Below are 57,671 nucleotides of genomic sequence, written 5' to 3' on the forward strand. Positions count from 1 at the left end.
TCAAATCAGAAAAGTGGACGCCAATGGAAATCCCGGAGATATCATAGCCACTAAAACCATTACTTCATGGCTTAATAATATGCAGAGATTTACCTGGAATTATGTGAATCTTTCCGATCTGAATGTACAGATGGTAACCGGAAAAGAATTTTATATTGTAGTCAATGGTTTAGGAGGAAGAATTGCCATGAAAGCAGAGAATGCAGTGGTCAATAACAGATCCAAGACGTCTACAGATGGAACAACATGGACTTCGAGAACATTCGATCTCAAAATGAGAGCCGTGGTGTATGAAAATGTTGCAGAAGTGAAGAATTTAGCAACAACTAATCAAACGAAAGCAAGTACAGTAGCCAATGGGTATAACTATTTTACCAACGCATGCCAACTTATTTCAAGAGTTGAAAAACAAACTGCAAGTACGGTAACAGGAAATACAACATCAAAGGTATGGGTGGATAACGTACAGCCTAACTACGTTGCAAGAAGATATGAAATAAATCCGGACACGAATGCAGCCACAGCGACAGGAAAAGTAACTTTATACTTTAAACAGAGTGATTTTGATGCTTATAATCTGACCAATGGTGTCAAGCTTCCTACTTCACCTACTGATGTTGCTAATAAAGCGAATCTTCTTATTGAAAAATATACAGGAACAAGTACTACAGGTACAATAGCTTCTTTTGGGGGAGCTGCTACAATTATTACACCTGATATTGCAGATATTATCTGGAATGATACCTACCAATACTGGGAAGTGAGTTTCCAGACGACAGGTTTTGGCGGATATTTTGTGAAAACAGGAACAACATTAGGAACAGTAGATGTTAAAATAAATTCAGAAGTGAATATCACTCCGAACCCTGCGAAAGATTTTGTGAATGTAGCATTAGGAAAACATTCCAAAGCGGCAGTAACCATTTATGATGCTTCAGGAAAATTAATAAAAACCGTAAATGTGGATACAGATTCCGGTAAAATTGATGTTTCGGAATTGGTAAGAGGAACTTATCTGTTCACCCTTGTACTGGAAGATAGTACAAAAATAACGAAGAAAGTAATTAAACAGTAAATCTTCAACAATCAATTATAATCAGAAGCAGCGGTTTTATAACTGCTGCTTTTTTTATATTTGCTGTAAAAATAGAATTCATGTCGGGTAAGCTTTTTTTTGGATTTTTTTTATTCGTAACCATGGTATTTCAGAGTTTTGTGAGTGATGAAGCTTTTCATCCTTACCATGTAGGCTCTGTGGAAATTAATTATAATTCAAAATCCAGAACATTTGAAGTGACCGGGCGATTCTTCCTTGATGATATGGAAAATGGTCTGGGAAAAAAATATGGAGGAGCTTTTCATTTTAATGATGAAAAATATAAAGCAAAATTGAATGATGCTCTGCAAAAATACTGTTCAGAATATTTCAAATTAAAAGCTGATAACAAATTTTTGAAAGTAAATTACATCGGGTATGAAGAAGACCAGGAATCTGTAGATATTTTTCTCGAGTCAGAACCTGTAGCCACCCCCAAAAAAGTAGAAACAGCTGTAAGTTTCCTGTATAATCTTTTTGATGATCAGATCAATATTGTTCATATTATTGTAAACGGACAAAGAAGCAGTGAAAAACTTACTTATCCTAATCGCTATCTCTATAAACAGTTTTAAACATAATGTATGAAATTCATACAACTTAATCGAGGTAGTATCGAAAGTGTCATTCTGAAAGAAATGAAATGGATTGAAGAATCTCAAGTGTTCAGTAATCAATAAAATTCTTCCTTCGTCATAAGAGAAAAGCCAAATTGTTTGACTTTTGAGATGTCTTTATGAGATCAATTTTAATACTAACTTTAGGTTTTGAATAATTCGAAAATATTAATTTTCCAGTTGGAGTAATGTATTAATCCCTTTTGCATGGGCAAGAAGGTCAGGGAAAAAATCATCATAACATTGCTGAAGATGATCTTTATTCTTTAAAAAAGCTTCAAAAACAGGAATGTCTTTATCCAGGTATTTCGCTTTATTGAGCACATTCTGAATACTGAATTTAATTCCCCAGTCTTCGCGGTAATTATAAAGCCAGTCGTCCTGTTCCATTTTGGCCAGCATCTTTTTAAAATTTTCCGGAAGCCATTCTTCGTGGGCATTCAAAACGCTGTAAACTTTAAGAGAATGAGCTTTCCATTCTGCCAAAGAGTGCAGGGAAAGATCTCTGGCAACAAATTGATCCATAGAAACATCCACAAATGCACCGGCATACAGTCTTACCAAAGGAGCAAATACTTTTTTGGCCTCATGAATAGCGGGATGGGAGTCTGTGTAAGTATCAATAGCTCTGTGCAGGGTAATGCCGTCCTGGATATCCTTCGGGAAAGAAAAACGATCCCTGTTGCGGATAAAATCTTCGAGAAATTGCCCCACGATCTGCCCGTCGGTAAAAGAAAGAAAAGAATGAGCCAGATAATTCATAACTTAAAGGTATGAATTAAAAGTGAATGTTGGATAATGGTGAATAGTGAATAGTGAATAGTGAATAGTGAATAGTGAATCCGCTTCGCTCGTGAATTTTTATCCACATCCCAATTAACGATTGACTTGTGAAGCAAAATTGACCATTCATAATTTTACCATTAGTAAATCCGCTTTGCTCGTGAATTTTTATCGACGCTCAATTGACAATTGACTTGTGAAGCAAAATTGACCATTCATAATTTTACCATTAGTGAATCCGCTTCGCTCGTGAATTTTTATCCACATCCCAATTGACGATTGACTTGTGAAGCAAAATTGACCATTCATAATTTTACCATTAGTAAATCCGCTTTGCTTGTGAATTTTTATCCACATCCCAATTGACAATTGACTTGTGAAGCAAAATTGACCATTCACATTAAAAAAGCCTCTCATGAAAATCCTCAATCTTACTCACTTCCTCGATCTTTATCCCAAACTTTCTTTTCGGAATTTTATTAAGATTGGAAACAAAGATTTTTTCATAGCCCAGTTTTTCAGCCTCAGTAATTCTTTGTTCCACTTGTGCTACAGGACGTACTTCACCACTTAGCCCTATTTCTCCGGCAAAGCAGTAGTGTTCTGAAATAGCAATATCCTCATTGGATGAAAGAACAGAAGCTACCACGGCCAGATCCAGTGCCGGATCGTCCGTTTTTATCCCTCCGGTAATATTCAGGAAAACATCTTTAGCTCCCAGTTGGAAACCAGCTCTTTTTTCCAGTACAGCCAAAAGCATATTTAGCCTCTTAGAATCAAAACCGGTAGAGCTTCTCTGAGGTGTACCATACACGGCAGTACTTACCAATGCCTGAATTTCCAGAAGCATAGGTCGGTTTCCTTCCAGAGTTACCGCAACGGAATTACCGGAAAGTTCTTCAAATTTCTTGGTGATTAGAATTTCAGAAGGATTTTTAATTTCTTTCAATCCTTGAGAAACCATTTCATAAATACCAATCTCGGAAGTAGATCCGAAACGGTTTTTATTCGCTCTTAACAATCTGAAAAGGTGATTACGGTCTCCATCGAAATTCAGAACCACATCCACCATGTGTTCCAGAACTTTTGGTCCTGCAATTTGTCCATCTTTGGTAATGTGTCCTACAAGAAATACAGGAGTATTGTTTTCTTTGGCGTATTTAATGATCTCATTAGAGCATTCCCGGATTTGAGAAACGGTTCCCGGAGAACTTTCTATCAGCTGAGACTGCAAAGTCTGAATAGAGTCAATAATCATGAAATCCGGTTCCAGCTTTTTGGCCTCGTGAAGGATTTTTTCCAATGACGTTTCAGTAAAAAGGAAGCAGTTTGGATTTTGAATATCCGTAAGCCTGTCTGCTCTCATTTTAATCTGAGAAGCACTTTCTTCCCCCGAAACATAAAAGATTTTTTTCTTCATTTTCAAAGCAAGCTGAAGCAGAAGGGTAGATTTCCCGATTCCAGGTTCACCACCAATCAAAGTGACAGAACCTAAAACAATTCCGCCTCCTAAAACACGGTTCAATTCATCAGAAGGAGTTTTTATTCTTGGCTCTTCACTTGTTACCACTTCAACAATATTAATTACATGTTGTTTGGTTTTTGAAAAAGGAGGAGTTTTATGAGATGGTTTCTCAACCACTTCTTCCACCAGAGTGTTCCATTCTCCACAGTTTTTACATTGCCCGAGCCATTGAGGATATTGTGTTCCGCAGTTTTGACAGAAATATGCTGTTTTCAGTTTTGCCATACTGCGAAGTTATAAAAAAGCATTTTTCTTTCAGAATCTAAATGGATTTAATATTAAAAACTAATCCATCCACAGTAGGAATATCTTTCATATCTTAGCTTTGTTCAATTAAATAGTAATGTAAAATATAATTACAATGAAAAAAGTATTTTTATCTTTCGTATTTGCGCTTTTAAGTGTTGTGGCGTTTGCACAAGGTACCTGGCAGGTAGATCATATGCATTCTTCTGTTAACTTTAATATTAAGCATATGGGAATTAGCTTTGTACAGGGAAGGTTCGATAAATTTGACGGTAGAATGGCCAGCAGTGGTGCTAATCTGGATAATGCGGATTTAAACTTTTCTGTAAGTGTTTCCAGCATTAATACCGGAGTAGACATGAGAGACAGACATCTTATAAGCGAAGAATTTTTTGATGTTGCCAAATATCCAACTATTGAATTCAAAAGTTCTTCTGTTACAAAAGATAAAAACAACAATTATATCGTAAAAGGAAAACTGACGATGAAAGGAGTGGAGAAAGAAATCAGTGCTCCAGCTATATTCGGTGGAATTACAAAAAATAAAGACGGAAAAGAAGTTATGGGAATTCAGACAAAATTTACAGTCAACCGTCTGGATTACGGAATCAAGTATGACCCTACAGGAGCCGGGATTGCAAAAGATGTTGAAGTAACGGCTTATTTTGAATTGGTTAAGCAGTAATATTTTAAAACATAAAAACTAAAAAGGTTTTCCACTCAATGGAAAACCTTTTTAGCTGATAGACGGAAATCATGTTGGTTATAACTTTGTTTCATTTGCTTATAGTGAATATAGATAAAAATTTTTATCAGGTTTTATAATTGTTTGAGTGATGTTTTTTAATTTTCAAAATGTAAATAATTGCTTTGTATCTCTTTTTCCCATAACTTTGCACAAACCTAATCTAATGAGTAAAAAGAATACAAAGTACATCTTTGTGACAGGAGGTGTAACTTCATCTTTGGGAAAGGGAATCGTTTCTGCTTCTCTGGGACTTCTACTAAAATCACGCGGCTTTAATGTAACGATCCAAAAATTAGATCCTTATATCAATATCGACCCAGGAACTTTGAACCCTTATGAACACGGAGAGTGTTATGTAACTGAAGATGGTGCGGAGACGGATCTGGATTTAGGCCACTATGAGCGTTATCTTGATGCTCCTACATCCCAAAACAACAACGTTACTACAGGAAAAATTTACCAAACTGTAATTGAAAAAGAAAGAAAAGGAGATTTCCTTGGAAAAACAGTTCAGGTAATTCCTCATATTACTAATGAAATCAAACGTAGAATTAAAATCCTTTCAAAACAGAACTACGATATCATCATTACGGAGATCGGAGGAACTGTAGGGGATATTGAATCTTTGCCATACATTGAAACTGTTCGTCAGTTGAAATGGGAACTGGGAGAGAGCAATTCTATGGTGATTCACCTTACTTTACTACCTTATCTGGCTTCAAGTGGAGAATTAAAAACAAAACCTTCCCAGCACTCCGTTCGTCAATTGATGGAAAGCGGAATTATGGCAGATGTTTTAGTGTGCAGAACAGAACATAAAATTCCTAAAGATCAGAGAGCAAAACTGGCTCAATTCTGTAACGTTGCTTTAGAAAACGTTATTGAATGTAAAGATTTGGAAACAATCTATGAAGTTCCGATGTATCTTCAGAAGCAAAACTTTGATGATGTAGTATTGAAAGAACTGGATCTGAAAAGTGATAAAACAGCTGATCTTAAAGACTGGAAGAGTTTCCTTAAGAAATTCCAGAATCCTAAGAAAACAGTTGAAATTGCATTGGTTGGAAAATATGTTTCCCTTCAGGATTCTTATATTTCCATTGCTGAAGCTTTCAAACATGCAGGAGCTGACCTTGAAACTGAAGTAAAAGTAAGATGGGTATACAGTGGAGATATTACTGAAGAAAATATCAAAGATACTCTGAAAGGAGTGAATGGTATCCTTGTAGCTCCAGGTTTCGGAGACAGAGGAATTGAAGGAAAAGTTCTTACTGCAAAATATGCAAGAGAAAATAAAATTCCAATGTTGGGGATCTGTTTAGGAATGCAGATCATGACAGTTGAATTTGCAAGAAATGTTTTAGGGCACACCAAAGCGAATTCAGTAGAATTTGATACGGCAACTCCGGATCCTGTGATCTCATTAATGGAAGAACAGAAAAATGTAATTGATAAAGGAGGAACAATGCGTCTTGGAGCCTGGAAATGTTCTTTGAAAAATGGTTCTAAACTATTTGATATCTACGGAAGCAAGAATATTTCTGAAAGACACCGTCACCGTTATGAATTCAACAGTGATTATCTTCAGGAATTTGAGAAAAACGGTTTCCTTGCAACAGGTACAAACCCTGAAACAGGCTTGGTAGAAGCACTTGAGCTTCCTGATCACCCATTCTATGTGGGAGTTCAGTATCACCCGGAATATAAGAGTACGGTAGCGACACCGCATCCTTTATTCAGAGCTTTCATCAAGGCTTGCGAAAAGAAATAAGGTAATATTTTATCATAAACGTCTACACATAAACTCAGGCTGATTATTCTCAGCTTGAGTTTATTATATAGTAATGTATTATAGTATAGAGTTTTGATAAAAAAACAGTATTTTTGTCAGCTCAAATTTGCTGCAGATTTATCAGTTTTCTTATAGTTCTGTAGTAAGCTAAGAATAGGAAATTTTAATTATAACAAAAATAAAATGCAACAAAACAACGGAATCGATAAGAAGCAGATGATTAGTTTCGCGGTTTTATGCCTTGTTCTCTTCGGTTTTATGTTCTACTTCCAGAACAAACAAACGAAAGAAGCGGAGTTGAAAGCTCAGGAGCAGAAAACGGAACAGGTGAAAAATGCCGTAAAGCAAACTCAGGCAAACAATATCAATCCAAATGTAACTCCAGGCGCAATTCAGACCGCCAGTCTGTCAAACACAGAATTAAATGTTGAATTCTCAAGCTTAGGAGGACAGGTTTCTAAAGTTCAGCTTTCAAAATATAAAGCATATGATCACAAAACAGATAAAGCAGATCTTCCTCTTTACCTGATCAATAAAAATAATTCTAACTACGGTTTCCAATTTAAAGATAAAACAGGAAAAGTAATCAATACTAAAGATTTAGTTTTCTCACCTGCTGTTAATGGAAATGCGGTAACGATGACGGCTAATTATAATGGTGCTGTTATCCAGTTCATTTATACATTGCTTCCAAAATATACTTTAGATTTTAAAGTAAGAACTCAAGGTTTAGCCAATATCACATCTGACAATAAAGCAGATTTTATCTGGGATTACAATGTAAGAAACCTGGAAAAAGGTAGAGCTCAGGAGCAGTCTCACTCAGAATTCTCTTATGCTTTCAATAATTATAAGGATTATGATTATGATGGAAGAACTACAATGGATGAGGAGAAAGAAACGCTTAACTGGATTGGAGTAAAGCAGCAGTTCTTTTCTTCAGTGATTGAAGCTAAAAATGGTTTCACACATAGTAAAGGTAACCAGGAGACTGTTGAAGAAGGAGAGTATTTGAAGAAGCTAAATTATGAAGGTTTCGTTCAGATGACCGGAAGTGAATTGAATCAGGATTTTACCTGGTATTTTATGCCATTAGATCTTCCATTGTTGAAATCTTATGATAAAAATTTCGATGAGATTTTACCATTAGGATGGTCTTTTATCGGTTGGATGAACCGTTATTTCTTTATGTGGTTGTATAGTGTTATCGCTGGCTGGGGACTATCTGCAGGCTGGGTAATTTTTGTAATGACAATCATTGTGAAGTTGATCTTATCACCAATTATGTATAAGCAGCATAAATTGAGTGCAATGATGAAGGTAATCCGTCCGGAAATTGATGAAGCGAATGCTAAATTCAAGGATGCAGATCCAATGAAGAAGCAACAGGCTACAATGGAAATTTATAGAAAAGCCGGAGTGAATCAGATGGCGGGATGTTTGCCTGCATTGGTTCAGATTCCTATCTTCTATGCATTGTTCCGTTTCTTCCCGAACTTTATTGATCTTAGAGGGCAAGGGTTCTGGTTTGCAAAGGATTTAACGGCTTATGATGATTTGATCAAACTTCCGTTTAAAGTTCCTTTCCTTGGAGATCACTTAAGTATTTTTGCATTAGCTTGTACAGTTGTTATCTTGATATATACTGTAATGACTTCAGGAAATATGCAACAGCCTCAACAGGAAGGAATGCCAAATATGAAGGTTTTAATGTATATCTTCCCGATTACATTCCTATTCTTCCTTAATACTTCGGCTTCAGGTCTTTCATGGTATTATTTTGTATCGAATGCGATTAACATCTTAATTATCCTGATAATTAAATATCTGATCCTGGATGAAAAGAAAATCCATGCTCAGATTCAGTCTAACAAGGAAAAACCGAAAGCAGAAGGTAAATTCCAAAAGAGAATGAGAGAAATGATGGAGAAGGCTCAAGAGCAGCAAAAAGTTCAGGAGCAACAAAGAGGTAAAAAGAAATAATTTCTTAATTATAACATAAAAAGAGAAGCAATTGAATAATTGCTTCTCTTTTTTTTATTTGAATTTTATTTAGAATAATTTCAAATTTCTCATTCTGGCATGAGAATTTAATAATTGAAAATGAGGTATTTCAATCATATTTCAATCTGAAGGATTGTCTGTGATGAGATGTGGGACCATGCTTTATAAGGGCTTCCTGATGCTTTTTTGTAGCATAGCCAAAGTTGGTGTCCCAACCATACTCAGGATGTTCTTCATGAAGCTGAATCATTAATTTATCCCTGTAGTTTTTAGCTAGAATAGACGCTGCAGCAATAGATAAAATCTTAGAATCTCCTTTAATAATACATTGGTGTGGAATGTAATTATAAGGATGAAATTTGTTTCCATCTACCAGAATAAGCTCTGGAATTATGGTAAGTTTATCCAGTGCACGATGCATTGCATGAATACTTGCGTTAAGAATATTATGCTCATCAATAAACGAAGGAGGGAGCTCTGATATGGCATAGTCTTTCACATTGTCTTTAATGTAATTATCCAGTTCCATTCGGGTTTTGAACGTTAATTTTTTTGAATCATTCACAAGATTCTGTTGGAAATCATCGTCTAAAATTACCGCTGCAGCTACCACCGGACCGCTTAAACATCCTCTTCCTACTTCATCACATCCTGCCTCGATGTAAAGGTTTGACCAGTTTTTTATTAGCTCCATGAATTGTTTCTCAGAATGCAAAAATAGAAAATTTTACAGAAAGTTATTTTGTGTATTTTTTTTTGTTTTAATTATTGTAAATAGTATAATCTACTGTTTTTTGTTAATTGTGCGTTTTTTTTATTTAATTATATTTATAATGCATTTTTTTTAATAATGAATATATTGATTATGAAAAATTAACATTTTTTCTTGCTGATTTTAAGAAAGTTTCACATATTTGTAGGCAATAAAAATAATCATTCTAAACATGAAGAAATTAACTACAAGTGTTTTAGCGATCGCTCTAACTGCTTCCTTTGGAGTAGTGAGTGCGCAAAATACGCAAGGTGATACTTTAAAAGTTACTGACCTCCGTGAGGTTGTTGTTACGGGTGCTCTCGGTCTTAAGAAGAGACAGGATGCGATTGTTACGAGTAATAAAGTTATTGATACTAAGGAACTTAATCAAGCGGTGAACCCTAACGCAGCTCAGGCTTTGACAGGTAAAGTACCAGGTTTACAGATTAATACAACGAGTAACTCTGTTAATAGTCAGGCAAAAGTAACTATTAGAGGTCCGAGATCTATTTCAGGTAATAATGAAGCATTGATTGTTATTGATGGTGCAATATCTACATTGAGTATTTTTCAGCAGTTACCACCCGAAGTAGTTGAAAGTGTAAACGTTATTAAAGGTCAGCAAGGATCGGCTTTGTATGGAGAGAAAGGAAGTAATGGGGTTATTGTGGTGACAACTAAAAAAGGTTCCAAATCTGAAAAAATACAATTTACCTTAACATCTTCTATAGATGTATCTACAATTTACAAAACTCCAATCCGTCAGCAGCTTTATGGACAAGGTTGGACTGGTGAGCCTACTGACTTCAGTGATGTAGAATATGGAGGAACAAACTGGGTGCCTTACGAAAACGGAAGCTGGGGACCTGCTTATAATGACCCTCAAATTGGAGGACAGTCATTAATTGCTGGTTTGCCACAAGCTGACGGAAGTTTGATTTATAGCCCATATGCTCCTAGAAAAAATAACGCTGATAAGTTTTTTAGAAATGGAGTTTTGATTCAAAATGGTATTTCAATGAATGTTGGAGGAAGAGACTCTTACTCTTTCTTGTCATTTAACAGGGTTGAAAATGATTTTATGATCAAAGGAGATAATCTGAAAAGAAATACTGTATTCTATAAAGGTGGCAAGCAGCTTGGAAAATTAAGAATTGATGCTACTTTTAATTTTATTGATCAAAATACATCTCAAACCGGAGGAAATCTTTTCGGACAGCTTATCCAGACTCCTACCAATATCGATGTTAGAGCATATGAAGCAGGAGGGATGGATGGTCACTGGACAGCATTTTCCCGTAGCCCATATTGGTTAAGAGATCATTTACGTAATGATAATAATACGACGACTTTTAATGGTATTGTATCTTTAGGATATGAGTTTAACAAAAATATTAGTTTGACTTATACAGGTAATATGTCAACAATATCTAATGTAATTGAGACTCATACTGATGCATACGGACCTAATGAAGCTAAAACGTATAATGGTACAGGCACAGCTTATGACGGTACAAACTATCTGGATTACGGTGCTACAGCTATTACCTCTGCTTATAATAAAACGGTTAATAAAATCTGGAGATACTATGGAGACTTAATGTTAAACTTTAATTATGATTTAACTGATGATTTAAACCTTAAATTTAACTTAGGTAACAACATTCAGGATACAAAAGAAGATTATTCTCAGGTTGGAGGAACAAATCTGCAAATCCCGGGATGGTATAATATTCAGAATGTGCTTAATGCTACTCCTTGGTACAACCTTGAAAACGGTAAAATGAGAAAGAGAAGTGTAGCATGGTTTTCTAACTTAGATTTAGGATATAAAGATTACCTTTTCTTAAATGCAACTTATAGATTCGAACAATCATCTGCTTTAAGTATTCATGAGACACCTGCAGTAGGAGAGGCTAAAAGACCGTTGAGAAATGATGGGTATTCGTATTATTCTGCTGGGGTATCATTCATTCCGACAAAAGCCTTTAAAAACTTATCAAACGGAGATATTCTTACTTATGCAAAAGTAAGTGGAGGATTTACCAGAACAGGTAACTCTGTACTCGATGCTTATGCTGTTGATGAGATTGGAACTTTCCCAACAGGTTTCCCATTTGGAACACTGTCATCTTATATTATTAATAGAACGCCAGTATCACAGGATATTAAACCGGAATTCAACAATACTCTAGAAGCTAACTTGAGTTTAGGTTTCCTAAAAGATAGAATTACTTTTGATGGATCTGTTTATCAGACGAAGACAGATGGTTTGATTACCAATAGTGGTGTATCAAATGCAACAGGATTCAGTAATGTATTAGACAATGCCGGATCTATGAGAAACAGAGGTTTTGAATTAGAATTGGGAGTAACTCCGTTCAAGTCCAAAGATTTTGAATGGAATGTGAAAGGTTCTTATTCAAAATATAAATCTGTTGTAACAAGTTTGGATAATGGGGCTTTAAGTGTACCTAGAGGAGCTTCAGGTCAAGGAATACCAGCTGGTCTTTATGCTGTATTGGGAGGTAGTGCAAACACTATCATGGGAACTGCATACCAGAGAGATCCGGAAGGAAGAATCATTGTAGATGATCTGGGAATTCCTGTAGTAAGCAGCCAATATAAAGTGCTGGGTAAATTAGATCCTGATTATATTCTGGCCTTCAGTACATCTATTAGAGTTAAAGGTTTTACTATCAGTGCAGTGGCTGATTACAGAACTGGAAACAGTTTTGTTTCTGAAGCTAAAAACCTGATGTCTTATGTAGGTACATTAGAGAAGCAAGCTGATTTTAACCGTTCTAATGGTTATATCATTCCTAACTCTGTTCAGAATACTGGTACAGCTTCTAATCCTGTATATGTTCCAAACACCACACCGGTAGGTGATGATGCAAGTTATGCAGGTACAGTGAACTACTTTACTACCAATTATGGAAGTGATATAGCTGAAGAATTTGTAATTGATGGGACTGCTTTAAAAATTAGAGAAATTGCATTAAGCTATGCTATTCCTAAATCAGTACTAGCAAGTACTTTCATTAATAGTATGAGCATTGGGGTGTATGCCAGAAATCCATTTGTGGTATATGCGAAGGACAATAGAAACTTTGGTGATCCGGAAATGCAAACAGGTGCCAGCTTAGCAGTAAGCCAATATCCAACGGCCAGAAACTTTGGTTTTAACTTTAATATAACTTTCTAAAATTCTAAAAATGAATAAAATTAAATATATAATCTCATCACTTATTGTGGTAGCTTCATTAACATCTTGTAATAATTATCTCGATATTAATGAAAACCCCAATTCTATTCACGCTGAGAATATAACCCCGGAATTAATTTTTCCAGGAGCTGTTGCTCAGTCTTATAGAGCGCAGGCTGGTGATATGATGCAGTTTGGTAATTTAATGATGAACTCCTGGGCGGGAGATGTGTATCATTATGGTGGGCTATATCCCAATGAATTTTCTTTATCAGCTGTAAATAGCCAGTTTTATGATGGTATTTGGGATAATATTTACCAGAATGTCAATAACTTTGTAGTAATTGAAAGATATCCAAACGGTAATCATTCACAAGATAATTATATTGCTATGGCAAAAGTTATGAAAGCTTTCTATATGCAGTATATCGTTGATCTTTATGGTAATGCCCCTTATACAGAAGCATTTAAAGGTCAAAATAATCTTGCTCCTAAGTATGATAAGGACGTTGATATTTATAAATCACTTATCGGTAATCTTGATGAAGCAGTAGCTCTTATCGATGCAGAAGAAGATAATGCTGTAAATCCGGCAGAAAAGGATATTGTTTTTGGAGGTGATATGACTAAGTGGAAAGCATTTGCTCAGACTGTAAAACTTAGATATTTACTAAGAATGTCAAAAGTAACAGGTGATCTTGCTGCTTACCGTGATGGGCATCTTGCAGCATTAAGTTCTAGTACTAACCTGGGAGCTAATTTAATAAGTTCAGATGTAGTTGAAAAACCTGGTTATTCTACTGCCAATAATGATAAGTTGAATCCATTTGCATTTAATTATTATTATAATTCTACACCTACTGAAGTTCAGAATCATATTGTAATTACAGCTTCAGAACACTTAGCTATTGCTTTAAATGGTAATAACTTAGGGAATGTAGCACCGCAATATCAGAAATTTAATGGCCTTGTTGATCCTCGTAGATTCAGATTATTCACCAGTATAACCTACAATAGTGTTGGTCAGGTAAAAGGTGTGAGACAAGGTGCTACCTCAGGTCAGCCTGGTGCTCCTACAGATAACCAAAATGTATCAAAACTTGCTGCAGGGAATTTTTCAGGAGGTACTCCAGTTAGTAATGTTACAGGTGTTCTTAATGCATCAAATGCAAGAGGAGGAGTTATTATGTCTTTGGCAGAAGCAAAACTTATGCTGGCAGAAGCATCTTTAAAATATCCTGCATTGTTTACTGGTGGGCAGACAGCCTTCAATGATGGGGTTACTGCTTCAGGTCTGTGGGTAGGGGTTACTCCAGTAAATATGGGTACATATATTACAAATATTTCTACAAGACCTGGTTTGGGCTGGGTAGGTACTGATGCACAAAAAATGGAAGCAATCATGACTCAAAAGTGGTTGGCTCTTACTAATGTGAATCCTACTGAAATGTATATTGAGTATAACAGAACCGAACTTCCTTATAATCCTTTAGCTGTAAATGCAGTAAAATCAAGGAGGCCGTATAGATTGGTTTATCCTAATTCTGAATTTGCGACAAACTCAGCAAATGTACCAAACATTGCAAGTGATGTTGTATTTACTAAAAATCAATATACGCCTTTCTGGAATCAGAACTAATCTTACAAATTTAATATATTTTATTACCGCCTTCGGGCGGTTTTTTTTGTTTTAAGGACTAAGTTTTTTTTAATATAAAAATATGCCTAGCATAGCATGTGCGCTGGTTTTAGAATTTTTTTATCTTTTTATGGATTTCAAGTTGTTGACATTCAAATTGTTTAATCTCTTTTATGTGAAAATTTAATATAGATATTATCAATTTACATGATTGTTATTATTTCTTAAATGAAATTAACAATTAAGTAATTTGTTTTTGTTAAATATCTATTTTTTAACTTATTTTAATAATTATTTAGTTGTTTTTGTTTAAAAATATTAAAAGAAATGCAATTTTTTTAAATTTTGCTTTGTGGTATTAAGAAAGTTTTACAAATTTGTAGGGTACAAAATTAATTTGATATGAAGAAACTAACAGCAAGTCTTCTTGTTTTAGTATTATCTTCTTCTATAGCGGTTGCGAACGCTCAGCAGAAGAATGATACTATTAAAACAAAAGAAATTGAGGGTGTGGTTGTAACCGCACTCGGGATTAAAAGAGAGAAAAAATCTCTTGGTTATGCTTCCGAAGAAGTAAAGGCTGAGGCATTGACAGGTGGAACTACCAATACAGGAAACGTTGCAGGTCTACTTTCTGGTAAAGTTGCCGGTCTTCAGGTTAACACAAACAACAACTTTGGCGGATCATCAAACTTATTGATCAGAGGGTATAAATCTCTGTCAGGAGGATCTCCGCTTATTGTAGTTGATGGATCTCCAGTAAATAATGGAAGTGTTAAAGGAACTGTTTTTGATTATGGAAATTTCTTATCGGATATCAATCAGAATGATATTGAAAGTATAAATGTTTTAAAAGGAGCAGCAGCTTCTGCTTTATACGGAGAAAGAGGAAGTGACGGTGTAATTTTGATTGTTACTAAAAACGGACGTGGAAAACAAGACGGAAGTTGGGGAGTAACATTGAACTCAAACATCAATGTAGGTTTTATTGATAAATCTACTTTTCCTAAATATCAGTCGAGATACGGAGCTGGTTATGGACCTCAGTACGGTAATGATACCAATGGAGATGGTAATCCTGATGAATATTTCAATCATGACCCAAACACTGGAGAATTTCAGGTACCACTTACCGAAGATGCTTCTTATGGAGCTGAGTTTAACCCTAATTTGTTAGTTCGCCAATGGTATTCTTACGATCCGACATCTCCTTATTATGGGATGGCAACTCCTTGGGTAGCTGCTAAAAACGGACCTATTAAATTCTTTGAAAACCCGGTAACTTATGTTAACTCAATTTCATTAGAGAAAGGAAATAAATCATCGAATATATCTTTGTCTTACTCAAATATGCTTTCCAATGGTTTATTACCAAATTCAGATTTGCGAAAAAACAATTTAACTGCGAAGTTCAGTTATGACTTTACAGACAAACTTCATGCTACAGTATTTTCAACTTTAACAATTCAGGATACAAAAGGTAGAAATGAAACAGGATATTCTGATAATATTGTAACTGGATTCAGACAGTGGTGGCAGACAAACGTAGATATTTACGACTTAAGAGATGCTTATGCCAGAACGAATAACAGTAATAACACATGGAATAGAACTTCAGGAGAAAATGGAACTCCTGCTTATTGGAATAACCCATATTTCCAAAGATATCAGAATTATCAATCCGATTCCAGAACAAGAACATTCAGCTATGCACAGTTGAAGTATGATGTTTCTAAAAACTTTGGGATTACAGGAAAGTTATCTTACGACAATATGCAAATGCTAATTGAAGAAAGATTGGCCAATGGTTCATTACCTCAGGCTTTTGGAGCTTCAGGAAATAATGTGACTTCAGGATATTCCCGTCAGGATGTAAGAACTTCAGAGACCAACTTTGATTTATTTGCTAATTATAAATTCGATATCATGGAAGACTTAAATGTTAGTGGTATCGTAGGAGGGAATGTAAGAAGAAACCTAAGTGATGCAGTGTATGCAAGTACAGAAGGTGGTCTTGCAACTCCGGGATTGTATGCAATTTCTAACTCTGCAAGTCCAATCATCCCGCCGGATGAAAACTACGCAAAATGGCTTACATCCAGTTTATACGCAACGGCTTCTTTCGGATATAAAAATTTATTATTTGTAGACGGAACGTATAGAGTAGACAGAAGTTCAAACCTTCCAAAAGCTAATAATACTTATGATTACTATTCAGCAACCGGATCTTTAATTCTTTCAGAATTATGGAAACAAAACTGGTTAAGTTTCTGGAAAGTAAGAGCTAATTATGCAGAAGTAGGTTCCTCAACTGTGAATTATCAACTAGAAAATACTTACAGAGTAAGAGGAGGATTTGGAAGTACGGGATTGGTTAATCAATCATACTTCTTAGCAAATCCGGATCTTAAACCACAGAGATCAAAAGAAGTGGAATTTGGTATGGAAGCTCAATTCTTAAAAAACAGAATAGGCTTTGATATTGCTGTTTATAAAACACGTACTCTTGATCAAATTATCAATCTTCCGGTTTCCTCAGCGACTGGGTATAGAACATTCCTAGTAAATGCAGGACAGATTAATAATAAAGGTATTGAAGTCCAGTTAAATGGTACGCCGATTAAAAATTCTAACTTTAGTTGGGATATTGATGTAAATTGGTCTAAAAACGAAAATGAAGTAATTTCTCTATATGGTGATTCCCAAAACTATTTATTGGCACAATATCAGGGAGGTGTTTCATTAAATGCAAGAGTTGGTGAAGCATTTGGAGCTTTGGTTGGTTCAGATTATGTTTACAATGCCAATGGAGAGCGTGTTGTAGACCCTGCTAACGGGAGATATTTAAGAAATCCAAATCAGGTAATCGGAAATATTACCCCAGATTGGATTGGAGGTATCAGAAATAGCTTTACTTATAAAGGAATTTCTGTGAGTTTCTTAATTGATATCAAACATGGTGGAGATGTATTCTCTACAGATATGTATTATGGTCTTGCTACAGGTTTATATGAAGAGACTGCTGTAGGAGATTATAGAACAGCTGGGGTTATTAATCCAGGTGTAAATCCTAATGGACAAGTAAATACAACTCCTACAAGTGCTCCTGGTACTTTTGGTAACGTAGATGGATACAGAAGAATGCCAAACAGCAGATTTGTATATGATGCTTCTTATGTTAAGTTAAGAGAAGCTAGTATTGGTTACAGTCTTCCAAAATCAATTCTTGCCAATACTTCTATACAGGAAGCAAAAATTTCGTTAGTTGGAAGAAACCTTTGGATTATTCACAAAAACTTGCCTTATGCAGATCCTGAAGCAGGAACTGGAAACGGGTTAGCTTCAAAAGGAAACTCTATTGGAGTACTTCCTACAACACGTGACATAGGTATCAATGTAACATTAAAATTCTAAAAAAGCATGAAAAAGATAATTTTAATATTAAGTCTAATTTCTTTAACTGTGGCTACCACTTCTTGTGAACGTGATATCACATCTTTGAATGAAGACCCAAAACACCCATCAATTGTTCCTTCAGGGTTATTGGTGGCAAGTGCAGAACAGGCGTTAATATCGCAGATGCTAACCCCTAACGTTAATAATAATATCTCTAGATTCTTTACTCAACAATGGGCACAAACTACCTATGTTGATGAATCAAACTATGATATGGTAACAAGACCTATCCCAAGAAACCATTACAATGTAATGATGGCTTCAAGATCTGCTACAGCACATTCTGCGGGGGTTCTGTCTGCTCTTAGAGATGCTAAACAATTTCTTCAAAATGAAGGTGGAAGTGCCGTGAAGAAAAACAATAATGTAGCTATTATTGAATTGATCAGTGTATACACATGGGCAAATCTTGTTGATACATATGGGGATGTCCCTTATTTTGGAGCTTTAAAAGCTGTTCCAGGGAATCCGGGAGCTTCTGAAATCCCTTATGATGATGCAAAAACAATTTATCTGGATCTGATAAAAAGAATTGATGCAGCTGTTGCAATGATTAGTACCGCAGAGTCCGGATATGCTGATGACTTATTCTATAAAGGAAATATGTCTAAGTGGAAAAAAATGGGTAACTCTTTAAAATTCAAATTAGCAGTAACTCTTTCCGATGTTGATCCGGCATTTGCAAAAAATACTGCTGAGGCAGCTTATGCAGCTGGTTTATTCGAAAGTAAGGATGATAACTTTGGTTTAGCGGCTTTCCCATCAGGATTATTTGCTAATCCTGTATATCAGGAAGATGTACAGTCTGGTAGAAATGATCTTGTTCCTTCAGAAATGTTGATAAACTATATGAATTCTACTTCAGATCCTAGAAGAGCAAGATGGTTTGTAAAAGCAGATAGAGTATTCAACAAAATTACTGGAAAGTACGAGCCTAATACAGGTGCATATAAAGGAGGAGTTTATGGAAAAGGAAATTCATTTGTGAATTACTCACATATGACCTCTCCAAAAATAGATATTAACGGAGTTCCTGATATGGGAGAAGATAGTGATTATATGCTTTTCACAGAGAACGCTCAAGGATATTTGCTGGATTACTCAGAAATCTCATTCTTAAGAGCTGAAGCAGCAGCACGCGGCTTTACTGTTGGTGGAACAGCAGCAGGTCTATATGGAGAAGCTATCACTGCTTCTATGACAGAATATGGTATTACCCCAGCATCTGCATCTACATTCATTGCAGCAAATCCATATGATGCTTCAAACTGGAGAAAATCTATAGGTTTCCAGGCTTGGGTTGCCATGTTTAATAAAGGATTCCAGGCATGGAATTTTGCAAGAAGATTAAATTACCCTGTGTTTGAAAATCCTGAAGATTCTACAGTAGAATCTGTGCCGGTAAGAATGAAGTATTCTGATCAGGAATATTTGCTTAACAAAACTAATGTTGAGAAAGCTGCTTCAAAAATTGGAGGAGATAAAGTATCAACTAAAGTTTTCTGGGATGTAAACTAATGTAATGATCCTTTGAAATCAATAATAAATGGTATTCCTGTAGCAATACAGGAATATCTTATTTAAAAAATTATACAATACAATATGAAGTTTTTGATCGGGCTTATTGCCATAATGGGAATTGTTTCTTGCAGCAGTGATGATGACAGGAGTAATTCTAAAACAGAAGAAGTAAGTGTTAATGGTACATGGAAACCTTCCCGATATGAGTTTAAAGGGAAAAGCTATCCTGTATCCACTTGTGAAAAAAAAGGACAGATACTTATTAATACTGACTTTTCGGGAGTATACGAAAGATATGAAGCAGGTGCTGGAGCTGGGGAGTGTATAAAACCTGAATCCTATTCAGGGAAATGGGCTTATGATAGGATGTATGGTAAACTAACGCTTACTTATACGGAAGGAGGAGTGAGTAAAACATCACAGAAAACTGTCGAGGATTTCTCTGATACTGAACTGAAAATTGTTGATGGTTTTAAAAATGTAGATGGAATCCCAGGTAATGATGATGCTGTATTAGTTTATATAAAAGAATAAAAATACTTTAAGAAACCGCCTTCGGGCGGTTTTTTTATTTCCGTATATTTGTACTTCAAAATTTTGAAATGAATATTAAATATATTATAGAAGAAAAACTTTCAGAAGTTATTTTAAATGTATATCAGTTAAAAGACATCAAGCTGGAAGTTCAGGAAAATAAAACGGAATTTGAGGGTGATTTTACCATTGTTACTTTTCCGTTGGTGAAACAGTTGAAAAAAAATCCTGAAAGTATCGGGGTTGAACTAGGTGAAGCTTTGACAGAGCAGACGGAAATTTTTGAAAGCTTTAATGTAGTAAAAGGGTTCCTTAATGTTAAGGTTAAAAACCAATTGTTTGTAGATAACTTCAGATCTGTAAGCAAGAATTTCTCCACTATAGAAAAGAAAAATGCTACGGTAATGGTAGAATATTCTTCACCGAATACCAATAAACCCTTACACTTAGGGCACATCAGAAATAATTTATTAGGATTCTCAGTTGCTCAGATTTTAAAAGAAGCCGGATATGATGTGATCAAAACTCAGATCATTAACGACAGAGGTATTCATATCTGTAAATCAATGCTGGCTTGGGAGAAATTCGGGAATGGAGAAACTCCTGAAACAACGAATACCAAAGGCGATAAATTTGTTGGAAACTATTATGTAGAATTTGACAAAAACTATAAAAAAGAAATTGCAGAGCTTGTAGAGCAGGGAGTAGGAGAAGAACAGGCTAAAAAGGATGCTCCGGTGATGAAAGAAGCACAGAAAATGCTTCTGGATTGGGAGAATGGGGAAGCAACTGTAAGAGCGCTTTGGGAAGAGATGAATTCATGGGTTTATAAAGGATTCAATGAAACGTATAAAAGACTGGGTGTTGACTTTGATCAGGTTCAATACGAAAGTAATACCTATATTTTAGGAAAAGATCTTATTCAGGAAGGATTGGATAAAGGTGTGTTGTATCAGAAAGAAGACGGTTCTGTTTGGTGTGATCTTACCGATGAAGGTCTTGATCAGAAACTATTGTTACGTTCTGACGGTACTTCTGTTTACATGACTCAGGATTTGGGAACAGCCGTAGAGCGTTTTAAAGACAACAATATTCAAAAGTTGATTTACACTGTTGGGAATGAACAGGATTATCACTTCCAGGTTTTATTTAAAATTCTAAAAAAACTAGGATATGAATGGGCTGATCAGTTGTTCCACCTTTCTTATGGGATGGTAGAACTGCCTGAAGGTAAAATGAAATCCCGTGAAGGAACCGTAGTAGATGCCGATGACCTGATGCAGGAAATGTATGAAACAGCTAAATCTAAGGCTCAGGAATTAGGAAAGTTAGAGACACTTTCTGAAGAAGATAAAGAAATATCTTATGAAACAGTAGGGTTGGGTGCATTGAAATACTTTATGCTTAAAGTAGATCCTAAGAAAAAAATGCTTTTCAATCCGGCAGAAAGTATTGATTTTAATGGAAATACAGGGCCGTTTATTCAATATACTTACGCTCGTATTCAATCATTATTATCTAAAGCAGGTACTTTACAACCAGAAACAGCTGATATTGAATTAAATCAATCCGAAAAAGAATTGATTATGCAGCTGACAAACTTTAAGACTATAGTTGCCAAGTCAGCGGAAACATTAAGTCCGGCTTTGGTGGCAAACTATGTTTATGATTTGGTTAAGGCCTACAACTCTTTCTATCAGAATAACCCAATTCTGAATCAGGAAGATGAAAATGTAAAACAATTCCGTTTGAATATTTCAGATATCACAGCGAAGACGATCAAAAAATCGTTGGGACTACTGGGAATCGGAACTGTAAACAGAATGTAAAAATAGAAAGCCTCCTGAATTTTTCAGGAGGCTTTTTCATATATCAATAATCTCGAATCAGGAGTATCCCGAATCTCAAAATCTCGCAACCCGAACCCCGCAACCCAAATTTACGTTTTATCATTACTCTCACCATTCATCTGCTTCAAACTATCCGCATACAACTTCGCAGGAGTCCACCTTGCATGTTTGGAAAGAATAGCTTTATATCCTCTTTTATACGTATAAACCTTGGTAAATACAGCGCCAAAAAATATCAGCATACAGGAATAGTTGATCCACATCATAATCAGGATGACGGTTCCGGCAGCACCAAAGGCTGAGGTAGGCTTCACCTGATTAAAATAAAGACTTAATAAAAACTTTCCGAGGGTAAATAAAACAGTTGTCAGAAATGCGCCTTTCCATACCGGTTTCCAGCTGATCAAAACATCGGGCAGCACTTTAAACATTAAAGCAAATAAAAGCATGACCAGTCCAAATCCTACAGCAAAATTCACAAACTCTACCAGCATATAGGTTTCAAGACCAAAATATCTGGTAATAATCTGATTGAAAAGACTGATCAAAGAAGATAAAACCATGGTGATCATCAAAAGAAATCCCATAATAAGAATCATCCCCAAAGAATTGGCTCTGTCCAGAAGAAATTTAATCAATGCCTTTTTGGGAGCAGCTTCCACTTCCCAAAGTGAATTTAATGAATGCTGAAGTTGAAAAAAAAGCGTTGTAGAACCAAAAACCAGGGATCCAACTCCTACGGCTTTCATGAAAATATTCTTTTTGTCAATCAGAGCGCCCGCCAGCATACCTTCAATACTTTTAGCAACATCCGGACCCATAATACCACTGATTTGCGTACTAATTTGTCCACGGATTGCTTCTTCGCCAAAGAAATTTCCAAGTACCCATATAATAATAATCAATAATCCCGGGATTGAAAAGATAGCATAATAAGCAAGACTTGCTGAATCTTTTGATGCAGTAGAATTATTCCATTCTGTAAATGTGTCTTTCAGAACCTCCCAGAAAAATTTAGCATTTTTGATCATATTAAAAAGGATATCCGATGGCAATATTTAAAACAAGATTATCTTTTCTCCAGTTAGAGTCTCCGAAATTAATTTTATCGAAGGCCCATCTGTCCCCTTTTTCATAATAAGGAACTCTCAGTGGCATGGCGAGATCAAGTCTTAAGATCAGGATAGAAAAATCCAGTCTCAGACCTACTCCGGCTCCCACCGCAATTTCATTTAAAAAGTTTTTTGAAAACTTTGCTCCCGGTCTGTTTTCATCGTCATGAAGCAGCCAGATATTTCCGGCATCTACAAAAACAGCTGCATTTAAAAATTTATAAAGATTGGCGCGGTATTCTGCATTCAATTCCAGCTTAACATCCCCGGATTGATCAAAATAAGTACCTTCATCAAGGGTTCTCGGATCAAAGCTTCCCGGTCCTAACGTTCTTGCACGGAACGCTCTTATACTGTTACTACCTCCTGAGAAAAATTGCTTGGAGAAAGGAACAAATTCTGAGTTTCCGTATGGATAGGCAATTCCTCCGATAAATCTCGTAGCCAGAGAAGATTTTTCAGTGAATTTATGATAGAATCTAATATCATTTTCAATCTTTACATACTGGCTGAAAGGAATACCGAATATTTTCTTTTCCTTATCTTTTTTTACATCTGCTCCGGTAACCAATCCTGTGATATTTCCTGCAAGATCAAGCGTTCCTTTATAATAAAAGGTATTGGTTCTTGGCAGCATGGTATTGGTATAGGTGAAAGAATAGGTAGGGCCAAAAATTAACTGCTTATCGACAATTCGTCGCATAGCAGGATTATTGATAGATTTAGCGTAATATTCATCTGTAACATTTGCTGGCGATACCAATGTAATATCAATGACTTTCAGATCATGTTCTTTCCTCGCATTTTCTTTCCACACATATCCGAATGATCCGGTGAAATTATTAAGAGTATAATATTGTGTTCTGTTCTGGAATTCATATCCCAAACTAATATTGGTTCTGGGAACAAATTCACTGGAAGAATGAAAACGGAATGGTGCCACAATTCTCGGGATCGAAAGCTGGACATTTGTTCCTGCACGGAAAATATTATTGGCGTTTTGCGCACCTCCCATCTGGAAATCAAAAGCTCCGTAGATGGATGCTTTAAATTGTTCTGCACCTCTGAAGAAATTTCTATGCGTCCAGTTGAGGTTCAGCTCACTACCTGCATAGTTGGCAGAGTTGGTTCTTCCCAAAGCTTCCAGACGGAGCGATTGAACTTGTCTTGGGGTTAATAGATAATAGGCATCAAATTTATGGCTTAAAGAGTCAGATACGATGAACTCATTCTTTACAAATTTGAATACGCCCAGACTGATGAGTCGGTTCAGGGTCAGATTATGATTGGAACGGTTATAAAGATCTCCTTTTTTGAAATATAATGCTCTGTCAAAAATTTTCGGTTTAAACTTATGTTGAGGATCAATGACGTAAATGTCGTCGAAACGATATTTAGAAAGAGAATCTTTATCCATCGGAATGCTGTATTTTCCATCTTTTACATCCTGAATGTTGTAATTTGGAAATACAATAACATTATCAATACTAAACTGTTGAGTTGCTAAATCAGGTGTATTGTCTTTCAGTTTTACATTAAGCTCAACCTTATGATTTTTGCTCACCGTACTGTCGGCCTGGACAATAATATTATCAGGATGGAAATAATAAAAACCTCTTTCTTTTAACCTGTTGTCAATTCTTTCTCTTTCTGCTTTGATGACATCAAGGTCAAATGGCCTTCCGTTTTTAAGAAGGGTTCTATCAGTAAAGTTTTGAATTTCCCGATTAACCAGCGTAGAATCTTTCTGGAATTTTACTCCGTCAATCAAATATCTTGAACCCGGTCTTACTCTATAGATAACCTGGGCTTTTTTATTCTTTGAAATGGTATCATAAGTAGCTTTAGCATTGAAGTATCCTTTGTTTTCAGAATAATTCTCAATGATATCTTTATTGAACTCTCTGTCTACATCACCCAATAATACTGGCTTTTCACCCACTTTATATTTAAGCCAGTAATTAAAACCTTTATCTTTTTTCGGCTCTTTGGCAATATTATAAAAATACAACTTGGGACGCAATCCTAAAAAAGTAGAATTGGGCTTTGGAGTAAGATTGGCTTCTAATGCTGACTGAAGGTCTTTCTTTTCTTTTTTAGAAATTGTATCATTTTCAATCTTTACTTTGGCTCCCGTGTAAAGCATCTGACCTTCTTTCAAAAACCTTGTATTACTGCACGAGACCACAGTGGATGCCATTCCGGAAACCAACAGATACTTACAATATATATGGAACTTATTACTCATTATTTAAATTCTACCACTTGGTTATTTTGATTTTTTTTTCGGCTTCTTCTCTTTAGATTTCTGGAAAATCTCCCGGAACTTGTCATAATCCAATGTAATGATAAATCCAACTCCGGTTTCTATGATCTGCCCCTGAAGAGCTACCTGATATTCATCCTTACGATAAGCTCGCAGCATATATCTTCCATCTTTAGAAAGACTGTAATCTACGGAAACGTTACCCGCAATATTCGTCATATTTTCATTCTGACGGGCCTGACCTTCCAGTCCGAAATTACTTCCTACCGTTACTTTTAGTCGGTCGTTCAATAATTTTTTACTGATATCTACATTCAGGTCAGTTCGGGTGTTTTTTTCTCCGCTGGAATAATCTTCTGAAGAATCAAGACCAAAATTAAGATCTACGCCTTTGATAAGACCTGCTGCAAGATTGTTCAGCTGCTGAGAAAGAATCTTACTCACGCTCTGTCTCGCCATGGTTTCTGCAGACATTCCCGCTCCGCTTTCAAATGGATTTTCTCCGATGAAACGGTTCAGAAGAAGTAATGCAAACACCTGCTTATTCAGCTCAGACTCCTGAGTTCTGATCTGGGCAAGCTTCTGATCTACAACATCTTTTACATTAGTAGAAACAGAATTATTTTTTTCATCTGTAGTAATATCAAAAGTAAGCTGAGGTTTCAATAATTCCCCTTTCATTTTTAATAAAGCATTGAAAGGAACTCTCTGCTTAAACTGATTCAATGTTGAAGCACTTTCTCCACTGATCTGCTGTTCTACAAGGTCAATAGGAGGAGCTTCTGTTTTATAAACGGCGGTAATATCCATTTGAGCCGTTGTAGGCTCACCGGTCCATGTGATAGTACTGCCTTTCTGGATGTCAAATTTACGTTTCAGGAAACTCACCGAAAGATCATAACTACCTTTTTCCACTTCATATATTCCTACCAATGTGGTTTTTCCTGACGGGTCTATTCCTCCTGTTAATTCTGCTTCACCCTGGAGCTGTACGAAATCACCATTGGCTTTATCAATAATCAGCGACAGTTTTGCTTCTTTGCTGACTTCAATATTAACACTCACATCCATTCCTTTAATACGGCTTTGTGCATTAAGAGAATCAGCCTTGATGGTTTTGTTTAAAACCACCTGATCCTGATCCACAAATTCTACAATACCATCTCTTTCCTGCAAAGTAGGGCTGGATTGAGGAAGGACAAAAGTGAAATCCGTATTGTCTGCCACGCTTAATCTTCCGTCTACTTTTGGGAGATCAAGGTTTCCGCGGATATGAAGCCCGGCATCAATAGCAAGAACACCATACATGATCGCATCATTGGATTTCTCTGAATTGACTACTTTAAAGTCTTTTGCATTCACATTCAGGTTAAAGGCGAAATCTCTGTACGTCTGCGTCAGAACCTGTCCATCTACTACAAGAGCATTTCCGTCTTTATCTTTAATTTTAAATTTATCAAATTCTATTCCCTGGCTCGTAAAGTTGATTTCATCACTCAGATGTCTGAAATCACTTCCGGTTTTGGCTATTTCCAATCCGGCATCATTGAATTTTACTTTTCCTAAAATATTAGGCTTATCAGTAGTTCCTGTAATCTTTAAATTTCCTGAAAGATAACCTTCCGTATTGGTAATTGCATTCATAGAAAATCCTTGAATACTTTTCATCTGAAGCTGATTGATCGCCATATTCAGATCGAAAGTACTGGATGAGGTGTTATAATCTCCCAGAATTTTTACATCATTATTATTTCCGGAAAGCGCAATATCAGCATTTAAAACCTTCGGTGAAGCATTATTTACTTTTACGGCAAGGTTTCCGACAGGACTTCCATAGACGATTAAATCAGAAATGTTCAGGTCCGAAGTAAAGGTCATATTTTTAGTCACATCACGAAGCTGTGCGGTTCCGTTAATAGTTCCTCTTGCCAGAACCGTGTCTTTTTTAATAAGTTCTGTAATGGTTTCAATCTTGAAATCTTTCAACGAAATATTCAAAGGACTGCTTGGACTGTTGGTTTCAGACTGAACAGCAATTTCACTGTTTCCATTGGATAGGATGAAATTATCAGCCAGAATTCCTTTGTTGCTGATCTGGATTTTGTTGTTTTCAGCCACGTTCCAATCCGTATAGTTGAGTTTTAAGCCATTCGGGTTCAGAGAAACTTCAGTAATATCATTTAAGGATTTTGCACTTCCGGCAATCAGGAATTGCGTAGCGTCTTTTTCATCCTTTGTGGTAACGTTGTAGCGGATGGTATTGTCAGCAACATCACCGTCAATATTGATTTTATTTAAAGAAAAACTTGAGCTTTTTAATGCCGCAACATTCAGGCTGTACTGTAATGCCTGATTTTCATTCGTTACTTTTAAAGCTCCTTTTTCAATAGAGTTTTCGCCATATAATAATCGCGGAATCTGTCCGTCAATTTCAATTTTCTGAGAATCTGCATCATAATTTCCTGCCAGATTAATGGTTTCAAAATCTTTCAGATCCGGAACAAATTTTCTGATCAGATCATCATTTTTAATCTTTGCAGTAAAATTAAAATGCTGTCCCGGATCAATTTTCTGACTTTTATCCGGCTTCTGGAATTGATAATACTGATTGACCGTTTGCGTTAATGCTCCAAAAATCTGGGTAAGTTTATATTTACCTTTCAGCTCCACATCTGCCACCTGAGAATTGAAAATAATCTGGGTAGAATCCTGAGTAGAAGAGGCCTTCAGATTGACTTCCTGTACAGGATATACTTCTTTGGTATCTGAAAATGCAAAATCTTTAAGGTTTAAATACCCGTTCAGATTATTCGGATCCAGACTTGTAAAATCACCATCAATTTTTCCGGCAATGATCATCGGTTTTTCATAGAAACCAAGCTTGTTGACATCCAGCTTGATGACTTCTCCGTTTACTTTTACAGTAGGATTTTTTTCATCATATACTCCGGAAGCGGTCAACTGTAAACTGGCATTAGGATCTTTTGAATCTAAAATAACATGATAAGCTCCTTTGTTGATCTTTCCGGTAAGATTCATGTTTTGATAACGGTATCCTTTATAGACCGCTGAGGCAACATGTCCTTTTAAATAAGCATTGGCATTTTTAAAATCAAAACTTTCGCCTTTTGCTGCAATCTGTGCCGTGACAGGGCCAATATCCTTATTCTGAATAATTTTTCCTATCTGTATACCCTGAAGATTTGCTTTTATATCATATAACTCATGATTTTTCTTCCGCATATCTACTTGTGCGATGATGGCTGCATTTCCGAGTGTAGAGTAGAGGTTAAGATCTGTATTTACTACTTTAGTTGTTCCTTTTGCATTTCCTTTGATACTGAAATGGGAAGGAAGAGAAATATTGGAAGGAATCGTATTTTTCGGGACAAGATTGAATATCGTTTTGGCACTGGAAGAAAATTCTCCGATTCTCAGATCGTAATATAACTGATCAGGATTCATCGCATTTTTAATTTTTCCGGATGCCATCACTCTCAGCTGATCCAGCCCGGAAACTTTAAGATCCTGAATTAAAAGATCATTCACGCTTCCTTTTACATTCGCATTTACATTGAGAATAGCATTCGGATATTTATTAAATGGAACTGTATTTCTTAACGTTGGAACCAGATTCAAAATGTCAGAGAATCCTATTTTTGAATCTTTGATATTGGCCGAAATCTTTACAGCACCTAAGTTTGAGCTTAGTTGATCGATAGAGTTATAGTTTAAAATAACCTCATCACGCAATATTGTTTTTGGAGTTTGAAGGTAAAGATCTTTGAGATAAGCCTCCTTTTCTGCATACACGAAATCCGTATTGAATTTCTGAATATCCAATCCTCTTCCTTCTTTGATTTCTGCAGAATTCACTGTTCCTGCAAAGGTGTTGTTCTCCATTTTAAAGCTTTTCACCTCTACATTCATTTTTGAAAAATTCAGGTGGTTGAAGTCCATTCCCTGTTTAGTTGGGGAAATAGCGGTATTGTTATAATTTACCTTTACATCATTTAAAACAAGCTTTCCTAAAAGAAGTTTCATTGCTTTATCCTGATCGGAAACTTTGGAAACTTCAGGTTCTTTGGTCTTTTTCGGATTGGCATTCTGAGCAGGAAGATAAAGATTGGCATTAATGTCTGCTCCGGAAAGAAATACATTCGCTAGGTTGAAGGCATTGTTTTCCAGATCCAGTTTATTGACCTTTGTGCTCAGTTCTGTGAAGATTACTTTTGCAAATGTTTTAGTATTTTCATCACCGTAGTCAATATCGAAATGAGTAAGCTTAATACCTCTCAATCCAATATTCATTGGTTTCTTTTCATTAAGAGAGTCTACTTTTTTCTCAACCTTTTGGGCAACTTCTTCTACAAGTCCCTGTTTTAGCTTTAATTTTAATCCGTCAAGATTGATATCATTAACGGCGTAATTGTTTTTATTAAGATCAAAAGTTTTTACTCTGGTATCGAAAGACTTAAAATATAGTTTAATATCATTCCTCGATTGTTGGTCATTGAAGGTTACCCCAATATCTTTTAAATTGATTTTATCAAGAGAAATAATGAATGGCTTTGAAGAACTTTCTTCTTTGTCGCTGGTTGCGAAAGCATCAATGATATAATTGAAATTGAATTTGCCATCCGGTTTCCGTACAACATTGGCACGGGCACCTTCCATGCTGACTGAAGTAATGTCTGCTGTAGAATTGAGGAGCTTGAGCATATGTAAACCAACATCCAGTTTCTTCACTGCCAGAAGGGTGTCTACATCCTGTCCTTTGAGATAAAGATTTTCCATGACAAGACTGTTGGGAAATCCGATGTAAACTTTTTCAAGGCTTACCTTAGTTTTGATTTTTTTCTCAAGGTAAACAATAAGCTTGTCTTTAATGAAATTTTGAACGGCAGGAAGCCTTAAGCTTAATATCAACAGGGTAAGAAAAACCAATATTGAAATAAAGGTTATTGCAATACGCCTTAAAATTTTGGTGGTGTTGATTTTCAGTTTCAAATGCGAGGTGGTTTCTAACAAAGATAATAATACTATTTTATTTAGTCTTTGTTGTGGTATCCTTTGCAAATGCAAAAATCCTGCCTTGACTGTCTTATTATGGAATTTTTAGTTTGTAGTTGTCAAGTGAATAGTTGAGTAAGACGAACCAAGGCATGGATATTTATTTTTAAAAAGCCCCCTTTATATCATTTTTAATGTTGAAAAGGTTAGTTAGCAAAAATGAAATTCAAATGTTAGTGTAGTAGAAAAGGGGGCTTGGCATGGTTTATATGATAGATAATAATTTTTTAGTTGTTTCCGTTTTCCCATTTTACTTCTTCTCCTTGCGGAGCGGCACCACCTTGGGCTGTTGTGATAGGAGCGGTTTCCTGGTTGATATGGTAAATGTAAGCGGCTATCTTTTCAGCATCTCTTCCTGTGATGGTTCCTTCCTTGATGAAGGGTCTCATGGTAGGATTGTTTGGAGAACCGTTTTCAAGCATCCAGAATACATTTTTAAATAAACTTTTTTCTTTCATGTTGATCCAGTGTGTATCGGTAAGGTTCGGACCAATTCCTCCTTTTCCTCCGTCTCCATGGCAGGTAACACAATTTGTTTTGAAAAGTTCCTGGCCTTCTGCGATATTATCAGCACTGTATTTTGCAGATTCCAGATTGATCTGAGGAGCTGTTTTTTCATACTCTTCAATAGATGCCAACATGGTTTTTGCTTCTTTGGTATATTCTGCTTCCGGATGGGCGTAATCTGTGAAAGAAAAGGCTACCAGATAAACTACGCAGAAGATACATCCGAACCAGAATAAACCGATCCACCATTTCGGAAGTGAGTTGTCAAGCTCTGTAATTCCGTCAAAACCATGGTCGATAAGAATATCTTTTTCTTCCGTAACGGATTGTTTTTTGAAGGCCGAATTCCATAATTTCTGATAATAAGGAACATTTTTTTCTGCCAGATATTGTTTTTTCTCTTCCTCTGATAATCGGTTGAAATTTTCATTTTCCACCAGATCTCCAATTGAATTCATGATCAGCAGGAGGAGAATGGCGATTAATATCAACGCCCAGAAAAAAGGAGAAGAAAAATATCCTGAATCACTGGCGAACATTTCAAAGGCCATGATCGTTAAACCTATCGTTGCTGCGATATATATTGAAATTGGGGTTCTCGTTTTCATTGCAATTCAATTTTAAATGTTACTCTACGCTGGCAGTTTGTACCTGTGTTGTTTTAATGTCGGTACCTAATCTTTGCAGGTACGCGATCATGGCTACAATTTCTCTCTGTTCAAGAGGTACATACGCAGATCCTTTTGCTGTTTTTTCTTTTACCATCTGATCTTTTACATCCGTTGCTTCAGAATATATTCTCTGTACAATCGCTTTTGACTGGTTGTCTGCCCATTGGTTGGCAGAATCTATCTGAGCTTTTGTGTAAGGAACATCGAAAGCATTTTTCATCAGTTTCATTTTATCCACCATCTGATTGCGGTCCAGTTTATTGGTAATCAGCCATGGGAAACGTGGCATGATGGAACCGGCAGATGTAATTCTTGGATTGTACATATGTTTGAAGTGCCATGAATCCGGATTTCTTCCTCCTTCTCTGTGAAGATCCGGTCCTGTTCTTTTAGATCCCCATAAGAAGGGTCTGTCATAAATAAATTCTCCGGCTTTGGAATACTGTCCGTTTTTTCCTTCAAATCTTACCACTTCATCACGGAAAGGTCTGATCATCTGAGAGTGGCATGAATTACAGCCTTCACGGATATAAAGATCTCTTCCTTCCAGTTCCAGTGGAGTATATGGCTTTACTGCTGTGATCGTGGGAACACTTTGCTTCAGTGAAAGTGTCGGAATAATTTCCACCAATCCACCAATAGCGATTGTGATAAAAGCTAATATAGAAAGGAGAGTAGGTGTTCTTTCCAACCACAGGTGTACCCCTTCGCCTTCTTTTCTTGAAGTACCGATGTTGGCTAATGCAGGAGCTTCTGCAGGAACTTCTTTCTGGAATGAACCGGCTTTAACCGTTTTGATAACGTTAATAACCATTAAAATTGCTCCTGACAGATAAAGAATACCTCCTAAGAATCTCATTTTAAAGTAAGGAATGATCGCAGTTACTGTATCCAGCCAGTTTTTCCACAATAAAGTTCCGTCCGGGTTGAATTGTTTCCACATCAATCCCTGTGTGAATCCTGAAATATACATAGGAACGGCATAGAAGATAATTCCTAATGTTCCCAGCCAGAAGTGCCAGTTGGCCAGTTTTTTAGACCAAAGAGATGTTCTCCACATGATCGGAACCAGATAATATACCACTCCGAATGCCATGAAACCATTCCATCCAAGAGCTCCTAAGTGTACGTGACCAATAACCCAGTCGGTATAGTGACCAATTTTATTTAATGATTTTGTTGCCAATAAAGGTCCTTCGAAAGTAGCCATACCATAACAGGTAATAGCAACTACAAAGAATTTCAGAATCGGATTTTCTCTTACTTTATCCCATGCCCCTCTTAAGGTTAGAAGACCATTCAGCATTCCTCCCCATGACGGTGCAATAAGCATAATAGAGAATCCTGTTCCTACCGCCTGAGCCCAGGCAGGTAAAGCTGTATATTGCAGGTGGTGAGGCCCGGCCCAAAGGTATACAAAGATCAGCGACCAGAAGTGAATGATGGATAACTTGTATGAGAATACCGGTCGTTGTGCTGCTTTTGGCATAAAGTAATACATCAGGCCTAATACAGGGGTCGTTAAAACAAATGCTACTGCATTATGCCCATACCACCATTGTACTAATGCATCTTTTACACCTGCATATACAGAATAAGATTTCCAGCTTGTGAAAGATAACGGAACTTCCAGATTATTGAAGATGTGAAGCATTGCCACAGCAATCCAGGTTGCAAGATAGAACCAGATGGCTACATATAAATGTCTCACTCTTCTCCTGGCAATAGTTCCGAACATATTGATTCCGAAAACGATCCATGAGAATGCAATTAAAATGTCAATCGGCCATTCATGTTCAGCGTATTCTTTAGATGTGTTGATTCCCATAAGAAATGTGATCACTACGCTGATAATCATAATCTGCCATGACCAGAAATGGATCCATGAAAGCGTATCACTATACATTCTTGTTTTAAGAAGTCTCTGCATACTGTAGTAAGCACCACAGAAAAAGGAATTACAGACGAAAGCAAAAATTACAGCACTGGTATGAAGCATTCTGATTCTTCCGAAGCCCATTGCTCCCTGAGTATTGATCAGTCCCTGAATATTGCCCGAAGCTAAGCTTTTAATAGTTGTATCATCCGTACCGAATAAAAATTCAGGTAATTCAGGATAAAAAAGCATCAATGCAGCTGTAAGCCCCAGCAGAAATCCTACAAGTCCAAATGCGATGGTAGCATAGAGGAATGCTCTGACAATATTATTGTCATAATTAAATTTTTGCGTCTCCATAAATTCCAATAGTGTTTACCGAAGTGATATTTTCTCTGAAAAAAGGCTTATTTTTGACTCTTTTCTATGTTGAAAATAAATATCATGTAACGTGTATAATGTTTTGCCAAAGGTATTTATTAACTTTGTTAGAGGCTATTAGATAATCTTCTAAAATATACCGAAAACTACTAAAACAAAAACGATGAAAGTATGTGGACAAAATATCAGGAAAATCCGTAGGAGTAAAGACCTTACACAGGAATACATGGCTTTTGAAATGGGAATCTCCCAAAAAGCTTATTCCGATATTGAAAACTCCAAGGTGAAAATTAATTTGGAGATACTGACTAAAATATCAACTATTTTAGACATCAAGCCATCCGATATCTGCAGCATTTCGCATAAATGTGGAATAGATACATATGAAGATAAATACCAGGATCTTTTGGAGTATATGAAAAAGAATAATATTTCAATTCCGAAAGAGTTTTTGTAGACAGTACCCTTTTATATTACATTTAATTTTTAACAATCATAAAATAATGATCTCCTTCAGCTATCGAAGAAGATCATATTTTTTGCTCAAAAAAGAGCTGTGTTTCTAGTGTGCCTGATAATCATGGCATTGATGAGGGAACAAATATTTGGATTTTCAAATTTATTATAATCAATAAATTATTAATAAATAATTATGTAGAAAAAAATTCACATAATTGTGGATAAATCTTTACATTAAATTTAATTTTCTATAATATATTTGTCATAAATCTAACGCTGGCCACTGAATGAAGCTACTTCACTTTATTTCACTCTTACTTTCTTTATGCATCAACGGTCAAAACTATACCACTCAATGGTATAACATGGATAACGGTCTCCCTCAAAACAGTATCAAAGATATTGTAAAAGATAAATATGGATTCATCTGGCTGTCTATGGAAGGCCGGGTTCTGAGATATGACGGGAGTAACTTTGTACAGTATAATAATTTTAAACTTAAAAATTTAAGTTTTGGAGATTTCTATGGCAATATAAAAAAAGACAGTATTTCCGTTTTCAATATTTCTGAAAAAAAAGTTCTTCTGATTTCCCGCCGCCGACCGGATGTGATAGCGGCAAATAACACATTTGAGTACGGAGGTGCTTTGAAAAGTAAGATCTATAAAAGAATTGTAAGGAATAATATCACTGCCAGATATATTTCTTATTATATAAATTCCTATTATGTTCAATTGGATGAAGGAAAATATTACTTTGAAAATAATAATATTGTTTACGTTGATAAAAAAAGCAAGAAAAGAACTTTAGTTGCTGATGGGTTTTCTTATGACCGGTTAAAAAGAATATTTGTTCATGGTGAATATGTACTCATCAGTGATCCGGTCAGAAAAAAAATAATCCAATTGTACAGAGGTATATTGTCAGAAATAGAAGCTCCTTCTATCTATACAGAGCCTGAAACCAGAATGTACTGGCAGCAGATTTCCGGACAGGTTTTTATGATTTACCATGGTAAAATATACAGAAGTGAATACTCTGGAGGTAAACTAAAACTCACTTTTTTATTAGAATACAAGGATATTGATAAAGATATCTCAGGAGCTATGTATTATGATGAGACTGCAAGAAAACTATATATCGGAAGTTCTATTAATGGACTAAAGATATTGAGCTTATCAGATTTTTCAGTTTCCAGGAAAAATTTGTCTTATCAGGATGAGGTCTGCTATGCAGCAACTTCTTACGGGGATAATTCTGTCTTGACGCAGGAGGGAATAAAGTATTCCCGTAATACTTCAGAAAGATTATTTTTTGCCCCTCAATCTTATGATAAGAGATATATCTTTGAAGATAATGAGGGAAATCTGATATACCGGGAAAATAATTCTATTCATGTACGGTATAAGAATACCAGATTTACAAAATATGATTCCATTGCTTTTAAAGACAAAGAGATTGATGGGCTTTATAAAAATGGAGATCTTTATATTGCATCCATCGTAGATAAAAATCAGTTTTATCTGTATCTGTTTAGTCATGATAATTTAAAAAAAATTGAAAGAATTATTCCATGTGAAGATAATATAGATGCGGTGTTCAGATATGATAAAGACCTTCTTTATCTGGGAAGTAGTGGAGGAATTTACGTGTATTCTCTTCCTTTGAAAAGGATGATAAAGCAGATTGGAAAAGGTCTTCCTGTAAAACAAATTATCAGGACAAAAGACGGGAATACCTGGTTTACTACTTACAACAGAGGGATTTATTTAATAAAAGCTCAGAAAGTTGTAAGAGTTCCTTCCGATAAAAATAATTTTCTGGCTAATGCTCATTATCTGTTGGAAGATCAACATTCCAATTTATGGATCTCTTCTGATAACGGACTGTTTAAAGTCAATAAAAATACTCTTCTGCAGTACATGAAAACGATGAAGGGAGTGATCACTTATTATCGTTACACCAAAAAACAAGGTCTTTTAAATAATGAATTCAACGGAAGTGCCAATCCCTGTGCTCATAAGCTGAAAGATGGGCAATTTGTATTTCCGTCCATGGAGGGGTTTGTATTTTTTAATCCGGAAAATGTAAAAACCTATTATCCGAAGTCTGAAAGTATCTATCTGGAAAGAGCAAGAATAAAAGGGAAAATGATTCAACTGAACAACAAACTTTTTCTTGAATGTGGTTATAAAAATGCAGAACTCTATATTGATATTCCTTACTATTCCGATCTGGAAAATATCTATCTGCAGGCAAAGCTTTCAGATAATGAGGATGGCTCATGGATTACTATTAAAAATGATAAAACATTTAGGCTGGCCAATATAGACCCTGGAAATTATACTCTTTGCGTTCGGTTTTTATCTTCAGAAACCGGAAAATTCGTTTATAAAACAATTCCTGTAGAAGTGGAAGCCTATTTTTATCAAACTGTTCTTTTTAAAATCCTGATTGCAGGTATTGCTGTTTTCATCGTTTTAGGAATTGTACAGATGAGAACCAATTTTTTAAGATTGAAAAATAAAGCGCTGAAAAATACACTGTTGCATAAAGATAAAGAATTGCTGGAAACCAATAATAAACTGAAAAATGAATCCGATTATCAAAAAAAACTGGTAGAAAGTATAAGCCATGATATTACAACACCGGTTAAATTTATTGCACTTCTTTCACAGGAACTTAATCAGTCAGTAGATCTGAAGACCCAGAAAAAATATTTTGACAGCATTTACAAAACCTCGGAGCAGCTGTATAAATTTACATTAAGTCTCAAAGAATACACAGAACTATACAAGCAGGGAAATACAACAGATGAAGAATGTTCAATCTATGATCTGATTGAAACTAAAAGGTTGTTATTTGAAGAAATAGCAGCAAGGAAAAATACATTTATATATAATTTTTGTGATCATCAACTGAAGAGCAGGCTTAATAAAAATATTCTCCTTGCGGTTTTTCATAATATCATCGATAATGCAGTGAAAAATACTTCAGATGGGGAAATTACAATCAAATCGGGCTCCACAGAATCACATATAGAAATCAGCATCACAGATACGGGCGGCGGGATGTCTGATGAACAACGGGTTTACTATTCCGAACTTTTTAAGACAAAAGGCAGCGAACACATGGTTTTTAAAAATTATGGGTTAGGTCTTCACATGGTTGTTCAGCTGATGATGAAAATTAATTCCGAAATGACTTTTCATAGAAATACACCTAAAGGAACCATTATTAAAATCCTTATTAAAATATGACAAAAAAAATACTCATTGCAGATGACCATCATGTGGTAAGAATCGGGACAGCTATGATCCTGGAGAAAAATTTTAATCATTTTGAAGTCGATTTTGCAGAAACCTACGGAGAAGCAAAAAAGAAAATTGAATCCGAAAAATATGACCTCGTTATTCTTGATATTGAACTTCCGGGAAGTATTCTCAAATCTATGGTCAAGGAAATCAAAAGTATCTCTGAAGATACACTTATCTTAATATTTACCTCCTACAAAGAAAATATTGCCCTGCAGTATATTGAAGAAGGTGCGAACGGCTTTTTGAACAAGCAAAGCGACCCGGATCATTTTGTTAAAGCTATTGAAGCTCTTTTTAAAGATGGATATTATTATACTCCTGAGATCACGAATGAACTGCTGAAAGGAAATAAAAAGCGAAATGCCGTCGAAAATTTATCTGAACGAGAGATGCAGATTTTTAATCTTCTTGCAAAAGGAAACGGAAATCTTGAAATAGCGAATGCCCTTAATATTGAAGAATCTACTGTGGGTACCTACAAAAGACGGGTATATCAGAAACTGAAGATTACCAATCTGGTTGAATTGCTTGATATTTACAACGAAATACATTAATTTCTCATCTGTTCTTGTCATAAAGCCGCTACAGTTTTGTGGAAAAATGCGTACAGAATCTGTTCTTTATTTACTTGTTTTTGCAGTAGGTTCGTATTGCGAAAACTTTCATTAAATAATTGAAGGTATTGGATATTATTCAGGACCCTTAGATTCTAAAATACGTATTTGTTTATGAAAAAAAAGATGCTTTTCATTGCCTTAGTGGCTGGTTTAAATGGTATTCTGGTAAAAGCCCAGTCAGGTAATGTGGGGGTTAATACTGCAAATCCCGGCAGTACCCTTACTGTCAATGGTTCATTTGCTGCCACCTATAAAATAGTTGGCACAAGTGGTGCGGTAGGAGCTAATGATTACTATGTTGCTTATAACGGAACTGCCGATGGAACATTAGCTTTGCCGGCAGCCATCAGTGGTGCGGGTAATTTTTCCGGACGTACTTATCACTTCAAAAATACCGGAGCAAAAATACTTACTGTTTCAGCTAATGGATCAGAACTGATTGATGATCAGAACGGAACCGGGCTGGGTGTTTCTGCCATTACGGTCCCTCCCGGATATTATGCATTTTTGGTCAATAAAGGAACCACTACCGGTACAACATGGGAACTGGTGCTGCTTTCTAGTTCCAACAGTATTCCTTCTGCAGAATCTACTTATCCGTTTTCAGCTGTGTCTACTACGACCCGGCAAATGTGTGATGCTACTGCCACTCCCTCTGATCCATGGATAAGAACAGCGATTACTTATCCTCAGGGTACAGTTCTTAATAAAGGAAATGTACTCAATACCTCTACAGGAGCTTTTACAGCACCCAATGCTGGATATTATGTGATTCAGGGGTCTACACAGTTTGACAATGGAAATGTGGCAGGAAATCCGAATTTTACCTGGACAGTACTTTACCTGATAAAAAATTATGCTCCGGGTAATGTGGGAAGTATATTAGTTCAGTCTTATCAACCTACCGTAACGAGGGTTTTTGGTTCGAGTATCTCATGTATGGCTTATCTTAATGCAGGAGAAACGGTAAGTATGGCTTCTGTAGCGGGAGTGTCTTCTGGTAACAAGTACGAAGTTGTGACAAGTACGATGTTCGGATACAAAATAGCGAATTAAAATAATATTGATACTGTGGAAAAGCGGTCTTGATCGATAGATTAAGGTCGCTTTTTGTAATTATATTTTATATTTTACCAGCAAAGGTATAAATAGAAAGGGGCTTTCCGGTTTGAAGAAGGGTGAATTGTCAATTTACCCCATGGAATGTGAATTTCTCTGAAAAGTTTTTATATATTTAGCGACCGAATAATTCATTCAATGAGCAACGAAAATAAAACAGGAGAAAAGGAGACTTTAGTTAGAGGATTAACAAACCGACATATTCAATTAATAGCCCTTGGAGGTGCCATAGGAACCGGCTTATTTCTGGGAATCGGGCCGGCTGCAGTATTGGCAGGACCATCAGTAATTTTAGGCTATGCTCTAGCCGGAATCATTGCCTTCTTTATTATGCGTCAGCTTGGTGAAATGGTTGTTCAGGAACCCGTATCAGGAAGTTTTAGCCACTTTGCCTACAAATATTGGGGAAATTTCCCTGGATTTGCTTCCGGATGGAACTACTGGATTCTCTATATCCTGGTAAGTATGGCCGAACTCACGGCAATCGGACATTATATTCACTTTTGGTGGCCGGATATACCGCTTTGGGTTTCCAGCTTGTTCTTTTTTATTGTAATTAATGCACTTAATCTTGCTTCTGTAAAGGTATACGGAGAAACAGAGTTCTGGTTTTCTATCATCAAAGTAGTCGCTATTATAGCCATGATTATCTTCGGAGTATATCTTTTGATAAGTGGTACAGGAGGAGAAAAAGCAACGATTACCAATTTATGGAATGATGGCGGATTTTTCCCAAAAGGATTATTTAATAAAACAGAAAACGGATATTCTGGATTATTTGCTGCAATGGCCATGATTATGTTCTCTTTCGGAGGATTGGAACTGATCGGAATCACAGCTGCTGAAGCTAAAAATCCGGAAAAAACTATTCCACAGGCTACCAATCAGGTGATCTATAGAATTCTTATTTTTTATGTAGGAGCTTTGGTGATCTTATTCTCATTAAGTCCCTGGAGAGATATTACAGAAGGATCCAGCCCGTTTGTAATGGTGTTTCAGAATCTGAATGGTCTTGAATTCAGCCTTTTTGGTAAAGTGATTCAGTTCAATACATTGATTGCAAATGTTCTGAACCTGATTGTTTTAACGGCGGCTTTATCAGTATATAACAGTAGTGTTTACAGTAACAGCAGAATGCTTTTCGGATTGGCTCAGCAAGGGAATGCCCCGAAATTCCTGAAAAAATTGAATAAAAATTCTGTCCCTATCAATGCCATTCTTATTTCATCATGCTTTGCCGGGATATGTATTATTATTAATAAACTTGTGCCTGAAAAAGCTTTTGAGTACTTAATGGCTTTAGTAGTATCTACTTTAATCATTAACTGGCTGATGATATGCTACACCCACTTGAAGTTTAAAAAATCAATAAATGCATCAGGAATTCATTCAAAATTCCCTTCTATATTTTATCCTGTATCCAATTATATCTGTATTGCCTTTCTGGTTCTGATTTTAGGATTGATGAGTATCACAGGAATGGAAATTCAGGTGATTCTGATTCCGGTATGGATCGGCTTTTTGTTTGTTATGTATAAATTGTACAAACCGAAGTAAAATATAAAACAGATTTAAACATGTTTTGGAAAGGTGAAAATCATTTGATTTTCACCTTTTTTGTTTTTATTTCTGTAAATTGGTAGTAGGGTATATTTTCAAAATATATCTCTATTTCTATCATTTTAGCGAGCTGGATATTTCAGCTGTTTGGAAAGAATGTCAATTTAGGACAAGATTTGTCTTTTTGAAGGATGTAATTTTGCACCTGTAAATCATCACAACAATGAATTTACAATGTAAAACTTCAAAAAAACAAATAGAATGAAAAATGTATTTCTTCTCATCTTCCTTTTTGTGTAAAGTCAAAGAAATTTAATGATATGAAAAAATTATTCACACTCACTTTAGTATTGAGCTTTATAGTAATTATGGCACAGACAGACTATCATTTTCCCGAAGAATCTTCAAAACATGAAGGAACATGGCTGCAATGGCCCCATCATTATCAGCACGGAATGACGTACCGTAAAAGGGTAGAGAAGACCTGGATAGATATGACGAAAGCTCTTCAGTCAGGCGAGAAAGTTCACATTATTGCTTATAATGCGGAAGAAAAAAACAGAATTATCAGTCTTTTGGAAGAAAATAAAGTTCCTATGAAGAATGTTGATTTCAAAGTTTATCCTACTGATGATGTATGGATCAGAGATAACGGGCCTATTTTCGTAAAAGATGACAAAGGAAATATTCTCATTGAAGATTGGGGATTTAACGGTTGGGGTGAGAAATTTGATTTTGAAAACTGTGATGAAATTCCACAAAAGATAGGTGCAGACCTGGGAATAAAAGTAATCAATCTGAATGAAGAAATGGTAAATGAAGGCGGTTCTGTGGAAACTGATGGAAACGGGGTTTTAATGGCTTGTAAAAGCTCAGTAATCAGCCAGAAAAAAGGAGCTACCAGAAACAAAGATATCACTCAGCAAGAAGCTGAAGAAATGTTTGAAACCTATTATAGTGTTTCAAAAGTGATCTGGCTGGATGGCGTAACAGGACTGGATGTTACCGATATGCATATTGATGGTTTTATGAAATTCATTAATCATAATACCATGATTACGATGAAAGAAGATGATCTTCTGGAGCTCGAGCTTTCGGAAAAAGATGTCAATACACTTTATACAGCAACTAATGTAAATGGAAAAGAATACAAAAAAGTTTACTTGCCTGCAACCATGAACAAAGTGAAAACAGCCTATGGGAAACAGCTGGAAGAAAAAGGCTCTTATGTCAATTATTACGTTGCCAATACAGTAGTACTTGTTCCTAATTATGGAGACCCTAATGATAAAACTGCCAATAAGATTATTCAGGAGCAGTATCCGGATCGAAAAGTGATAGGAATAGATGTAAGAAATCTATATGAAAATGGAGGAATGGTGCATTGTGTTACCCAACAGCAGCCTGCGGGAGCTTCGGCAAGATAAATTTAAAGAATGAAGTGATTTATTTTCTAAGGTTATTTTCGTATATTGGTAAGAGGTTATATTTCAAATCTAGGTGAAATTTTAATCTGTTTGAAATACCTGCGGATAAGCCGAAAACCGTTACAAAAAGTAGGCAGGACCAAAAGAAGACACCTATGGCCAATTTATTTCAAACCCTTACCAATACTGTAAAACACTGGTACATTCCATTAATCTTCGGAATTATATTCCTGATCTGTGGTTTTTATGTATTCAGTGTGCCCCTTGCAACGTATGTTACACTTTCTATTTTTTTTAGTGTTTCATTCTTATTCTCTGGAATTACGGAAATATTCTTTTCCTTACAGAACAGTAAATCCCTGCAGGGTTGGGGTTGGTTTCTTGTAAGTGGATTATTAACTACTGCAATAGGAGTTTATCTCATCGCAAATCCTCAGATTTCAATGACTGTGCTGCCGTTTGTGATCGGATTCACGTTACTGTTTCGTTCCTTTCAGCTATTAGGTTTTGCATTCGATCTAAGAAGTATGAGAATAATGAGCTGGGGAAATGTAGCGCTGGCCAGTGTCGGAGGAATTATATTTTCTCTGTTGTTGATATTTAATCCGGTGTTTACAGGAATTTCATTAGTTACTCTTACAGGGGTTTCTTTTATCTTCATGGGAATTGCTTCCATTATGCTGGCTCTGGATTTAAGGAAAATTAAAAAAATTCCTGGAAAAGTTAGCCAGGAACTAAGAGATAGAATCAAAGCTTTACAGGAAGAGATTGATGATCTGAAAAAATAATGCCCTATTTTACAATTCCAGAATCCATTTCTGAAGGTCAATACCTGAGGAAAGTTTAAGTTTTTTCTTGAGCCTGTATCTCTTGGTCTCTATTCCCCGTAAGCTAATGTTTTCATATTGGCAGATTTCTTTATTCGTAAGGTTTAATCTGATATAAGCACTGAATTTTATATCATGTTCTGTAAGTTCCGGAGTATGTGTAATTAGTTTTTCATAGAATTCAGGGTACACTTCTTTAAAACGTATCAGAAACAGAGGGCTTCTGCTCTCCATAAGTTGGATGATTTCGTCAAATGAACTGTTTACTTTTAATTTAAGAACATCTGTTTCAATGGTTTTTTTCTCAAGAATTTTTTCTTTTTTTAGTACTTTTTTAATATAGATTTTTCTGATGAAGTATAATAACAGAACAAATGATATTACAATAATTATCACTATAAAGTAGAACATTTGTCTTTCTTTTTCCTTTTCCTCGTGTTTTAAATCTATCAGCTTATTAACAGCAAGATTTATGGCTTCTTTTTCATTTTTACTGATATTGTCGCTAAGAATGGTGTATTTTCTTAGATACTCATTAGACTTTTCAATTTCATTTAAAGACTTATAAACACTGGAAATCGTGTCATAAATAGTCAGCAGAGAGGCAGGGGTATTTTCCGTTTTTTGAAATATATCAAGTGATTTCAGATAATATTCAAGTGCTTTTTCTTTATTTCCTTTTACATTATACAGATCTCCATAGCTGAACCATGCAGTCGCTTTTTCAATCTCAGAAGCCTCTCTGGAAAGAGCGAGAGCCTTATTCATATAGTATTCAGCAGAATCTAAATGAATTTTTTCAGCAATAAATTTATCTGCTGTTCTTGTATAAGAGGTGATATTAGGTTTTGATCCCATTATTCTCTTCTTTATAGCTTGTAAAGAATCAAGATTTTTATCTTTGGGAAAGTTCTGTTGTTTCCATGAATAGTTGTAGGCCAGAGCAAATTCTCTCTGTTTAAGATTGGAAATTTTCTTTATATAAGATTTTGCCCGATCAAAGGCTGCATTGGATTGTTCATAAAGCCCCAGACGTGTATAATTCCTTCCATATTCATTGTATAAATTGGCCTTCAGAAGAGGATCATTAATAGAGAGCAGCTCTTTTTTAGCTTTGTCAAGATATTCCAGGCTTTCTTTGTTCCTGTCAAGTCCGCTTAATATACTTCCTATATTGGTATATGCCATAATAATACCTTTCGTATTATTATTCTCTTCATATTGTTTAAGAGCATCAATGTTAAACTTTAAGGCTCCTTCTGCATCCAGTCTCTTTCTGTATTCTAATGTTGTTTTTATAGGTTCGGGCTGAAAAGAAAAGTCCTGAGCGTTAAAAAAGGTTGTGAAGGAAAAGAAAATCAGATATAGTGCTTTAATTCTAAAATTAGGGAACATATTTTTTAAAATTATTAAAGCAAAAATAACTTTTTTATGAATATGATTAAAAAAATTAATAATTACAGATAATTTTTACATTAGAATAGAGTGAAAATATACGTCAAAAATACTCAGTTTATTTTACAAAATGCTGTTTTTTAATTCATTATAATGTGAAGTATGTTTGAAGTAATACTTTGGGTAGATAGTATTGATACATTTACTACGAAAATTTTTTTTCATTCTAAGTGTTTGTGTTTATTAGCAGGGATATTTATGATCCCTGCTTTTAAATAACAGAACCATTAAGTTTTGCTTGTAAAGTATTTATGATTCTCCTCTCCATCCCTCAACTTTACTCTGAAAATAGTAATAATTCACTTTTTATATTTACTTCAAAGCTACTTCGGTTGTATTTTAACTATTTGTTTGTTAATGTGTTGTGTTTTGAAGTGTCTTTGATGTAGAATTTTTTTTGTTTTTGGATTGTAAGTTTGCATTATCAAATTTAGCATAAGAAAAATTTCAGACCGGTCATTTTTTTTAAGTACGATTCTAAATACACAAAAGAAAAAATCAAACATTTTAAAGGGACAAACAAATGAAAAAAATACTAACATTATCTGTGATAATGGTTACACATTTTGCTTATTCTCAGGTGGGCATTAATACTCCTGATCCACGAGCTACTTTGGACATTCAGAGTAAAGGAAGTACTTCTGCCACAAAAGCTATGAGAATTAATAACTCTAATAACAAAGAAATGCTTACCGTTACTGATGAAGGAAAAACAGGAATAGGAACTGATGCTCCAAAGTCAAACCTGCAGGTCATTGGAGATGAATTGAGAGTAGGAGGCCCGGCCTCACAACCTGGAAGTGTTGCTAATCCTATTTTGAGAATTCATTCTAACGCAAATGCAGATGGTTCGGGAGGTTCATTACTCTTTAGTGAGAATGCGGAAAACTTTGGGTATTATATAAGGCAAAATACAGAAGGAGGAAATACCTATGGCTCTGATGGTTTGGCAATGGGTGCTGCACAAACAGGAAAATATGCTTATAATCCTGCAAAGCCAGGAGTATTTATCTCTGATAATCAGAATGTAAGCTTTGGAACAGCTACTCCTCAGGCTATGTTTCACATAGATGGTGCAAGAGATAATAATATTAATTCTGCTCCCACAACTGCACAGCAGGTAAATGATATTGTGGTTAATACTTCCGGGAATATAGGAATAGGAACAATAGCACCAACCAATAAACTGGATATACGTTCTGCAACTAACGGAGCTGTTAAAATTGTGGATGGAACCCAGGGAGCCAATAAAGTTTTAACATCAGATGCTAATGGTGTTGCTACATGGAGAGATGGTATTACTGATACAAGTATCTATAATAATAATGGAACATTGTCGGCAAACCGAACCGTTGCACAAGCAGGTAATAATCTGGCGTTTACAAGTACTGCAACCACCGGAACCAGCCATTTTACTATAGACGGGACCACTTTTAACGTGGATGCAAGAAATAATAGAATTGGCCTTGGTACAGCATTACCAAATAATCTTTTAGATTTGGGTACAACTCAGGGAAAAAAATTAGCCATCTGGAACAGTACTGCAGGTGATGATTTTTATGGATTTGGAGCAGCACAAAATGTTTTGCAATTTTTTGCAGGAGTTCCCAATACAGGAAATGCATTGATGACTTTAAATAAAAATGGACGAGTAGGTATTGGAACCACTAACCCACAAACTAATTTTCATATTGTAGGAACAAGGAGATTTGAGAATGCCACAAGTGGTTCGGTTGCTGTAGGATCTGTATTAACTGCAACTGATACCAATGGTACTGCTGAATGGAAAATTCCAGCATCTCAAACTGCAGTAGGAGGAGCCGTAGCAGGATCTGGAATCAGTATTCCTTTTGCTAATGATGGAAACTATAGGTATACAGGGCAATATATAACTCTGCCTCCCGGAAAATGGGCGGTTACCATTACCCAGCTGGCACAAACTGTAGGCAATCTGGATAATGACGACTGGATGTTTGTGAGAAGTTCTTTCGGAGAAGGGAATGTGGCTGTAGGAGCTGCACTTACACGAACCGGTGATTTAAAAGGCCCTTCATTAATGAGTTTCAGAGTACAGGGACCTGCTTCTGCAGGACATCCTCAACAGTTTGATGTATTTCAGGGAACAATTATCATTGAAAATACTGATACCAAAGAGAAAACCTATAGATATATTGCCGGAGCCACAGTTACCGGTGGGAATCCTAATAACGCAACCGTCATTTCACGATTTGGAGATGCAACATGGTCTGAGACATCCATTTTTGCAACAGCTATTAAATAGTAAGAGAAAAGAGAATATTTTATTTTTATGGTTGTTGACAGGCAGGGATTGTTGGATTTTCCAAATCCCTGCTTATTTAAATAAAGTATAATAAAACAAATCAAATTTTATCAGATAAGACATGGCATTAGATTTAAAAAATATTCACATTGGAAGCATGATTCAGTCGCACGTAGAACAAAATGAATTTGAAATGACAAGGATATGTAAGTTTATGCGGTCCTCAGAAACGGAAATAGAGGTAATGTATCTGCAGAAAGATCTTCCAACTAATGTATTATTAAGATGGAGCAAGCTGTTACAGTATGATTTTTTTCGGGTTTATTCCCAGTATCTGATACTATTTGCACCCCAAAAAAGCAACATACAGAGTATAAAACAAAAAGAGGATAAAAAAAGTGCTCTCCCTCAGTTTAGAAAAAATCTGTATACTCAGGAAATAATTGATTTTATCCTTGAGCTTGTCCGTACCGGTAAAAGAACAAAAAAACAAGTAATGGAAGAATATAATATTCCAAAATCAACTTTGTATAAATGGCTTGAAAAATATTAGCCAAGGTATATAAGGATAATATTGTAACGAAAATATATTATATGAAATATTCAAAGCCTGATTATAAGAAGATATTCAATGATCTGTTGATCTTAAAATTTCCTGATAAAAAAGAACAATGCTTACCTTTCTTAAATAAAAAAGAACTTTCCAGACTGGAGGTAATACATCTCAATAAGATCATATTTGGAGAAAACATTTCAGAAAACTTGAATGGAAGAAATCACCGGTCTTATGATCAGTCCACAATTTTTAAAATTTTAGACTATCAAAAGAAACAGAACCTGAATAATATACAGACAGCTAAATATTTTGGTCTCAGCAGAAATACACTGGCCAGGTGGAAAAAAATATTTTTAGACTAAAAATAACATACCCAATTCACGATAATTCAATAGTTGAGTGAATCCTATATTAAAAACCAAAATCATAGCTAAAAGTATTTTTACTATTTCCTGGCTCGAATTCAATCAACCTATGATATCTTAAACTCCTTACGAGAAAGAAACTGTTTTTTGGTCACAAAAATCCGGGATTTTATTAATGAATATAATTTAAAATTTAAGCCACATGTGAATGTTTTTAGTGTGTAAAATACTATTTATTGAATAGTATTTTTAATTAAAACAATATATGGTTGTTAATATTTTATCTAAAATATTGTTTGATGTTTGTTTTCTGCTTAATTTTAATCAATTGATAAATAATCTCTTATAAAGTTTTTAAAGTGTCATGAAGTATGGTACAAAGTAAAGAGATTTATAAGGATTACATTCAAGAATGATTTAGGAATTATGGTTTGAAATAAAATTTTAAGATCAAAAAATACATCATATTACTAAATTTCAAAAAACTAATAAAATGAAGAAAAACATTTTACTGTTATCAATGTTAATCATTGCCAGTTTTACCCATGCTCAGGTTGGGATACAAACTTCAAACCCTCAAGGTTCATTGCATGTTGATGGGGCAAAAGACAATCCTGCCACAGGTACTCCCACTGATGTACAGCAATCCAATGATTTTATAGTAACCTCCACAGGAATGGTTGGTATCGGGAATCTTACTCCGCTATCTAATCTCCATGTCTTAAATCGGGGAACAGCCACAGGTATCGGAGGAGGTGAAGCTACCAATACCGGATTGCTGATAGAAAATCCCATAGCCAATAATTCTATATTATCAATTCTAAGAACTACAGGAACTACAGGAATAAAGCAGGCCGTAATGGGAATAAACCCTAATTTCAATGGAAATAATGGTGTATTTATTATTTCTCGCGTACCTGGTGGAAATGATTTGGCAATAGATTTAACCTTAGGTAATATAGGAGTTGCTACAAATACTCCTACCAATACTTTAGATGTGGCGGGAAGCACAAGAGTAAGGACCATGGATATCGCTGCAGGTGCTACGATTGTTACCCCAATATATTCAGATGGAAACGGTGTTTTGAATAAGGCTGTTAGTAATGTATATGGAACGGTTATTAATAATACGGTGAATGTAACAGTTGGAGCTACTGGTACTTTGATTGCGGGGATTCCAAATGCTGGGGTTTATAAGGCTGTAGTTTCTGTTGGAAATGCCTGTGCACGTACTGCCGTGGCAGAATATTATGTTACCAGCAATGCTTTTAACAATGCTTTTTCTATTAAGGGAATAGATGGGCTTCTTAATACTGATACAACCTCTAAAGGGCCTGTATTTACAGAAGTAAACAGAACCACTACTTCAGTGGTTTGGTCTGGTGTGCCAAATTGCGCAGGAGGAACAGGTTCAGCCTTTAGTTATACACTGACAATGCCTTCAGCAGATATGATCAATATTACCAATAATGGAGACGCAGCTCTGGATTATAGAATAATTCTTACAAGGTTTTTTTAATTTTTATAGAATAAAAAGTATTATAAACAGGCTGCTTCATCACAGAGGTAGTCTTTTTAATAATTATACAAGATACCAAAGAAGTAAAAGCTGTGAGCCGGTAGATATATCTGCCCCAAATTAGAATAGATCAATTGAATCGAAAATAAAAAAACCACTCTTAAAAAAAGAGTGGTTTGTAGACCCACAGGTTATATCACCTATGAATTTTAATTAACAATGAATGATTTTCATTAATTACAAGTAATTGATATTCAATACAATGATATTAATTAAGATTCACTGAAATTAATCAAAATTCAACATTTCCCTTGACCCAAACCTTGACCTTTGGTTTAATTTTTGCTTTTTTGTAATAATAATTACAATAGAAATGAAAGAAGAATTTAACAGTGAAGTAGGTACAATCCGATATTATTTAAAAAACAAAAATTCTGTTGAAGCTACTTTATTAAAAGGAGCTTATTTGTTTAAAAATTACAATATTGGTTTTAGTACAGGAATTAAAGTGATTCCAGTTAAAGAATGGAACGAAAATGAAAAGATTGTAATTGCAGGAAAAAATAAAAGAGACTACAACGATAAGTTAAGCAAATTCAAATTATCCGTTATTCAATCCCACAAAAATTTTAACGAAACATACAATAGAATCCCCACAAAAGAGGAATTAAAAGGTATTGTAAAATCAGCAATCGAGGGAAGCGGGACAAAAGCTATCAGAAAACAAAAGAAAAATTTTGAAGAAATCTATCAGGAGGTTTTAGAAATTATTGAAACCAGACAAAACAATGCTTTAGAAGCCATCAACAGGGGAGAATCTGTTAAAACCTTGCATAAAAGTTATGTTTCCTCTTATAAGGTTGCATACAGGGAATTAAAGGAATTTGCAAAGGAGAAAGAATTGATTTTAGACATTGATACATTTGATGAACAAATTTGTTTAAATTTTCAAAACTGGCTCATAAAAGTTAAAAAACTGAAACAGACTACTATTAAGACCAGAATTAAAAGAATCAGTTTGATTTTGAAAAGAGCCTTTGAAAAAGGATATACAGACAAACGAGCTTATTTATTAGATGAATTTAAAATAAAAGTTCCGCCTACTGTTTCCACAAGTTTAACAGAAAAAGAAATTACTTTATTGTATGAGTTCAATTTTACCCAAAATAAGAGGTTGGAAAGGATAAGAGACTTATTTGTATTGGCGTGTCATACTTCCTTAAGATTTAGTGATATTACAAGGTTACAAAAAGATCATATCAGTATTGATGAAGAAAGAATCAATATGGTTTCTCAAAAAACAAGTACAAGTACTCACTATAAAAATTTAAGTTTTTCATTTCACGGCTATACCAAAGAGATTTTGGAAAAATACAATTATGATATTCGACAGTTGGCAATATCTAACCAAAAAACCAATGAATATTTAAAAGAACTCTTAAAAGAAATACCTTATTTTCAGGAAAAAGTTTTAAGAATTGAAACCTTATCAGGAAAAGGGATAAAATTTACCGATATTGATTTTATCAAAACAATAGATTTTCATACAAGCCGTAGAAGTTTCTGTACCAATCGTTATTGTGAGGGGTGGGAATTGTTGGAAATATGGGATTATACAGGACATTCCAACGAATCTACATTTAAAACCTATTTCAGACCAACCGCAGAACACGAAAAGGTAAGACGTGATAATATCAAGAAAAGAAATGAAAAAATGAAAACTATTGATTTTAAAGAAAAAGAATTGGAGCAATTAAAAAATCAGATGCAGGAAATTTTAAAGTATCATAAAAAGGGAGATTTGGTAGAAATGGGAAAAATAATTGAACTGAATCACAAAATTTCATAGTATTTTTGAGTTTATGATACCTCCAGTTTTAAAAAACATCACTCACATTGATTTTATTGTTACTGATATTTTCCAATTAGATAAAATAATACAGGATTACGGAAAGATTATATATTATACTCCAGAAGTTGTATTTGGTATTCCAAATATTGACAAGGACTTGTATTTGATAACGGATTTAGAAATGACAACAGAAAAAGGAGAAAATCTGTATATTATTCAAAGAGATCCAAACAGTATAGGAAAGTTGAAAAATCCTAAAACGGATTACGACTATAAAATAGCTGTTACAGACTATAATTTATTTTCTGAAAAATTTGATTTAGAATCTTTACCCTCGTTTATAGACGAAATGAATGAGAAATACCATCCTGAATGTATTGAATCTTTAAAATTGGAGCTAGTTAATGCAAAAACTGAAACTGCTTGTAAAATCATATATCAGGATTTACTTTTACATATAGAAGAATCTAACAGTTTTTTGAAAAGCCATATATATTTTGGCAATGTCTTATCTCAGGAGGTTCAAAAAGCTGTTTGCTACTGGCTTTTAAAATATAATGAGTACCTGTTATCTAATGTTCAGCAGTATTTTAAAACCATTTTCCCAAATGATAGCAAACTGATTGAGGAAAACGTAATACAAATCATTGTCAATAAAGCAGATGCAGAAAAAGAAAAGTTAAGAAACAGTAATGTATATAGAATTGCACTCCTTTTTGCGGACGGAATTATTTCATTTGAGAAAATGACAGCTATGTACGGAAACAAACAGTATGATACCATAAATGAACTGGCAGAAATTATTTCTCAAGATCATAAAATTTCTAAATCTTCCCTACAACCCTACCTTAACCAAACGATAAAAGAGGTAAGCTCTGATAAAAATCTGTTTGATATTTCAAAATTAAAATATCTGCAACTCATTGCAGAAGATTTCCACTCACAACAAAAAGAATTGTCAACTTTTTTCTCTGGCAAAATAGAAAAATTAACCTCAATTAATGAGTAAAATCAAATTATACTGATGTTATACGGTATAAGATTTAGTATAGTATAGTGACATTATAATTTAGCACCATAATAATTAAACAAAGAAATATTATGGCAACTAAAGAACATTCAATTTTAATTCAGGCAAGTCCTGAATACTTATCTGAACTAATTGTATCAGGAATCAGAGAGGAATTAAGAAAAATCCAACTCCATTTTTCTGAAAAATCCCAAAATGACGAACTTATGACTAAAAAACAGGTTTGCAATTTTCTGAATTGTTCCTCTGTAAGTTTGTGGAATTGGGAAAATAAGGGAATGCTAAATCCTATAAGACTTGGTAGAAGTATCAGGTACAAAAAAACTGATGTTGAACAGTTTATTAATAGTAGAAGCTGAATAAAAACATCATTATTCTATACTCACTGTCATTCGGAATTTAATTCTTTTTCTATAACAAGATATTGAACTCTATTCTTGTTGTTTTCTTGAGATGACAGTCATGTTTGGTGATTTGCCCTATCAAACACTAAAAACACTCTTAAAAACCCTTTTAATTTAATCGTAAACCAATATTTGACCATAGCAATATACTATGGAGGGATATTCTATGTCAAATTTTTAAAATTTAAAAAAAATGATTACCAAAGAAATAAACTTATTTGAGAAATGCATTCAGGAAGCACAAAATAAATATGCATTTGTAGACGGACAAAAAGAAATTTATGTGAAAACTTTAGCTGAACTCTGTAATAGAAACGGAATATCAATTGAGGATACAAAAATATCTGTAAAAGAAAAATTTAATTTTAATGATGAAATAGTTACTAAAATTATTAATAAAGAGTACCTGGATAAAAAGAATTTTGGAATAGATCAAAAGAAATCAATAGAGGATTTTCTTAATGAAAACTATGATTTTAGATATAATGAAGTTTTAGAAAAAGTAGAACACAAAATCAAAAAAGATCGGAATTATTTACCAATGACTGATTATAAGCTAAACTCTATTTGTAGAGAGTTGGAGAAAATTGGGCATAAATCTGTAAGTGATTCAAAAATTCATAAATTATTGATTTCAGACTTTGTTTTAAAGTATAACCCTTTTGTAGAATATTTTAATAACCTTCCTGTTTGGGATGGACATGATTATATTTCAGAATTGGCAGATTTTGTTAAAACAGATGATCCTGAGTTTTGGAGAGAAGCTCTAAAAAGATGGCTTGTTGCTATGGTAGCTTGTTCGATAACAAATAATATTACGAATCATTCTGTGATTATATTCAGAGGTGGTCAAGGAATTGGAAAAAGTACATTTATTGATAAAATACTACCTCCAGAGTTAAAAACTTACAAATATTCAGGAACCATAAATCCTTACAATAAAGACAGTTTAATATTATTATCTGAAAATATTTTGATTGACTTGGATGAGCTTGGATCACTAAACAGAAAGGATGAAAAAGCAATGAAAGAAATTATTACAAAATCAGAAATCAAACTTAGAAGACCATATGGGAGAATTAATGAATTAATGCCTAGACGAGCATCTTTCATAGGCTCTGTAAATGATAAAGAATTTCTAATGGATATTTCGGGCAGCCGTAGATTTTTATGTTTTGAAGTGTTTAAAATTGTTTATGGTACTAAAATAAATCACAAAGGTATTTATTCACAAGTCATAAGTTTATTGAAATCAGGTTTTAAATATTGGTTTGATGGTAAGGATATTGAGCTAATTAATGAAAAAAATGAACGATTCCGAATAAAAGATCCAATTGAAGAAATGATTTTGGGGAAATATAAACCTTGTGAAAAGGATAAAACAACGATTTTTCTTTCTTCTACTGATATTTTGAATGAGTTGAATGAAACCCACAGGATTTCTTTGGATTCAACAAATAGTATTATGGTTGGAAAAATATTAAGTAAATATAATTTTCAGAAAAAGAAAACTGGGGGTATTAGTAAATATGCAGTCCAATATATCTAATTTGTGGGTGGGGTAGGTGGAGTGAATTATAACAAATAAGAGTTTTTATAATTTATTATATATAAATATTGTTTAAAGTTTTTATTGGTTTCACTTACCCCAACTTCCTTTTTTCAAAGATATTTTTGAAATCTAAATTTCTACAATAAATTTGACAGTTGTTTGATAATTATATGGGTTTTTCCCATTGCCCACCCCATATTGAAAAAAGACTGTCAATATTATAGGAAATTAATTAAATTTAATCACATGAAATATATAGAATATGAATAAAATCGACTATACCGCTTTAAAAAGAGATATTGACAATATTGTAAATCAATTTAAAAACTGCTGTTCTAAAGGCTGTTCATTTTGTTGTTATCAAATGGTAGAGGTCTATGATTTTGAAGTAGAGTCTATTAAAGCATCAATAAAAGGGCTTGAACAATCGATTAAGGGAAAAGTTAAAAGTAATTTGGAAGAATGGTTTGATTACTTTAATAAATATACTCCAGAAAATAAAGTTTTAGATGAAAATGATACAATAAAAGGACTAATAAAAATTTCCAAAGTCGAAAAACATAAATGCCCATTATTGGTAGATAATTGTTGTTCAATTTATGAAAATCGTCCTTTGACTTGTAGAATACATCTTGTAGAAAATCACCCTGAAAAATGCGAAAAAGATCCTTACAGAGAATCATCACCTCAATCGTCAAATGTTAGATTTCATTTACAGCGATACTTGATGGGAATAAGAAAAAGTCAATTATTCTTTTTACCCCATATTGCTACTGAAGAAATTAATATAGATAAGAAAATAAAACCGTTAAAAAAATTGTATATATAAAATAACCTTGATTTGATGTAATCAAGGTTAAAATGTATATCACTATATATTTATATTATCAATATATCTGGAAGCTTTTTTTGATTTAATGTCTCCCCAAGGCATTTTTCTTGTTTTGGGGTAGGTGACATACAAAAATCTTTTCGTTCTGGTAAAAGCTACATATGCGTTGTTTTTTTCTTGTTGTAATTCTAATCCACCTTTTTGTACTGCTCGATAATCAGGAAAAGTTCCTTCATCCATACCAATTAAAAAGACAATGTCAGCTTCTTGTCCCTTCATTGTATGAACTGTGCTTAAACATATACCTTCTTTTATTTTTGATGAACTAGTTATACCCAATGAAATAGAGTTTTTAAAACCGACTAGGCTTCGCTTAATATTCTTTTTTTGATATTCGAGCCATAAATCTGAAAACTCATCAATTTCATTAATTATTAAATTTCGCTCTTCATCTGAAAATGTTAGATCCAAGTTATCCATAATAGATTGTTTCAGGATTTTAATCTTTAGTGATAAATTATCGATATTCAAATTATCAATAAATTTTAAAATATTATTGATAGGTTTAAGTTTAGGATTTATGTTATTTAGTTCAAATACATTATTAACTTTTAGTAATTTTTTTAGCCTTTCTAAATGTAATTGATCGTTTTCATTTAAAAATATTCTAAAATATAGATCAAAAGCTTTCATAAAACTAGTTGAAAATTTTATGCCTATATTTCCACTTTTAAAATAATATGGTATATTATTAATCTTTAATAATTGCTCAATCTCTTCAAAAATGAATTTATTACGACCAAGAATCGCTATTTTATTATAGGTGATTTCTCCTTCAATATCATCATGATATTTTAAATTAATAAGTGCCTTAATTTTATTTAAAATATATTCAGCTTCAGATCTTTCTGACTGACACGCCTTAATTTCAAAAATACCTTCAACCACGTAATTATTTATATCAGGTTTAGAAATTAGTGTATTTGAAGCATTTATTACATTCTTTGAACATCTGTAATTCTCATCTAACTCATATTTTTTAACAATAAAATCATTAATGAAATTATTTGTCATAAATTCAGAACTAGAGCCAGTAAAAGCATATATGGATTGATTAGGATCACCCACCAGCATGATATTTTTTATTTTATTTCCACTGATAGCCTTTAATAACTGATATTGTGCATTATTTAGGTCTTGTGCTTCATCTATACAAATATATTCATAGGATTTTCGATATAAATTTCCTACAGATTCATTGTTTTTTAATAATTTATAAATTAGTAAGATTAAATCATCAAAATCAATAGCATTATTTGATAATAAAATATCTTGATATGTTTCAAAAAGTATTAATAATTCATCATTATCTGAATGTTCAATTAAATCTTCAGGACTTACTAATTCTCTTTTAACTGTAGATATAAAATCTAAAACCTTTCTTTTGTATAATGTTCTCTCTTTTGAATCTTTTGACTCGTAAATTTCCTTAAAATATGGAACATCATTTATTGCTTGTTCAATAATTTCTGTTCTGTCGGAATCATCCTCAAAAATATGTGGCATTTTTTCATATCCTAATAGCTTAAATCTTATTTCTAGAATAGACTGGCAGAAACTGTGAAAAGTTCCTATATAAACTTTTTCTTTGGTTTTTTCAGTAATTCCAATCCGATCTTTAATCTCTTCACCAGCTTTATTTGTAAAAGTTATTGCAAGAATTCGTCCTTTGGATGAAGTCATTAATCTTTTAATGCGTTCGGTTAAGACTCTTGTTTTTCCACTACCAGCACTTGCAACAACTAAAAATGCTCCACTATTTAATTCTACAATTTCTGACTGTTTAGGGGATAATTTAATTTGTTCCATTTTGTCCTAAATTTAAGGTTGCATTTATTTTATCAAATAATTCTTTTATTTTCAATGGTAATTCTTTTTTTGATTTTAGTAATACATGACAAATTTCTGATGCAAATTTTGTTTTCATATTAACAATTAAATCATAGTATTCCTCATCTTTGATCTTTGTTAGCTCTTTTTCTTTTGCTTTTGTATGTTTTTCATTAAAGCATTCAGATAATTCAATGTTTTTATAAGCTTCTTTTACTTCATCTAAATAACCTTGCTCTATAAGTTCTTTTTCGAAATCGTTTCCATTATGAAGAAAAACAACCGAATTAAGATCGTTATTTTTTGAATTTTTAATTTGTTTTTTTACTTCTTTATTAGCTTCAGCTTCATTGTCACTAAAAATAAAATAGATAATATTGAAACTTTCACAAAAATTTATATACGGTGTATAGTTGCCACTACCTCCAACACCTATAAAGTCAACCCCTAACTCAACAAATGACATTCCAAAATACTTTTCAATTAATATAGGAAGTACCTGCTCTTCTGTCTCACCTTCAAATAATACAACAGCCTTAGAAAAAAATAATTCCCCTCTTGTATTTATTACTTGACGTTTTATTTTTCTCAACTGTTCCTTAGTAAATAGATTGTTATCAATTTGACCTATTAAAACTTCATTATTATGATTTTTTAAACTTCTTATTTCCAACAATTCGGCATTTCCAGCAATATAATTAGAATGTGTTGAAATTATTTTTTGACCAGCAATAGCTTTTATTTGAGAATATAATTTTTTTTGAGCGTTTGGATGCAAATGAGATTCAGGCTCTTCTACCGCTAGTATCGGAAAATATACCTTTTCATTTTCAACATATTTATTACTGTAGTAATTTAAAAATGATTTAATTATTAATAATGAAGACCAACTTCTTGTTCCCATACCATGATAATCCATAGAAAATTGAGAATAATTAATTTGTACTCCT

Annotated in this window: 38 protein-coding genes (2 of these 38 running past the window's edge); 27 read left to right on the top strand and 11 right to left on the bottom strand. The window is 34.4% G+C overall.

All coding sequences use genetic code 11. The features are described 5' to 3' along the window. Together LC457_RS10490 and LC457_RS10495 are read left to right on the top strand one after the other, a co-directional pair. Window positions 1–1,075, top strand: the 3' end of a protein-coding gene (locus LC457_RS10490) for a S8 family serine peptidase (RefSeq protein WP_223599790.1). The gene continues 2,144 nt to the left of window position 1, outside the view; only the last 1,075 of its 3,219 coding nucleotides appear in the window; the start codon falls outside the window, past its left edge; its stop codon occupies window positions 1,073–1,075. Between the two features lie 80 nt (window positions 1,076–1,155). Beyond that, the gene (locus LC457_RS10495; RefSeq protein ID WP_223599791.1) at window positions 1,156–1,671 is read left to right on the top strand and encodes a DUF6702 family protein; all 516 of its coding nucleotides are present in this window, start codon (window positions 1,156–1,158) and stop codon (window positions 1,669–1,671) included. A gap of 210 nt (window positions 1,672–1,881) precedes the next feature. Here the strand turns inward: LC457_RS10495 and LC457_RS10500 are convergent, their stop codons facing one another. Both LC457_RS10500 and radA read right to left on the bottom strand, forming a co-directional pair. After that, entirely contained in the window at window positions 1,882–2,475 is a 594-nt protein-coding gene (locus LC457_RS10500; protein WP_223599792.1) for an ACP phosphodiesterase, read from the bottom strand. 421 nt (window positions 2,476–2,896) lie between these two features. Further along, on the bottom strand, window positions 2,897–4,246 hold the full coding sequence (gene radA, locus LC457_RS10505; protein ID WP_223599793.1) for a DNA repair protein RadA: 1,350 nt from the start codon (window positions 4,244–4,246) through the stop codon (window positions 2,897–2,899). Between the two features lie 136 nt (window positions 4,247–4,382). Between radA and LC457_RS10510 the strand changes: the two genes are divergently transcribed. From LC457_RS10510 to yidC, 3 genes are all read left to right on the top strand, one after another. Then, window positions 4,383–4,952 carry a YceI family protein gene (locus LC457_RS10510; protein ID WP_223599794.1) on the top strand — a complete coding sequence of 190 codons (570 nt, stop codon included), beginning with the start codon at window positions 4,383–4,385 and terminating at the stop codon, window positions 4,950–4,952. Window positions 4,953–5,178: 226 nt separating this feature from the next. Beyond that, window positions 5,179–6,786 (top strand): CTP synthase, encoded by a 1,608-nt coding sequence (locus LC457_RS10515; protein WP_149833574.1) that lies wholly within the window; start codon window positions 5,179–5,181, stop codon window positions 6,784–6,786. Between the two features lie 204 nt (window positions 6,787–6,990). Then, window positions 6,991–8,790, top strand: a complete 1,800-nt coding sequence (yidC, locus tag LC457_RS10520) for a membrane protein insertase YidC (RefSeq protein WP_223599795.1) — start codon at window positions 6,991–6,993, stop codon at window positions 8,788–8,790. A 130-nt stretch (window positions 8,791–8,920) separates the two neighbouring features. Here yidC and LC457_RS10525 read toward each other — a convergent pair whose 3' ends face one another. Then, on the bottom strand, window positions 8,921–9,505 hold the full coding sequence (locus LC457_RS10525; RefSeq protein ID WP_223599796.1) for a ribonuclease HII: 585 nt from the start codon (window positions 9,503–9,505) through the stop codon (window positions 8,921–8,923). A gap of 250 nt (window positions 9,506–9,755) precedes the next feature. Here LC457_RS10525 and LC457_RS10530 point away from each other — a divergent pair, with 250 nt between their 5' ends. The 6 genes from LC457_RS10530 to argS all read left to right on the top strand — a co-directional run bounded on the left by LC457_RS10530 (window position 9,756) and on the right by argS (window position 21,752). Further along, the gene (locus LC457_RS10530) at window positions 9,756–12,773 is read left to right on the top strand and encodes a SusC/RagA family TonB-linked outer membrane protein (RefSeq protein ID WP_223599797.1); all 3,018 of its coding nucleotides are present in this window, start codon (window positions 9,756–9,758) and stop codon (window positions 12,771–12,773) included. Between the two features lie 10 nt (window positions 12,774–12,783). Further along, window positions 12,784–14,412, top strand: a complete 1,629-nt coding sequence (locus LC457_RS10535) for a SusD/RagB family nutrient-binding outer membrane lipoprotein (RefSeq protein WP_223599798.1) — start codon at window positions 12,784–12,786, stop codon at window positions 14,410–14,412. A gap of 402 nt (window positions 14,413–14,814) precedes the next feature. Beyond that, window positions 14,815–17,826, top strand: coding sequence for a SusC/RagA family TonB-linked outer membrane protein (locus LC457_RS10540; protein WP_223599799.1), 3,012 nt, complete (start codon window positions 14,815–14,817; stop codon window positions 17,824–17,826). Window positions 17,827–17,832: 6 nt separating this feature from the next. Then, window positions 17,833–19,386: a SusD/RagB family nutrient-binding outer membrane lipoprotein gene (locus LC457_RS10545; protein ID WP_223599800.1), complete on the top strand. Its 1,554-nt coding sequence runs from the start codon at window positions 17,833–17,835 to the stop codon at window positions 19,384–19,386. 84 nt (window positions 19,387–19,470) lie between these two features. After that, window positions 19,471–19,923 carry a lipocalin family protein gene (locus LC457_RS10550; protein WP_223599801.1) on the top strand — a complete coding sequence of 151 codons (453 nt, stop codon included), beginning with the start codon at window positions 19,471–19,473 and terminating at the stop codon, window positions 19,921–19,923. A gap of 68 nt (window positions 19,924–19,991) precedes the next feature. After that, a complete protein-coding gene (gene argS / locus LC457_RS10555) occupies window positions 19,992–21,752 on the top strand; it encodes an arginine--tRNA ligase (protein WP_223599802.1) in 1,761 nt (586 codons plus the stop codon). Window positions 21,753–21,862: 110 nt separating this feature from the next. Here argS and LC457_RS10560 read toward each other — a convergent pair whose 3' ends face one another. The 5 genes from LC457_RS10560 to ccoN all read right to left on the bottom strand — a co-directional run bounded on the left by LC457_RS10560 (window position 21,863) and on the right by ccoN (window position 33,638). Next, window positions 21,863–22,804 carry a YihY/virulence factor BrkB family protein gene (locus tag LC457_RS10560; RefSeq protein WP_223599803.1) on the bottom strand — a complete coding sequence of 314 codons (942 nt, stop codon included), beginning with the start codon at window positions 22,802–22,804 and terminating at the stop codon, window positions 21,863–21,865. A 1-nt stretch (window position 22,805) separates the two neighbouring features. After that, the gene (locus LC457_RS10565; protein WP_223599804.1) at window positions 22,806–25,133 is read right to left on the bottom strand and encodes a BamA/TamA family outer membrane protein; all 2,328 of its coding nucleotides are present in this window, start codon (window positions 25,131–25,133) and stop codon (window positions 22,806–22,808) included. A 21-nt stretch (window positions 25,134–25,154) separates the two neighbouring features. Then, a complete protein-coding gene (locus tag LC457_RS10570) occupies window positions 25,155–30,182 on the bottom strand; it encodes a translocation/assembly module TamB (protein ID WP_223599805.1) in 5,028 nt (1,675 codons plus the stop codon). 269 nt (window positions 30,183–30,451) lie between these two features. Next, window positions 30,452–31,339 (bottom strand): cbb3-type cytochrome c oxidase N-terminal domain-containing protein, encoded by an 888-nt coding sequence (locus tag LC457_RS10575; protein WP_223599806.1) that lies wholly within the window; start codon window positions 31,337–31,339, stop codon window positions 30,452–30,454. Between the two features lie 19 nt (window positions 31,340–31,358). Further along, window positions 31,359–33,638 (bottom strand): cytochrome-c oxidase, cbb3-type subunit I, encoded by a 2,280-nt coding sequence (gene ccoN, locus LC457_RS10580; RefSeq protein WP_223599807.1) that lies wholly within the window; start codon window positions 33,636–33,638, stop codon window positions 31,359–31,361. Between the two features lie 184 nt (window positions 33,639–33,822). Between ccoN and LC457_RS10585 the strand changes: the two genes are divergently transcribed. From LC457_RS10585 to LC457_RS10615, 7 genes are all read left to right on the top strand, one after another. Further along, entirely contained in the window at window positions 33,823–34,116 is a 294-nt protein-coding gene (locus LC457_RS10585; protein WP_223599808.1) for a helix-turn-helix domain-containing protein, read from the top strand. A gap of 289 nt (window positions 34,117–34,405) precedes the next feature. Beyond that, window positions 34,406–37,378, top strand: a complete 2,973-nt coding sequence (locus LC457_RS10590) for a HAMP domain-containing sensor histidine kinase (RefSeq protein WP_223599809.1) — start codon at window positions 34,406–34,408, stop codon at window positions 37,376–37,378. Continuing rightward, window positions 37,375–37,989: a response regulator transcription factor gene (locus LC457_RS10595; protein ID WP_223599810.1), complete on the top strand. Its 615-nt coding sequence runs from the start codon at window positions 37,375–37,377 to the stop codon at window positions 37,987–37,989. Before LC457_RS10590 ends, LC457_RS10595 begins: the two co-directional genes overlap by 4 nt. A gap of 174 nt (window positions 37,990–38,163) precedes the next feature. Next, window positions 38,164–39,108: a hypothetical protein gene (locus LC457_RS10600; RefSeq protein WP_223599811.1), complete on the top strand. Its 945-nt coding sequence runs from the start codon at window positions 38,164–38,166 to the stop codon at window positions 39,106–39,108. A gap of 201 nt (window positions 39,109–39,309) precedes the next feature. Continuing rightward, on the top strand, window positions 39,310–40,728 hold the full coding sequence (locus LC457_RS10605; RefSeq protein ID WP_223599812.1) for an amino acid permease: 1,419 nt from the start codon (window positions 39,310–39,312) through the stop codon (window positions 40,726–40,728). Between the two features lie 323 nt (window positions 40,729–41,051). Continuing rightward, window positions 41,052–42,158 carry an agmatine/peptidylarginine deiminase gene (locus LC457_RS10610; protein WP_223599813.1) on the top strand — a complete coding sequence of 369 codons (1,107 nt, stop codon included), beginning with the start codon at window positions 41,052–41,054 and terminating at the stop codon, window positions 42,156–42,158. A 155-nt stretch (window positions 42,159–42,313) separates the two neighbouring features. Continuing rightward, complete coding sequence (locus tag LC457_RS10615) at window positions 42,314–42,946, top strand: DUF308 domain-containing protein (RefSeq protein WP_223599814.1); 633 nt, start codon at window positions 42,314–42,316, stop codon at window positions 42,944–42,946. A 9-nt stretch (window positions 42,947–42,955) separates the two neighbouring features. Here LC457_RS10615 and LC457_RS10620 read toward each other — a convergent pair whose 3' ends face one another. After that, complete coding sequence (locus tag LC457_RS10620; protein ID WP_223599815.1) at window positions 42,956–44,380, bottom strand: tetratricopeptide repeat protein; 1,425 nt, start codon at window positions 44,378–44,380, stop codon at window positions 42,956–42,958. Between the two features lie 583 nt (window positions 44,381–44,963). Between LC457_RS10620 and LC457_RS10625 the strand changes: the two genes are divergently transcribed. The 9 genes from LC457_RS10625 (at window position 44,964) to LC457_RS10665 (ending at window position 54,828) form a co-directional block, all read left to right on the top strand. Continuing rightward, complete coding sequence (locus tag LC457_RS10625) at window positions 44,964–46,721, top strand: hypothetical protein (RefSeq protein WP_223599816.1); 1,758 nt, start codon at window positions 44,964–44,966, stop codon at window positions 46,719–46,721. A 121-nt stretch (window positions 46,722–46,842) separates the two neighbouring features. After that, window positions 46,843–47,274, top strand: coding sequence for a helix-turn-helix domain-containing protein (locus tag LC457_RS10630; protein ID WP_223599817.1), 432 nt, complete (start codon window positions 46,843–46,845; stop codon window positions 47,272–47,274). A gap of 41 nt (window positions 47,275–47,315) precedes the next feature. Next, window positions 47,316–47,639 carry a helix-turn-helix domain-containing protein gene (locus LC457_RS10635; protein WP_223599818.1) on the top strand — a complete coding sequence of 108 codons (324 nt, stop codon included), beginning with the start codon at window positions 47,316–47,318 and terminating at the stop codon, window positions 47,637–47,639. Between the two features lie 496 nt (window positions 47,640–48,135). Beyond that, the gene (locus tag LC457_RS10640) at window positions 48,136–49,161 is read left to right on the top strand and encodes a hypothetical protein (protein ID WP_223599819.1); all 1,026 of its coding nucleotides are present in this window, start codon (window positions 48,136–48,138) and stop codon (window positions 49,159–49,161) included. A gap of 373 nt (window positions 49,162–49,534) precedes the next feature. Then, entirely contained in the window at window positions 49,535–51,010 is a 1,476-nt protein-coding gene (locus LC457_RS10645) for a phage integrase SAM-like domain-containing protein (RefSeq protein ID WP_223599820.1), read from the top strand. A gap of 13 nt (window positions 51,011–51,023) precedes the next feature. Then, window positions 51,024–52,022, top strand: a complete 999-nt coding sequence (locus LC457_RS10650) for a hypothetical protein (protein WP_223599821.1) — start codon at window positions 51,024–51,026, stop codon at window positions 52,020–52,022. 92 nt (window positions 52,023–52,114) lie between these two features. Further along, entirely contained in the window at window positions 52,115–52,402 is a 288-nt protein-coding gene (locus LC457_RS10655; RefSeq protein WP_223599822.1) for an AlpA family transcriptional regulator, read from the top strand. Between the two features lie 238 nt (window positions 52,403–52,640). Then, window positions 52,641–53,996 carry a VapE domain-containing protein gene (locus LC457_RS10660; RefSeq protein ID WP_223599823.1) on the top strand — a complete coding sequence of 452 codons (1,356 nt, stop codon included), beginning with the start codon at window positions 52,641–52,643 and terminating at the stop codon, window positions 53,994–53,996. A 265-nt stretch (window positions 53,997–54,261) separates the two neighbouring features. Beyond that, window positions 54,262–54,828, top strand: a complete 567-nt coding sequence (locus tag LC457_RS10665) for a YkgJ family cysteine cluster protein (RefSeq protein ID WP_223599824.1) — start codon at window positions 54,262–54,264, stop codon at window positions 54,826–54,828. A 42-nt stretch (window positions 54,829–54,870) separates the two neighbouring features. Here the strand turns inward: LC457_RS10665 and LC457_RS10670 are convergent, their stop codons facing one another. Together LC457_RS10670 and LC457_RS10675 are read right to left on the bottom strand one after the other, a co-directional pair. After that, window positions 54,871–56,700 (bottom strand): ATP-dependent helicase, encoded by a 1,830-nt coding sequence (locus tag LC457_RS10670; protein ID WP_223599825.1) that lies wholly within the window; start codon window positions 56,698–56,700, stop codon window positions 54,871–54,873. Then, window positions 56,687–57,671: the 3' portion of an ATP-dependent endonuclease gene (locus LC457_RS10675; protein WP_223599826.1), read on the bottom strand. Its footprint extends 764 nt past the window's final position; the window shows 985 of its 1,749 coding nt (coding positions 765–1,749); its start codon lies off the right edge, out of view; its stop codon occupies window positions 56,687–56,689. The genes LC457_RS10670 and LC457_RS10675 overlap by 14 nt, the downstream gene beginning before the upstream one ends.

Origin of the sequence: Chryseobacterium sp. GVT01B (genome assembly GCF_019970045.1) — a bacterium.
In the GTDB taxonomy this organism is placed as follows: Bacteria; Bacteroidota; Bacteroidia; order Flavobacteriales; family Weeksellaceae; genus Chryseobacterium.

Excerpts from the sequence above, each read along its gene's own strand:
- LC457_RS10620 (WP_223599815.1), bottom strand. The coding sequence starts at position 44,380 with ATGTTCCCTAATTTTAGAATTAAAGCACTATATCTGATTTTCTTTTCC.
- LC457_RS10565 (WP_223599804.1), bottom strand. The coding sequence starts at position 25,133 with ATGAGTAATAAGTTCCATATATATTGTAAGTATCTGTTGGTTTCCGGA.
- LC457_RS10635 (WP_223599818.1), top strand. The coding sequence starts at position 47,316 with ATGAAATATTCAAAGCCTGATTATAAGAAGATATTCAATGATCTGTTG.
- LC457_RS10500 (WP_223599792.1), bottom strand. The coding sequence starts at position 2,475 with ATGAATTATCTGGCTCATTCTTTTCTTTCTTTTACCGACGGGCAGATC.
- LC457_RS10525 (WP_223599796.1), bottom strand. The coding sequence starts at position 9,505 with ATGGAGCTAATAAAAAACTGGTCAAACCTTTACATCGAGGCAGGATGT.
- yidC (WP_223599795.1), top strand. The coding sequence starts at position 6,991 with ATGCAACAAAACAACGGAATCGATAAGAAGCAGATGATTAGTTTCGCG.
- LC457_RS10560 (WP_223599803.1), bottom strand. The coding sequence starts at position 22,804 with ATGATCAAAAATGCTAAATTTTTCTGGGAGGTTCTGAAAGACACATTT.
- LC457_RS10575 (WP_223599806.1), bottom strand. The coding sequence starts at position 31,339 with ATGAAAACGAGAACCCCAATTTCAATATATATCGCAGCAACGATAGGT.
- LC457_RS10510 (WP_223599794.1), top strand. The coding sequence starts at position 4,383 with ATGAAAAAAGTATTTTTATCTTTCGTATTTGCGCTTTTAAGTGTTGTG.
- LC457_RS10605 (WP_223599812.1), top strand. The coding sequence starts at position 39,310 with ATGAGCAACGAAAATAAAACAGGAGAAAAGGAGACTTTAGTTAGAGGA.
- LC457_RS10590 (WP_223599809.1), top strand. The coding sequence starts at position 34,406 with ATGAAGCTACTTCACTTTATTTCACTCTTACTTTCTTTATGCATCAAC.
- LC457_RS10665 (WP_223599824.1), top strand. The coding sequence starts at position 54,262 with ATGAATAAAATCGACTATACCGCTTTAAAAAGAGATATTGACAATATT.
- LC457_RS10625 (WP_223599816.1), top strand. The coding sequence starts at position 44,964 with ATGAAAAAAATACTAACATTATCTGTGATAATGGTTACACATTTTGCT.
- radA (WP_223599793.1), bottom strand. The coding sequence starts at position 4,246 with ATGGCAAAACTGAAAACAGCATATTTCTGTCAAAACTGCGGAACACAA.
- LC457_RS10600 (WP_223599811.1), top strand. The coding sequence starts at position 38,164 with ATGAAAAAAAAGATGCTTTTCATTGCCTTAGTGGCTGGTTTAAATGGT.
- LC457_RS10615 (WP_223599814.1), top strand. The coding sequence starts at position 42,314 with ATGGCCAATTTATTTCAAACCCTTACCAATACTGTAAAACACTGGTAC.
- LC457_RS10610 (WP_223599813.1), top strand. The coding sequence starts at position 41,052 with ATGAAAAAATTATTCACACTCACTTTAGTATTGAGCTTTATAGTAATT.
- LC457_RS10495 (WP_223599791.1), top strand. The coding sequence starts at position 1,156 with ATGTCGGGTAAGCTTTTTTTTGGATTTTTTTTATTCGTAACCATGGTA.
- LC457_RS10585 (WP_223599808.1), top strand. The coding sequence starts at position 33,823 with ATGAAAGTATGTGGACAAAATATCAGGAAAATCCGTAGGAGTAAAGAC.
- LC457_RS10540 (WP_223599799.1), top strand. The coding sequence starts at position 14,815 with ATGAAGAAACTAACAGCAAGTCTTCTTGTTTTAGTATTATCTTCTTCT.
- LC457_RS10545 (WP_223599800.1), top strand. The coding sequence starts at position 17,833 with ATGAAAAAGATAATTTTAATATTAAGTCTAATTTCTTTAACTGTGGCT.
- ccoN (WP_223599807.1), bottom strand. The coding sequence starts at position 33,638 with ATGGAGACGCAAAAATTTAATTATGACAATAATATTGTCAGAGCATTC.
- LC457_RS10660 (WP_223599823.1), top strand. The coding sequence starts at position 52,641 with ATGATTACCAAAGAAATAAACTTATTTGAGAAATGCATTCAGGAAGCA.
- LC457_RS10655 (WP_223599822.1), top strand. The coding sequence starts at position 52,115 with ATGGCAACTAAAGAACATTCAATTTTAATTCAGGCAAGTCCTGAATAC.
- LC457_RS10550 (WP_223599801.1), top strand. The coding sequence starts at position 19,471 with ATGAAGTTTTTGATCGGGCTTATTGCCATAATGGGAATTGTTTCTTGC.
- LC457_RS10640 (WP_223599819.1), top strand. The coding sequence starts at position 48,136 with ATGAAGAAAAACATTTTACTGTTATCAATGTTAATCATTGCCAGTTTT.
- LC457_RS10670 (WP_223599825.1), bottom strand. The coding sequence starts at position 56,700 with ATGGAACAAATTAAATTATCCCCTAAACAGTCAGAAATTGTAGAATTA.
- LC457_RS10530 (WP_223599797.1), top strand. The coding sequence starts at position 9,756 with ATGAAGAAATTAACTACAAGTGTTTTAGCGATCGCTCTAACTGCTTCC.
- LC457_RS10535 (WP_223599798.1), top strand. The coding sequence starts at position 12,784 with ATGAATAAAATTAAATATATAATCTCATCACTTATTGTGGTAGCTTCA.
- LC457_RS10630 (WP_223599817.1), top strand. The coding sequence starts at position 46,843 with ATGGCATTAGATTTAAAAAATATTCACATTGGAAGCATGATTCAGTCG.
- LC457_RS10595 (WP_223599810.1), top strand. The coding sequence starts at position 37,375 with ATGACAAAAAAAATACTCATTGCAGATGACCATCATGTGGTAAGAATC.
- LC457_RS10515 (WP_149833574.1), top strand. The coding sequence starts at position 5,179 with ATGAGTAAAAAGAATACAAAGTACATCTTTGTGACAGGAGGTGTAACT.
- LC457_RS10650 (WP_223599821.1), top strand. The coding sequence starts at position 51,024 with ATGATACCTCCAGTTTTAAAAAACATCACTCACATTGATTTTATTGTT.
- LC457_RS10645 (WP_223599820.1), top strand. The coding sequence starts at position 49,535 with ATGAAAGAAGAATTTAACAGTGAAGTAGGTACAATCCGATATTATTTA.
- argS (WP_223599802.1), top strand. The coding sequence starts at position 19,992 with ATGAATATTAAATATATTATAGAAGAAAAACTTTCAGAAGTTATTTTA.